The organism is Paenibacillus sp. FW101-FHT12H11, assembly GCF_058790355.1.
The window spans coordinates 214,018-271,688 of record NZ_JBYTCO010000008.1 but is presented as its reverse complement, the minus strand read 5'-3'; the positions used below and the strand labels follow the sequence as shown (position 1 = coordinate 271,688).

Genomic DNA, 57,671 nt, shown 5'->3' with positions numbered 1-57,671 from the left:
TAGAGTATAATAAGGGATAACGAAAGGGGTAAGCTCGATGAAAAGAAATCAAGTGGCTCTGATGTTGGGAACGGTAATTATGTTATCTGCGGTGCTGACTGCGTGCGGCGCTGATTCCGGCTCAGATGCAAGCAAGAACGGGACGCAAAGATCAGCTGCAGCGGAGGATAAGACACCGTTTCCACTCACGTTGGTTGTGAATCAGGTTGGCGAAGTCCCCGCGAAGGACAATGAGATTGAGAAGGCGATCAAAGCCTACACGAATACGAATTTACAAATTCAATGGATACCGGCTTCTGCCTACGATGAGAAGGTTAATGTCATGATCGCTTCCGGCGAGCTTCCTAAACTGATTAAGCTGAACTATAGTAATCCAAGCATGATCAGTTCCTTGAAGTCAGATCTGTTCTGGGAAGTTGGTCCGTATCTTAAAGATTACAAAAACCTTCAGGCACAGAACAAGCTTTTTTATGACAATATCGCCGTCGATGGTAAAATATATGGCGTTCCCCTATACCGCGATCTGGGACGCGCTGTGATTCATTATCGGAAGGACTGGTTTGATGCGCTGAACCTGCAGTCCCCGAAAACATTAGATGATTGGTACAATGTTATTAAAGCGCTTACGTTGAATGATCCGGATAAAAACGGGAAAAACGACACTTACGGCTTGATGCTTGAGAAGAAGTACAACCAGGATGTCAGCTCAACCTTGACACGCATATCGGTTTCACAAGGCGGGCCGTCCAAATGGCTGGAAGAGAAAGGCGTTTTCACACCGGAGTTTGTGACCCAGCCTTTCTTCGACACGATGAAATTATTTAAACGCTTGTATGATGAAAAGCTGATCAATCAGGATTTCCCTGTCGTGGACACGACGGAAGTGGACAAAGCGTACGAATCCGGGCGTGCAGGCATTCGGATATCCGGTGGCAATGCGCAAAGCTGGCAGGATAAAATCGTGAAGGTCGTTCCGAGCGCCGTCATTGACGCTGCTGCTGTGGAAGGACCGAGCGGCCGCCGAGTGCCAGGGGAAAGCGGTAATGCCGGTTTCTTGGCGATCCCCAAATCTTCTGTGAAAACAGAAGCGGAGTTCAAGAAGGTGCTCGCTTTCGTTGATAAGCTGCTGGATCCGCAAATGGCGAATCTGATCGTGAAAGGTGTGGAAGGCAAGCACTATGCGGATAAAGGCGAGTTTACAGAACCGCTTGATCGCGATGCTGATTTGAAAGAAGTGAAGCCATATCGGGATACATTGCCGCAACGGGGAGAGAGCTACAATGTTGCCAAAGCCATGAAACAGCCGGATCTGTTCCGCAAGAGCCAGAAGATCGGCCAGTCGAATGAACAGTTTATCGTGCCGAATCCGGCGCTGACACTGAATTCGGCGACGTTCTCGGAGCGTGGCAAAGAATTGGAGCAGATGATAACGGACGCTGAAACCAAATTCATCATGGGCAAGATCGATGAAGCAGGTTGGAAGGCGGAAATCGAGAAGTGGAAGACGGCTGGCGGCAGCAAAATGATTCAAGAGTACCAAGAATCATATGCTCAGAGCCAGAAGAAATAGGAGATTTGCTTCGCCAATTTCGGCGGAACAGTCGATTTGGCGGTTGGAAGGGAACTACGATACGCTATTTGCCATAGAATAGGCCAGTCGGCAGATGGAGGGGAACTACGGTCCGCTATTTCTGCATATGATGCTCAAATACAGCATCCTGTGGGTATATAAGTCCCTGTAGTTCCGCTCACAGCCAGAAATCAGCCTGTTTCGCTGAAATAGCGCCCTGTAGCTCCCCTTCGCACACGGATGCCTGTCAACAATGAGATAAGAAGTGGAAATGGGGGCGGCAGCATAAGGATCCGCACAGTGGGTAGAACGTAACTGGGGAAGTGGATACCATACCCGCACGCCAGCAACAAAAAAAGGCAGTTCCCAAAAGTAGATGCTTCTACTTAGGGAACTGCCTTTTCTTATAACTTAACGACTAAGTGCGTTCTGCCCGCCTCAGGCGTAAGCACGATGCCGTTAGCGGAATCGATCCACTCCGCCCCGTCTACGCCGGCGACTTCATGAATGCCGCGCAGCACGATCGTGTACGGCTTCGTTGCCCCTTGCATGAAGAAGCTCACTTCTTCATCTCGGCGAACAGCCTTTACAGTCACTTCCAGCTCGCCTTGCAAGCTGTACAAATTCGCTGCAGCGCTGGCGCCATCCTGCAGTTCAAACAAATGCAGGGATACGCCATCCGCGTAGTTGTAGTCGGGCTTCTGATCGTTCGCTCCGATCGCGAGTAGCGAATTCGGCTTAATTAGCAATGGCAGCGTCATGTAACCATGGGTTTCTTCGTGCCATTTCCCGCCTTCAACGACTTGCCCGCTAAAGAAGTCGGTCCAGCGGCCTTCCGGCACGTAATACATCACTTGCCCGCGATCATTAAAGATTGGGGCCACGAGCAGATTGTCGCCTAACATGTACTGCGTATCCAAATGATGGGTGGAAGGGTCCGCAGCATAATCGAGCACCATGGCGCGCATCATCGGAATCCCCATCTCGGTCGATTGGATGGCACTTTCAAAGAGATAAGGCATCAACGTGCTTTTGAGCTTCGTAAAATGCCGGAGAACATCGACGGCTTCTTCGTCAAACAGCCACGGTACGCGGTAAGACTCGTTGCCGTGCAGTCGGCTGTGGGAAGACAGCAGGCCGAAGGCGACCCAGCGCTTATAGATATCAGGCGGCGCTGTTTTCTCAAAGCCGCTGATGTCGTGGCTCCAGAAGCCAAAGCCGGATAAGCCGAGCGACAGGCCTCCGCGCAGCGACTCCGCCATGGAGTCATAATTGGCCGAGCAGTCGCCGCCCCAGTGCACAGGGAATTGCTGGCCGCCTGCTGTGGCGGAGCGGGCAAAAAGCATCGCTTCATTTTTACCAAGCTTTTCTTCCAACACCTCAAAGACAGCCTTGTTGTACAGGAAGGTGTAATAGTTATGCATTTTCAGCGGATCAGACCCGTCATGGTACTTCACATCCGTAGGGATGCGCTCGCCAAAGTCCGTTTTGAAGCAGTCCACACCCATATCAATCAGCCGTCTCAAATGCCCCTTGTACCACTCCGTCGCTGCCGGGTTCGTGAAATCGACCAGCCCCATGCCAGCCTGCCAGAGATCCCACTGCCACACGTCATCCTCTAAGGTTTTGACCAAATAGCCATTCTCCATGCCTTCTTTGAACAGCGGAGATTTCTGGCCGATATATGAGTTGATCCATACACAAATTTTGAGGCCTTTGTCCTTCAGCCGTTTCAGCATGCCTACCGGATCGGGGAACATATCGGCATCCCACTCGAAGTTGGTCCATTGATATTCTTTCATCCAGAAGCAGTCAAAATGGAAAACATGCAGCGGAAGGTCGCGTGCGATCATCCCGTCAATGAAGCTGTTCACAGTGGCTTCGTCGTAATTCGTTGTGAAGGACGTGGTTAACCACAAACCGAACGACCAAGCTGGCGGCAGGGCGGGTTTTCCAGTCAACTTCGTGTAATTGTTCAGAACGTCTTTCAACGTTTGGCCGCCGATGATGAAATACTCGATGTTTTCGCCAGGTACGCTGAATTGGACTTTGGAGACGACCTCGGAACCAACTTCGAACGAGACATGCTCTGGATGATTGACGAACACGCCGTACCCCTTACTCGATAAATAAAAAGGAACATTTTTGTACGCTTGCTCGCTGCTTGTGCCGCCATCTTCGTTCCAAATGTCAACCGCTTGCCCATTTTTCACGAAGGGGGTGAAGCGTTCCCCAAGGCCGTAAATGTGCTCACCGACGCCAAGGTCTAGTTGTTCGCGGAAGTAAACATCTTTGTTATCTGTTGTAATATGTCCCGTGCCTTTGCTATTGGAGCCGGTCAAACGCTTCTCTTCGTAAAAGAACTCCGTTCCCCAAGTCTCTTGTTTATTTAATTTGACACTTAGATTGCCGGATTTAAGCGTCACCTGGTGGCCGCTTTCATCTATAGTGACAGGCGTCAACGGATTCTCGAACAATTCAAAAGCTGGTCCCTTTGTTTGCTTGCCTGCATGATGCGTCCAACGTACCCGGATGACATCAGGGATTGGCGAACTAATTTCACAAGTCAGCAGCGCGCCGTTTAAGGTATCACCCTTTCGCTGAATCCTTCGCGCAGCGGCATAAACCGTAAGACTGCTGCCGTTTTGTTCCACTTCGCGGACATCGACAGGGTTCAAAACTGTGTATCCTTCTTTTGCCATCCAATAGCCATTCGAAAATTTCATTGCCATCAGCCCTTCGTTGTAATTTAATATAAGTATATTGATTTATAAATCGCTTTCCTTTCTTTATATTGCTGGAATGTATCAGTATTTTGACATAGGGCTTGATTTTGTGAAGGAGGAACGAAAGCTATGCAGCAGGCGCATTTAAAAGAAGACCGCGTTCACGGCGACCCGCTATATCCCATTCGTGTATATGAAATTTGCTGTCAGCCGGGGGAAGAACTGCTGGATCTTCATTGGCATGATGAGTTGGAATTTCTCATGCTGACGAAGGGAAAAGCCACTTTTCGCGTTTCTATGGATGATTATGAACTGGAGGCGGGTGAAGCGATTTTCGTGAATGGCGGTCAACTTCACTCGGGTTATATCACCTCAGAAGAGGAGTGCTGCTTCACAGCCGTGGTGTTTCACCCCGATATTGTAGGAAACGGGCGGTTTGATCTTGTTGGCGAGAAATATATCACACCGCTTATCCAACAGAAATATGTCATTCCTGCCCATATCTCACGTCAAACAGCAGGCGAAGTAGAGCTGCTAGAACTGCTGCTGCAAGTGTTTGATTTGAACATTAATGAATTACCGTTATATGAATTGACGACAAAAGGATTGCTGCAATTAATAATTTCGAAGCTAATGATGTTGGGAGGGCCATCTTATCGCGAGCTTCCCCCTGCGGTTAGCCCGACGCATATTGACCGGTTAAAACTCATTATCGAATACATTCAAATGAATTACAGCGGGCCCATTCGCTTGGAAGAGTTAGCAGCGCTCGTTTCCTTCAGCGAGTCTTATTTCTGCCGATATTTTAAAAATTTTACCGGAAAAAGCCCGCTGGAGTACTTAAATCAGGTACGGGCACAGCGAGCGGCTTACCTGTTGAAGGATACGGATAAGAAGATTACGGAAATTTCGCTGGATGTGGGGTTTAATACGCTAAGTTATTTTATTGGTGTGTTCAAAGCGCATTTTGGTTGCACGCCATCCGAATACCGCAGAAAAGCCCATGCATAAGGAATGGAAACAGAATCAGGGGTGAAGTCATGTGTTTGCTAAGCTAAGAGATTATATGAAGTCATGGATGTACGATTATTTAACTTTAAAAAAACGGATATTTATCATCTTTCTCTGCAGTACGCTGATACCGTTTATTTGTATCGTTCTCATCTCTTATTATACGATTTACTCGATCCTGACGAATAAAATTCAGAACGGGATACAGAGCAATCTGAAGCAAGTCGAACTCTCTCTGGAGAGTACGATCAGCAATTTAAATCACGTTTCTCAGCAGCTTGCTTTTGCAGGGAGCGTAGGAAAAAAGCTGGATCAGATGTTATCGCTTCCGCCTAGCCAGACCTATGAACGATCACAAATGATCAGCAATTTAAGAGATGAATTAAGTTTAGTTACCTTTACGAATCCAAATATCGGTCTAACCTTGTATTATTTTCAAAAGGACAATACCTATGATCTTGAAAATGTAGGGGTCAAAGATAATTTTTCTCCTGAAAAGCTGCCGTTGCTGGCGGAATATTCAGGAATTTCGTATTATGGCCCTCATATCAGCAACAACCGGTTCGATAACAACTTTGTTTTTTCGGCACTGAGGAAGGTGGATTTGCCCATGCGCGATGACGTGTATGTCTACATTGAATCAGGGTTCCATCTGACGCAAAACATTCTGAACAATGATCAATTCGGCGGTGGGAATTATCATATTTTTCTCGACAATAATGGTCGAATCGCCTATACGGAGCTGCCCAATTCGTTCGTGAAAGATACGATATTTCCGAATTTCTCCAGTGAGAGTACGCACGGCAAGCAGAATGAATTTATTTGGTTTCGGCAGGCCAGCAATCAAGGGTGGAGTATCGTATCCGTCATTCCGAAAGCTGATTACAATAAGGAAATGAATCGGTGGTTTCTGCAAATTTTAATGTTTGCGCTTATTTTTCTAGGGATTAGCCTGCTGATGGCATGGCTTTTATGGAAAATGGTCTATGTTCCTTTGAATGGATTTAATCGAGAAATCAAGCTGATGGCGCAAAATCGCGCGCAAACGCTTAACGTAAAAACCAAAATACCGGAGTTTGACTTCCTTTTGAACCAATTTAGACAGATGAGGGAGCAGATTTGGGAGTTGTTCGCCGAGGTTGAGCATAAGGAGAAGCGGCGGGTGGATCTTGAAGTTGAGAAGCTGCTGTATCAAATAAACCCTCATTTTCTGATGAATACGCTCGATACGGTGCACTGGTTAGCCCTTATGAATGGTCAAAATGAGATCGATCGCCTTGTTTCTTCCCTTAATAAGCTGCTGCATTACAATTTAGGCAAGCTGGGAACGGCTTCCACGATTAATGAAGAAATTGAGGCCTTGAAACAATATTTGACACTGCAGCAAATCCGTTATGACTTTAAGTTTGATGTCCAAATGCACGTTGATGAAGACGTTTGGAGCATGCCGGTGCCACGGTTTATCCTCCAACCGCTGGTGGAAAACTCTCTTTATCATGGGCTCAGCGACGACGGGTATATCCGGGTAGATGTGAATCTAACGAATGCCATTCTGATCTCTATTCAGGATAACGGTTCAGGGATGTCGGAAGAAACGATTCAAAACCTCCTGCATAATCCGGAAATCGAGAACAAAAAAGTCGGCATGGGGATTGGGCTGAATTATGTGAAGCGGATGCTCGAATCGCAGTATGGCGATAAGGCGGAGCTGCGTATACAGAGTGTAATCGGCAAAGGGACAACGATATTTGTAACGATACCTATTAGGGAGGGGAACCGCCGTCATGATTAAAGTGATGATTGTCGATGATGATAAGTTGGTGCGTAAAGGGCTGATTTCTGCCATGCCTTGGAGCGAGTTTGATATGGAGGTTGTTGGAGAAGCAAGCAACGGCGAGAAGGCGTTGGAATTCATGGCGGACCATGCCGTCGATTTACTGCTCACGGATTTAGCGATGCCCGTCATGTCGGGGATTGAGCTATTGAAGATTGTGCGCAAGCAATATCCGGCTATGTATACGGTTGTGCTCACTTTCCACCAGGATTTTGAGTATATCCAAGAGGCGCTGAGGCTTGGCGCTATTGATTATATTGCCAAGGTGCAGCTGGAAAAGGAGCGCTTTGAAGAAGTGTTGGGGAGAATTCATAAACGGATTCTGGAGGAACCAAAGCCTGCTCCACAAACACCGGATGTCTTCTATGAAGGGGCTGTCTCGCAAGACGAAACCGTTCTGGCAGTGGACAAGACTGTGCCGGATCTAGATCAAGTGAAGGAACAATGGTCGGGTCACGAATGGATTCATCAAGATACGTTATTCGCTGCTCAGGTCAAACAGTTGAAGCATTTGCGTTTGCCGCAAACCAAGCTAATCGGGCTTTTATATACGTTAACGGATAAATGGAATCTATTATTTCACCCTGTTCATATGGCGAAAATTGCGCTGCCGGACGCTTTTGAGAACTGGCCGGAAGTAGAAGCGTGGTTAACCGATACGCGTGACATGATCCGCAAGTCGATGGACAAACCAGCCTTCTCGCAAGAGGTCGTCGAATGCGTGATGAAAGCTGTTCACATCGTCAGCGAAGAGATGCAGGAGCAGATTACTGCGGCAATCATTGCGAAGCGGGTGAATATGAGCAGAAGCTACTTCAGCCAGTGTTTTAAGGAAATTATCGGCATTAATTTTAGCGAGTTTTTGCGCAATAACCGAATCGACAAGGCGAAGGAGTATTTACTTTATACGAATAAGACGATTTTATGGATTGCTGAGCATGTAGGTTATATGGATGAGAAGTATTTTAGCCGCAGCTTCCGGGAGCAAACCGGATTATTGCCAAGCGAGTATCGGCTAAAGCATGCAGCAGGTAGAGAAATGTCCGAAAGTTAGGGGGTCAAATGCCGGAAATGCCGATGATGGGATGCGAATGCCAGCAAAATCTCGGTCAATTACCCATCTAAGGTGTAACCGTTTTCCCTCCTTGCAGGGGCATAATTCGTGTTATTTTTATCGTGTAGACAAAATAGATAAACGAAAGAAGGGGATTTATATGAGCAAGCCTAAAAAAAGCATGCTGCTTTTACTCGCAGGAATGCTAGTTGTCTTATCCGCCTGTTCGGAAGCGAATACGGCTAAGGAATCACCTAAAGCTTCAACAGCGGCTACACAAACTGCGGGTGCGCAAACAGCAGCGGCAGGCCCTTTCACCAAATCAGAGAAACCGATCACGATTAAAATCGGGAAAGATGTTGACGCAGCGGACAAAAGCTTGCCTGCCGGAGATTCGCCGGAAAGCAACCAGTATACCCGCTACATTAAAGACAATTTGAATATTGATACCAAAATTGTTTGGCAAGCGGCGAGCGGGAAAGATTACGATCAAAAAGTTAACCTATCTATTGCCAGCAATGATTTGCCTGACGCTCTTGTTGTGAAAGATACGCAGTTCAGACAAATGGTGAAAAGCGGCCAGCTCGCAGATCTGACAGAGGTTTATAACAAATATGCCTCACCGGCGCTCAAAAGCATCATCGATAGTACAAAAGGTCTTGCGCTTAAATCAGTTACCGTAGATGGAAAAATGTATGCCCTTCCGAACGTAACAACGGAATCCGACATGGTTCATATGATGTGGATTCGCAAGGATTGGCTGGATAAATTAGGCCTGCAACCGCCTAAAACGATGGATGAACTGGAGAAAGTAGCCAAAGCCTTTGTCGAGCAAGATCCAGACGGAAACGGCAAAGCGGATACGATCGGGATTTCAGGGCCTCAATTGGGCGGCTTGCTGAATGCAGATTTTATCAATCCTAACAATAATAACTATGGTTTCGATCCGATTTTCGCTTCCTACCATTCTTATCCAGGATTTTGGATAAAAGGCGCTGACGGTAAAACCACGTACGGTTCCCTTCAACCAGAAACGAAGCAAGCGCTCTCTAAGCTGCGTGATCTGTATGCCAAAGGCTTGATTGACAAGGAAATGACCATTCGTAAGGATGCGCAAGAGTTGATCAAAAATGGAACTTCCGGTATTTACTTCGGTCTATGGTGGGCTGGCGGATATGGTCCATTAGCGGATGCCATCAAAAATAACCCGAAAGCGAACTGGCAGGCTTATGCGGCGCCTCTGGATGTAAATGGCGAATTTACGCCGCACATGGGGAACCCGACGAATCAGTATCTCGTTGTTCGGAAAGGGTATGAGCACCCAGAAGCTGCTATTCAAATGGAAAACTTGTTGCTGCGTGACGAATCCAAATTCGATGTGAAAGTAGCCATTGGCAACTATCCATTACGTATCGTATATGCTCCAATGGATGAGATGGACGTTACGTACAAAATGATGAAAGAAGTGCTTGCCGGTACCAAAAAACCGGAGGATTTGGATCTCCCAGGATACAAATTGCTGAAATCCGATGCGGAAAAAGTGAAAAAAGTGAAGTTGGAGCCTTACGACAAATACGATATTCAGTATTGGGATCCGAATGCGGATTTAGGAACATGGAAACGGATGTATTCAACACTTGTAGGGATCTCCGCGCTCCAACTGCCGTATAAGAAAACCTACAGCGTAACGTACTCCCAGACGAAAACAATGGAAAGCCGATGGGCTGCGCTGGATAAATTGGAAAAAGAAACGTTCCTGAAAATTATTATGGGCGCTGCGCCGTTGGAATCCTTCGACAAGTTCGTCGAGGACTGGAAAAAGCAAGGCGGAGATCAGATTATTAGTGAAATTGAAGCGAACTTGAAATAGTCGCAAGTCGCAAGGGCACACCAGGCGCCAGACTACTCTGGCGCCTTTCCCTTAACAACAAAGAATGGAAGTGATTGATAGGATGGTTACGAAGGGTTTTGCCAAACATTACTATCTCATGCTTCTTCCTGGCTTTATATGGTTGACGCTGTTTAGTATCGTGCCTATGTTCGGCATTGTTATTGCTTTTCAGGATTTTAACCCAGGTTTAGGCATTTTTCATTCCGAGTGGGTCGGGCTGGAAAATTTCAAGTACATGTTTTCGTTGAACGATAGTAAAACGGTGTTTTTCAATACCTTGTTCATTGCTGTTATGAAAATTATTGCGAATATGATTGTTCCACTGGTCTTCGCGTTATTGTTAAATGAATTGCGTATCGCGGTGTTGAAGAAATGGGTTCAGACGATTGTGTATTTACCGCACTTTTTATCTTGGGTTATTCTTTCCGGTATTTTGCTTGATATCTTGTCCTATAAAGGGCCAGTTAACGGGCTGCTGGGGTTCTTCGGTATCAGTCCTACGCTGTTTTTCGGCAAGGCGGAGCTGTTTCCTTTTATCATCGTTGGAAGTGATGTTTGGAAGGAATTCGGTTTTAACACCATTATCTTTTTGGCGGCTTTAACGGGGATTAATCCGGCGCTGTACGAAGCGGCTGCGATTGACGGCGCTACGCGCTGGCAGCGATTGCTTCACGTCACGCTTCCCGGCATGATGACAACGGTCATTTTACTTTCGGTGCTTAGCTTAGGGAATGTCTTAAATGCTGGTTTTGATCAAATTTTTAACTTGTACAATCCACTTGTATATTCAAGCGGAGATATTATTGACACTTGGGTCTATCGGACAGGACTATTGAATCTGCAGTATGGATTGGCTACGGCAATGGGGCTTTTGAAATCCATCATTAGTTTTGCGTTAATTACGACTTCCTATGTGCTAGCCGCTAAGTTTGCAAATTATCGTATTTTTTAATATAAAGGAGCAGGATTATGGTTAGAGAAACAACAATAGGCTCCAGAGTGTTCGATCTTTTCCTTATCGTGCTGCTGGTTGGCATCGCCCTTTTGTGTGTGCTTCCTCTCTGGTACACGCTGGCTGTTTCGTTAAGCGACAATGCGGCAGCGTCCTCGGGGCAGGTCAGTTTCTGGCCGGTGGGATTTAACTTGAATTCCTATCATGAAATTATGGGCGACAGCAAATTTTTCAATTCCTTTTGGATCTCGATTCAGCGTGTTGTTCTGGGATCGACCCTGAACTTTGTTATTATTGTGTTGATGGGGTATCCTTTATCCAAAAATACCAAAGATTTGCCGTTTCGCAATGTCTTGATGTGGATTTTGGTATTCACGATGTTATTTAACGGCGGCTTGATTCCTTGGTATCAAACGGTTAAATCGCTAGGTCTGATTAATAATATCTGGGCGTTAGTCCTTGGGAACAGCGTTCCGATCTTCAGTGTTATTCTGGTCATTAACTATTTCCGGAATTTGCCGAAGGAATTGGAGGAAGCGGCACTCGTCGACGGTGCAGGTCCTTGGTATATGCTTGTAAAAATATTCATCCCGCTGGCTGTGCCTGTACTCGCGACTGTGACTTTGTTCAGTATCGTTTATCACTGGAATGAGTTCTTTAACGGTCTGGTGTTGATGTCGAATGCGGATCATTATCCGCTGCAGACCTACATTCAACAGCTGGTTGTTATTGTGGATGCCAACACCATGACTGCGGAGCAGATTCAGAAGATGAGCGAGCTTTCCAACCAGACGTTGAATGCGGCGAAAATCTTTATTGCGATGATCCCGGTGCTTGTCATCTACCCGTTCTTGCAGCGCTTTTTCATCCATGGGATTACGCTTGGTTCTGTGAAAGAGTAATGAGAGATTTTAAAATGGCTGGCTCTGTGTAAACAGAGCAGCCGTTTTGTGTTATATGGGGGTGGTTTTCCCTTTATCCGGTTGGGCGGTGTCTCAGACGGACTCCCCTTGCAGCACATGATGGTCGATCAATGTCTCGGCCGGCACTTCCTCATCGTTAATGCGGCGAATTAATAAATCTGCGAGCTTCGTACCGATTTCGTTCACATTATAATCCACCGTTGTGAGAGAGGGATTGATATATTTTAGAAACTCAATATTATCGAACCCCATGAGTCCGACTTGGTCGGGCACGCGGATTTTACGTGCTTTCAGCCATTTCAAGACCTCCAATGCATACACATCGCTGGAGCAGAGGATGGAGCATTTGCTGTCCATTGTTTCCATTAATGTTTCTAATTCCGTTAAATATTGTTTCTGTGCAATGATGTTAAACCGCATATCCGGAATCTCCGCACAGGCTTGCACGAAACCTTGATATCGCTGCTCGGGCACATAAATATTCTCTTTGCCTTTGCGCATCAAGGGAGGGCTTAAATAGATGAGATGGCGGTAGCCTTGTTCGGCAAGAAAGGCAACAGAGTCACAAATCGCCTGTTTATCGTTAATCCAAATATAAGGAAACGGACTGGTAAGCCGGTTGCCGAATGTTACAATCGGTGTGCGTGAACGAAGAAGGAAAGACTCGAACTTTTTGTTGTCATTTGCCGGCAGCAAGGCAATGCCGTCGACACGACGATCCAACAAATTGTTGATATATTCCATTTCGAGCTCCTTGTCCCGATTGGAAAGCACCAAATAAACGATATAGCCTCGTTTCCGAGCCTCAGCCTCGAAGGCATGGAAGAGCTGGGAGAAAATTTGGTTATGGATGTCGAATAACACGATGCCGAGTGTTTTCGTATGTCCTTTGACAAGGCTCTGAGCCAAGAAATGCGGTCGGTAGCCAAGCTCTTCTGCGACGCGCATGATCTTATCGCGTGTGTCCGGATGAATGCCGGGACGGTTGTTTAATGCGCGATCTACGGTCCCTCTGGTAACGCCGCACAATTCGGCGATTTGTTTGCTGGTAACGTTCATAGGCATGGACCTCCGTGAAAGGCTCTAGTGGTCTAATCGTAGCTTATCTCGGCGTGCAGGTCAAGATACGTGCTCGTGAACGTAAAGCGGGTGCATGCATATAGGCACTAGGAACGAATTTTATTTAAAGCGTTTACAAAATGGGTCTTATTTGTTAAGATGAGTTCGTTCACGTGCACGATGCAAGTGAGTGGAGCTCCGATGCAGGATTAGCCGAAGCGGGGGACGCCCCGGATGGCACCGTTGCTTTGTTGCAAATTTTTTTAGTCTTTCCCGTGCACGTGCACGGGTTTGGACATGGACCATGAATCGCAACGTAGAAAGGCATCAGCCGCACCGATTATGCCAATACGGGAGAGCGGCGTCACATTCTTTTAAGGATGGTGTCCTGTATGAAAAAGGTTTGGGTCTTCGTATTCATTTTTGCACTCGGGTGGTCACTTGTTGCATGCAGCTCCAATTCAACACCAGCTTCATCGAAATCAAGCAAAGCGGAATTAACGCTAGTATGGAGTAAAAATGAAGCCTCTGATGAGCAGTTAACGAATATTTTGGCCGAATTCAATAAGCAAAACCCGGATATCACGGTCAAAAGGGTGGAAGTCGTCAGCAGCGGTTGGGCGGACTATTTCAATAAAATTCAGACGATGATCGCCGGCGGTAAATCACCTGACGTCATTCGCGTTGCCATCGAAGGCATTCAAATGTTTGCGAAGCAGGATTTGCTTCTCCCGTTGGATACCTACATGAAAGCCGATCCGGCTGCACTTGACAACTACAATGATTTGCATCCGAAACTTCAGTCGCCTTTTGTCATCGACAAAAAAACGTACGGTTTTGTCTGGGACTGGAATAATGTCGTCATGCATTTTAATACCGATATGCTCAAGCAGGCCGGCTTGTCTATGCCAAATAAAGGCTGGACGAAGGACGACTTTCTCCAATACGCGCAGAAGCTGACCACGGAAAAAGACGGCAAAAAACAATACGGATTTGCAATTCCGAATTATTATTTCGGCGCTTCTGCGTGGTTGTTTAACAATAACGCAAGCGTTCTGAATGACGAGATGACCACCAGTAAATTAGACGATCCGAACGCCATCGAAATGATGCAGTTTTTCCAGGATCTCATTTACAAATATAAAGTGGCTCCGGTTCCAGGGCCAAAGGATGATCAAATTCAGATGCTCATGAATGGTCAGGTAGCGATGATATCGGCTGGCAAATGGCCATTCGGCACGTATGACAAAAATAAATTTACGAATATCGATGTGCAGTTCTTGCCGACGTTCAAGACGAACAAAGTCATTTTTGGTTCCGGAGCGTTCCCTGTCCTCAAATCCACGAAATATCCGGAGGCCGCCTATAAGCTTTCAGCTTTCTTGAGCGGTGTCTACTCACAGAAAACGACGCTTTCCAATACTTCAATTCCGACACGCATTTCCGTCATGAACGAAGTACTGCCGAAAACACCGGCTCAAAACTGGAAAGTATATGCAGAAAGCGCCGATGTCGCCAAAGCGGTAGAAGCGCCTATGCAATATGGCGAAATTCAAGGTGTATTCGACCGTCACGTATCGGAGATCCTGTCTAATCAATCCGATGCGGCGACAGCCATGAAAAAGGCCAAACAAGAAATCGACGCTATCCTGAAAAAATGACGCCGAATCGTTGGCAGTCCGTCGGCGATCCGGAGGGATCGCCCGGCTCCGCGGTTCATGGGAGGAGTCTAGCGTGGGAACCTATCGCAAGATGTCTAATACTGTTGTCGGCTTGTTATTTCTGGCGCCAGCGTTGTTATTTTTTGTACTCTTCATTGGCGAACCGGTTGTAGCGACTCTTTATTTAAGCTTTACGAAATATAACGTGATCACGCCGGCCAAATGGATCGGTTTTGACAATATCAAGCATTTGTTCGCGGATGATCGTTTATGGATGACGTATGGAAATACGCTCAAATATGTATTGATTTTAACCCCTATGCATGCGATTCTCGGTTTATTGATTGCTTTGGCGGTCAATCGGAATATCGGCAAAGGGTGGAAATATTTGTACCGTACGATATTTTATTTCCCTGTACTCGCGACTTCGGCGGCAGTTGCGGTCGCTTGGCAGTTCATTTTCAGCAAGGATTTTGGCATCCTGAATTTCTTGTTAGGCAAATTTGGTGTCAGTCCCATTGCCTGGATGCAGTCCCCGCAGTGGGTTTATGTGGCTGTAGCGATCTATAGTTTCTGGAAATTTATTGGTAATGCGTTCCTGTATTACTTAATCGGGCTTCAAAGCATACCTGCTGCACTGTATGAAGCCGCCGAAATTGACGGAGCGAATAAGACACAGCGCTTTTTTTCCATCACGCTGCCGATGCTTTCGCCAACGATTTTCTTTGTCTTGGTGACGACATTAATTGGGGCGACCCAAATCTTTGATGAGCCGTACCTCATTACATCGGGCGGACCAGGAGACGCTTCGCGTTCCGTGAATATGTATATTTATGAAGTGGCGTTCCAGCATCATGAGATGGGGTATGCCTCTACACTCTCGCTCAGCTTGTTCTTAATCATCTTATGTGTGACGGTCTTTCAATTTTCGATTAGCAAGAAATGGGTCAACTATGACAGGGATTAAGAGAGGAGTTGATACAAGTGGAGGCTTCCAATCTTCAAGCAGCAGGAACCGGGACCAAAATGGGCGCCATACGGGGGTTAGGGCCGGGACGCATTCTGCTGGACGGCGTGCTGCTGCTCTTATCCTTTCTAATGCTGACCCCGTTCCTGTGGATCTTCTCCACCTCGCTGCGGCTGCCAAAGGATTCGTTTTCGCTGCCGCCTGCCATCTTTCCCACAGCGTGGCATATTGGCAACTACGCCGAGGTGTTTGCGAAGGTACCGTTTTTCGATTTTATTACCAACAGTTTAAAAATTTGCTTAGTCATCGTGCTGGGACATATTTTTATCTCCAGCATGGCGGCCTTTGCCTTTTCCCGCATCGCTTTCCCGGGACGCAATGCGCTATTTCTCATTTTTCTATCCGGGCTTATGATTCCGGGGCAAGTAACGATCATCCCGCAGTTTATTCTGATGTCGAAGCTGGGACTCGTTGACACGCATCTGGCGCTTATTTTGCCGGGACTTATTAATCCTTTCGGCATTTTCATGATTCGGCAGACGATGATGTCGATCTCCAGCGCGTATGATGAAGCCGCCTATATGGATGGAGCCAGCCGGATTTGGGTGTTTCTGAAGGTCATCCTTCCGATGTCCTATCCAGCAGTTGCCGTCACTTCGGTTATCAGCTTCATCGGCCATTGGAACGATTTTTTCCGACCGCTTATTTTTCTGAATTCGTTTGAGAAAATGACGCTGCCGATCGGGATGACCGCATTAACCGGAGCTTTTGGAACCGGGAACCTTTCCGCCATTCTGGCAGGGGTGACATTGTCGCTCATCGTGCCACTGCTTTTTTACATATTCGGACAAAAATATTTGCTCGATGGCATCACTGCGGGTGGACTTAAAGTGTAAGTGAGTACAATGAACGATTTTATATCATGAGGAGTTTGAGGAGGGCGTTCTATGAGTACGAATCAGTCAAATGCGCAATTTGGTATGGAGAAAAATTTTGAATATACAGGTGCCAAAACGAATCAAATCTCGTTTCCGCTTGGTGGCATCGGGACGGGCAGCATTGGACTGGCCGGGAATGGCCGGCTGATCGATTGGGAGATTTTTAATCGTCCGAACAAGCTAAGTTTTAACGGATTTTCCTTTTTTGCTGTAAAAGCGGAGCGTCAAGGCGAGGTGATCCTGACCAAAGTGTTGAACGGGAATTTGCAAACACCTTATACCGGCGAAGGAAAAGGGAAATTCGAGGGCTACGGCTACGGTCCTAGACGGGAGAATATGTCGGGATTTCCGCATTTTAAAAATACGTCGTTTCGTGGAGAATTTCCATTTGCAGAAATAGCGTTCGATGATCACGATGATCCCATTCATGTCAAGTTGACGGCTTTCAATCCGTTCATCCCGCTGAACGATCGGGATTCGTCGATCCCGTGTGCGATTTTCGAATATGAAGTGACGAATCGCTCCACGGAAGAATTAGATCTCAGTGTGGTAGGCAACTTGACGAACCCTCTTCGCAAAGGAGCCATAAACGAAGCAACGGAGGTAGATGGCAGACGAGCGATTCGGATGTCCTCTGTTCAATATACGGAGGATGAAGCGGATTTCGGCGATATGACGCTGCTTGCCGATCATGATGATGTCAGTTATCAGTCTTATTGGTTCCGTGGAAGCTGGTTCGATAACTTGACCGTGTTCTGGAAAGATTTCCGCCGACCAGGCCGCTTTCAGGAGCGAAATTATGAATCATCAAGTAAATTAGATCCGAGAAGAGTGCACGAAAAGCATCAGGATGTCGGCTTGCTAAGCGGGCATCGTACGGTACCGGCAGGCGGTAAAGCGACGTTTCGCTTCATCCTTACATGGAGTTTTCCAAATTATGTTAACTTCTGGAATCCTGGCGGCGATCAACTGCCTTCATGGAAAAATTATTATTCGACGCTATTTGAGGATTCGACCGCTACGGCTAAATACGTGATGACGAACTACGAGCGGCTTTATGCGGAGTCGCGATTGTTTAAGGATACGTTGTTTGGGTCTACGCTGCCTGATACGGTCGTTGATGCCATTAGCAGTAATATTTCTATTTTAAAATCACCTACTGTACTGCGTTTAACCGATGGGACTCTGTACGGTTTTGAAGGCGTGCATACGAACGAAGGCTCGTGCGAAGGCTCTTGCACCCACGTATGGAATTACGAGCAAGCGACAGCTTTCCTGTTCCCGGCGCTGGCACGTTCGATGCGGAAGATTGACTATACGTATGCCCAGTTTGAAAATGGGAAAATGGCGTTCCGCCTCATGCTGCCCGCAGAGCGGACAACACGCGATAACAAGTTCAGAGCCGCTGCCGATGGTCAAATGGGCGGTATCATAAAGTCATATCGCGAATGGAAAGTGTCCGGCGATACAGCGTGGCTGCGCTCTCTGTGGCCTAACATTCGCAAAGCGCTCGAGTTTGCCTGGGAGCCGACCAACGAAGATCAGTGGGATGCCGACAAAGACGGCGTGATGGAAGGGCGGCAGCACCATACGCTCGATATGGAGCTGTTCGGGCCGAATTCCTGGCTGACAAGTATGTACCTGGCGGCTTTGAAAGCTGCAGCCGAGATGGCGAATGCGCTGGGAGAGCCGGAGACAGCGGCGGAGTACGATGCAATCAGGCTCAAAGGATCGGCATGGACGAATGAGCATTTGTTCAATGGGCGCTATTTTCATCAAATGGTTGATCTCAAAGACCGATCCGTGCTCGAAAAGTATGGAGCAGAAGCGGTGTATTGGAATGAAGAGGCAGGGGAGCACAAATATCAGATCGGTGAGGGCTGTGGCATTGATCAGGTGTTAGGACAGTGGTTTGCCCATCTGGTTGGCTTAGGGTACGTGCTGGATTCGGAGAAAGTAAAACGTGCGGTCCATTCCATCTATGAGAACAACTTTATTGAACAATTAGGCGACCACCCGAATGCATGCCGCATTTATGGGTTAAACGACGAGGCGGGTCTCGTCATCTGCTCATGGCCTGATGCGAACTCTCCGATCGTGCCTGTTCCTTACGCGGAAGAATGCATGAATGGCTTTGAATATCAGGCTGCTTGCCATATGATCTATGAAGGATATGTAACGGAAGGGCTGCGTGTGGTGAAGGCGATTCGCGACAGGTATGACGGCGAACGCCGCAATCCGTGGAATGAATTCGAGTGCGGCAGCAATTATGCCCGCTCTATGGCTTCTTTCGGTTTACTGCTGGCGCTAAGCGGATTCGAGTATGATATGGTCGAAGGACATATTGGTTTTAGTCCGAAGTGGCAAGTAGATGAGTTCAGCAGTTTCTGGAGCTTGAATGACGGATGGGGTGAGTTCCGCAGCGTTAATGGACAGCTGGAGCTGGAGGTTAAAATGGGAACACTGACGTTATCCAGCTTTGGCAGCGAGTTGTTGAAGGGGCGCGACATTCAGAGCGTCTTGCTTGGAGGGAACGAAGTAGCCGCAGACCATGCGGAGGGGAAAGTATTATTTAAAGAAAAGATCACTCTTGATCCGTTATCTACTCTTATCGTAAAGTTTTAGTATCAAGGTAGGTGATTCGTCTATGGAAGCTAATCAAGTTATTCAATCGGCTGTAGAGCAGCTGCAAAAAGTAGGAGGAATCGCTGCAATTGTGTTAGGCGGTTCACGTGCTTGCGGTACCGAAAAACCGGAGTCGGATATTGACATCGGTGTCTACTACCGGCTAGAGCAGCCGATTGACGTTGCAGCTTTGGAGAAAGCTGCGGAGTCATTGGATGACCAGCACCGCAGCGGTCTTATCACGCCGATCGGCGGTTGGGGGCCATGGATCAATGGCGGCGGCTGGCTTAGCAGCGGAGGCTTTCCCTTGGATGTGCTGTATCGGGATGCCGCCAAAGTGTCAGGCATCATTGAGGATTGCCGGCACGGCCGGATCGATATTCATTATCAGCCGGGCCATCCGCATGGCTTCTGCACATCGATCTACATGGGCGAAGTCGCGCGCTGCCGGCCGCTCTGGGATCCGGAGGGTCTCGTCGCTAAGATGAAGGCGAAGACCGTGCCGTACCCGGAAGCGCTGCGGCAAGCGACCCTTGCGAAGTTTATGTGGGAAGCGGATTTTTCCATCGCTAACGCTAAAAAGGCTTTTGGGCGTAACGATGTTTCTTACGCAGCGGGGCATCTGTTTCGAACGGTAAGCTGCCTTGTTCAAGTATTGTTCGCGTGCAATGGGCAATATTTGCTGAACGAAAAAGGAGCCGTCGCCCAGTGCAGTCAATTTGCAGCAGCACCTGCTGATTTCGAGAAGCGAATCCAGGAGGGATTCGCTTCCATGACAGCCGATCGCGCGGATTTAACGAGGGCGATTGCTTCTTTTGCGGCGCTTGCCGGCGAGGTACAGGCGATGGCTAAGCTTTAACGCCGATTCCTACTGCTATTTGTTGCGATTATGCCACTTTTTTCCTAAGCAGCTGGATTTATTGGTGATAATTATGCCAAGTATAACCAATTCTCGTCTCCTACCGATGAATTGAGCTGGAGCTTCTACCGTTATTTCGTTCCTTGCTCTTGAGCAGGGAAGATTAACGGTAGTTTTTCCATCTACCGTAGCTTGCGGCGTCTTAGTGGATTGTCCGCTCGAAGCAATGACAGCATTTTCGGTCAAAGTGAGGAGCTGCCTATCATACTGACTGTTTGTATCACATAGCGGAACCTGAGGGTGCTATTTCTGCCCTATTGTTTCATTTCAAATTCTTGGGGAACTACTCCTTGGTGCCACACTTTACTATATTGCAGTTTGTACAACCAAATGGGAGTATATCTGGCTTTTTACTCGTCTATGTTGTAGTTTATACAACCATTTCGCGTGAGATGGGCACTTTTTTGTCATTTAGGGTTAAAATGATTGTATTTTGTGCAATGAAGATGAGATTGCAGCGGAAAAAGCGTCTGTATGTTGTAAAGAATACAACGGGGAGATGGCTTTAATGTTTTCATTGGGTTGGAGGTGAAGCTGCAACCCAGTGCAGCCAATTTGCAGCATCACCTGCTGATTTCGAGAAGCGGATCCAGGAGGGATTCGCTTGCCTGACAGCCGATCGCGCGGATTTAACGAGGACGATTGCTTCTTTTGCGGCGCTTGCCGGTGAGGGACAGGCGATTGCTAAGCTCGGATGCCGATTCCTACTGCTAATTGCTGCGATTATGCCACTTTTTTCCTAAGTAGCTGGATTTATTGGCGCTAATTATGCCAAGTATAACCAATTCTCGTCTCCTACCGATGAATTGAGCTGGAGCTTCTACCGTTATTTCGATCCTTGCTCTTGAGCAGGGAAGATTAACGGTAGTTTTTCCATCTACCGTAGCTTGCGGCGTCTTAGTGGATTGTCCGCTCGAAGCAATGACAGCATTTTCGGTCAAAGTGAGGAGCTGCCTATCATACTGACTGTTTGTATCACATAGCGGAACCTGAGGGCGCTATTTCTGCCTTATTGTTCCATTTCAAATTCTTGGGGAACTACAGGGCTTTATTTCAACATTTTTGGCTGACTTTCAGCCCAATCCGTTGAAATAAGAGACCATATTTCCCCTGCGTACGTAAAAGGGGCTATTTTGCAGAAATAGCGCCCTGTAGTTCCCCACGGCCGAGCCTCAACCTCGGCTTCAGGCACTGGTCCCCGCCGTCCCGCCGTCCCGCCGTCCCGCCGTCCCGCCGCCCCCGCCAGCGGCTCCAGTATAATTTGTCTTTGGCAGGTGAAGTGAAAGTTGGCTGATCTGGTGAGTAGTGTGATGGGATGGTGCGACGGGTCTAACATGAGGCCAGACAGTGTTTAGTCGGTTAAGTTTCAGTGTTTAGCCGGTTAGGTTTTCTCTTAAAATTTCCTTTACAAAAAAGGTTTTGACCTTAGGCAAATTCATGTAAAATATAACTTAGAAAGAGAGAGTAATGAGAAGGAGAGATTCACTATGGCTGTGTTGGATATTAAGGTTGATGACTTAACGGGTCCTGAGGTAAGGGAATTAATTCTGGAGCATCTGAAAGGAATGTCAGAGCTTTCACCACCGGAAAGCATGCATGCCCTGAATATTGATGGGCTCAAAAAACCGGAAGTTACGTTCTGGAGTGCATGGGACCAAGGACAATTAGCAGGCTGCGGCGCAATGAAAGAACTTGAACCCGGACACGGTGAGATAAAATCCATGCGAACTTCTTCTGCACATCTTAGAAAAGGGGTTGCGAAACAGCTTCTTGAGCACATCATCGGGGAAGCCAAGCGACGTGGTTATCAGCGGTTAAGTCTGGAAACTGGCTCCTTCGAAGCCTTTGAGCCGGCAAGAAAACTGTATGAGAAATCGGGTTTCGAGTACTGCGAGCCGTTTGCGGATTACACCGAAGACCCTCTTAGCTCATTTATGACGTTGAAATTATAGAAAAAAAGGCTGTTGGACCATAGATTGAACAGGTCTGGACAGCCTTTTTTAGTCGATAAGAAAGTATAAGTTTTATACTTTGCCTCGCATCTACGCTCGTCAGCATCTACGCTCGTCCTGAAAGGACGACGAAGTCGTTTATCCTTATGCCGCGCTTTAAGGCGTTTTCGAATAAACGAAAAATCCGCTTCTTTTTTCCCAACCCGCAGCCGTCCAGAAAGAATGGCCCAGATCATTATTTTCGAGGACAAAAATGTGACATTTCTCAATGCCTATTTCTCTTAGCTGAGCAAGACTCGCTTCTACAAGCCGATGACCAATCCTTTGTTTGCGATATTCCGGATTTACTGCTAAATGATAGATAAACCCTCTTCTGCCATCGTGCCCAGCCAGAATAGTTCCAACCACCTGATTGTCCGCTTGGCAAACGAAACAAAATCCTTTATTTCGGTGCAGATAACTCGCGATGTTAGGTTTAGAATCCGCCTCGCTTAATACAAGACCTTCAATCTGATTCCAGAGTAAAAAGGCTTGCTCATAATCTTCGATTGTCATTTCTCGAATAAGGGACACCGATGCATTCTCCTTTGAATAGTACTTATATGAACTCTATTTATTATCAGAGATTGTACTCTTTTATCTGCAGGATTGCTAGAACGATTTACAGCCTAAAGGATCTAAGGTAATCTATGGATAGCAGGAGGTGGCGATATTCTTTGCCTTTCATTAAGACAATACTGCGTCAATTTGCTCAGTATAAATTATTATCTGTTGTATTCATAGGCAGTATTTTCATCGAAATTGCGTATTCCGTTGCTTCACCCTTAAGTTTGAAATATTTGGTAGATGACGCTTTCACGCCTAAGGATCTTCACGCGTTCATTTTCATTCTTGCGGTGCTGCTCAGCGGGGGGTTATTGAATATTTGTGCAAGCGCTTTTGGCGACTACTCGTTAGGCAAGCTCAGCGGGGAAATGATCCGAAAGATGCGCAGTGAGCTGTTTGACCATATGCAAAAGCAATCGCTCCCTTTTTATCAACGGTTCAAGGTTGGTGATTTGGTTACTCGGTTTGCGGCCGATATGGGTGCAATGGAGAAAGTCGTGCGCATATCGTATCCTTTTCTGATGAAGGAAACGTTAAGTGTGACGCTCGGTCTTGTCATGCTTTTTTCAATCAATTGGAAGTTAACTCTTGCTATGCTGGCTGGGTCTTCACTCATGTTTATCGGGCCGAAATTGCTGCAGGGGCGTGCGGAGGCTGCCAACACAGGATACAAGGAAGCGCAGGAGCATTTCGCCAATACGATTGACGAGATGGTCAAAGGGCACAAAACGATCAAAGGCCTTCACTTGCAGGTGATTATCCGAGATCGTGCGCGCAAACAGATGAACGACTTATTCTCTTTCGGGTTCAAGCTGCATATGGCCGGGGCCTTGATTGAACGGCTGCCGCTCACGGCGCTGCTCATTCTGAACGGTATCATGATTGGTTTCGGTGGGTATTTAATATTTAATGACGATATTACGGTTGGCGGTTTTATGGCGTTTTTTACATTGTTTTTATCGGTAGGTCAATCTGTTACAAATTTATCGGTCCTTATTCCAAATCTCATTGATTCGAGTATCAGTTTCCGCCGGGTGAAGGAGCTATTGGAGCAGCAGCCTGATGTTCCTGACGCGGAGAATCCTGTCCCGTTATCATCATCTTTTACTTCCATTCAGATGGATCGGGTGACGTTTGGATATAACGTTGAATCGCATCAATTGAAGGAAGTGAGCATGCGTATTACGGAAGGCATGTATGTGGCTTTCGTAGGGCCTAGCGGATCTGGCAAAAGCACGGCTTTACAGCTGCTATCACGGTTTTATGATCCGAACCAGGGGGCCATCTCAATCAATGATTGCGATCTGCGCCAAGCAAGTGAAGCGTCGCTAAGAAAGCTGTCTACGCTTGTTGCGCAGGATACATTTCTGTTTAACGCTTCGATTCGTGATAATTTGCTGATAAATAATGAAGCTGCGACGGAAGCAGAAATGATAGAAGCGGCGAAGCAGGCGCGGATCCACGATACTATTGTTAACTGGTCAGATGGATACGACACGCAGATTCACCACGAAGGGGGCTCTCTGTCGGGTGGAGAGCGGCAGCGACTGTCCATTGCTAGAGCACTTCTGCGGAAGCCGAAATTATTGCTGCTCGATGAAGTCACATCGGCGTTGGATCCGGCGACGGAGGCCGATATTAATGAGTTAATAGCGCAAAGCCGGAAAGACAAAACGATTATTTCCGTTACACATAGACTGGCTTCAGTCGCGCATGCCGATGTCATTTATGTATTTCAAGACGGTCGGATCATCGAATGCGGCACCCATCAAGAGCTTCTGGATCAAAAGGGGGAGTATGCGAATCTTTGGGAGAAACAGATCGGGTTTCATCTATCTCACGATGGTCTACATGCGACTGTGGATGTCAATCGGCTCGCTAAACTGCCGTTCTTTCAAGGTATTGAGCCAGCGCTTTTAAGTGATATCGCTACCTTGTTCTCAACAGAAACGTGCAAGGAAGGCGAAGTCATCGTTCGTGAGGGTGAAGAGGGGAATAAATGCTACATTATCGTTCGAGGCAAATTTGAAATTGTGAAAAATATCCAGGACAAAGGCGAGATACGTGTTGCCGTTCTGCAGGATGGCGATCATTTCGGGGAAGTTGCCCTGCTCCGCAACACGCTAAGGAATGCAACAGTGAAGGCACTGAGTCCTGCGGTACTGCTATCGGTCAGACGAGAGGCTTTTCACCGGTTGACGGCACAGTATCCACAAATTTTACAAACGTTGCAGATGACATTATTAAGCCGCATGTAGAGGATTCGTTGCGGAAGGAGTGAAGATTAACGTTATGACGGTTAATATTTACAAACGTTGCGTCACTGATGATGATTTGGCTAAAGTGAGTTTGTTCATTCTGGAAAACCGGCGGGATATGCATCCATCGTATTCGGCCACCGACACGATAACGATGTTGTATTCGTTCATCAAGTATGGTCAGTTGATTCAGGTGGTGGATCAAAACGAACAGCGTATTATTGCGGCAAGTGCTTATTACCTTGGGACACCAGAGCACGATTACGAAGATAAGCACATCGCTTTTGTAGAGATGGCCATAGCCGACCGTGCGTATCGAGGATCAAGGCTCTTCATTAAGGGATTGCGTTTCTTGGTAAGCGAGATTATGTCCGACAATCCGGACGTTCAGGAAGTGAGATTCGCAGCGCTTGCAGACAATGTATATTTATGTAGATTGTATGCGAGATTTGCGGACACGAGCCAGGAAGCGGATAGCGAATTAGGGAAACAAATGAAATTTGGTGTCAAAATTAACAATCTGAGGGGTTTCTTAGATAAATTCATAAAGGTATAATATCTATATGACAGACAACTACCCTTGATAAGGAGGCGTTATGCATGATCGTAATTCCACCAAGCATTAATAAAGATACGAAAAAAGGCGGCGGTTTCGGTAAAATCGTCAAGGACAACGAGAATTTGCGAGCTAATCCGGTTTAATGGGTTTCGAATTCCGCACGTGTAAGTTCGAGATGGATTTCGAAGCTTACATCCGTTTTTTGATTCAGCAGCAAGCCTGTTTAAACTTGCCGTACCCTTTCGCGATGAAGCTTGCTTTCATGGGCAGTCCGCTACACTTCGGGCATGCCATGCTGATTATCCACGATGAGACTTACGATATCGTAGGTGCGGCAGGCTTCGTGTACGGCACAGGGGCAAATGATTATGAAGATCGAGAGATTTGTCAGGTCGAGATTGCCTTTATTTTGGAACACTATCGGCGTACACCGTTATTTCTGCGTGGTTTTGAGGCGTTATTGAGCCTTATTAAAGCTGGTAACCCAGACGTAAAGCAGCTCCAGTTCTGGAGTTCTACTGACAATAAGGAGATACAGTCAATTGTTTCTAGGTGGAGCAGCTTGCCTGGATTTCACTCATCAGTTGTGAATGATTTAACTTTCTACAAGTTTTCATTCGATGAGTTGGAAGCTTATTGCAGGCGAATTGGAAGAGAGCATTGAAAACTATCGCTATAGTTGTTATTATGTTTTCATACAAGTAACTGTGTGTGACTGGCGGAACATGGGGAACCATGAGGGAGCACACAGATAATCAGCCGTACGCCTGGGCAGAGGTAAGGGGATATCCCCTTACCTTTTTGCGTTTCAAATTTACTCAAAAGGGATGATGGAAATGTCAGCAGAAACATTAATCTTGGATGGTAACCGGGTCGCAGACGCCATGAAGGCATCACTGAACAACAGAATCAAAAACTTGTCCGATCAAGGCATCGTTCCTTGTTTAGCGACCGTGTTGGTCGGCGACGATCCTGCTTCGGCGACTTACGTACGGATGAAAGGAAACGCGTGCAAGCGACTGGGGATTCAATCCATTCGTGTAGTTCTTCCTGAACACACGACGACGGAGGAGTTAATTGCAGCCATTCACAAGCTTAATGATGACAACAGCGTGCATGGGATTTTGTTGCAACACCCGGTCCCGAAGCATATCGATGAAAGAGCAGCTTTTGAGGCGATTCATATCGATAAAGATGTCGATGGCGTCACGACGTTGGGATTTGCTCAAAATGCTTTTGGATTTGCCGAGTTCCCATCCTGTACGCCGGCGGCGATTATGGCCATTATAGATTATTATGAAATTCAGGTCGAAGGCAAACATGCTGTTGTTATTGGAAGAAGTCCAATTCTCGGCAAACCCGTCTCACTAATGCTGCTAAATAAGAACGCAACCGTTACGACCTGCCACTCGAAAACAACGAATTTGGCCGATATCGTGCGTCTGGGAGATATTGTTGTAGCTGCCGTGGGTAAACCCCGCTTTGTTCAAGGTGATTGGCTAAAACCAGGCGCAATTGTCTTAGATGCAGGTTACAATCCAGGAAACGTTGGTGATGTTGATTATGAGGCTTGTTGTGAGGTGGCTTCGGCTATAACACCGGTTCCTGCCGGGGTTGGTCCAGTGACCATTGCAACCTTGCTCAAACATACGGTCGATGCGGCTGAAAACATAGCTAACAAGCGACAAGCGTAGAGCGCCCCGAGCCTGCAAGTTTTGTAAACATCATATTTTCACCAACAACTGGTCATACTAGTGGATCTAGAGTAAAGAGGTGAAATCATGTTATTTAACATTATTGCAGGCTTTTTAATCCCCTGGGTGTTTGGCATTTATTTGTATAGAAAGTCTCGAACTATTGTGTTATTCATCTTTCCAATTACTGTCGTGATATCTGGCTTAATCAACGATACAGGGTACTATTTGGATTTTTGGGATTTCACCCCTTTGATTGAGAATGATGAGACGCTTTCAGCACTGCCGCTTGATATTGGGCTTTATCCCGTTATGGCCGGTTATTTGATTTATTGGATTCGAAAAAATAATCGGTATACACTTCTGAAAATAGGCTGTTTTTGCTTGGCTACGACTGCGCTGGAATATTTGGCGTTTATTTTTGGGAAAGTAGAATACAGCAATCATTGGAATATTGGTTGGACCTTTGTATCCTATCTACTTGCATATAGCCTAGTCAATTTGTATTACAGGCTTTTGGTAAGATACGGTTATTGGAAATGAAAAACGTTTAATTGCTCTTCGGGCCAGTGGCCAGAGGGAGTTGTTAAGCGTTTTTTTGTTGTTTTCCCTTGAGGAATAATTTGGATCAACCTGCTAAAAATATTTCTGAACGATTTGAAAAGGGGGCAACCGATGAAAATTAAAATGTTGTTCATTAGCCTGGTGATTTCAGTCTTATGCGCTAATGTCGGATATGCTGAACCAAAGCAATCTATACAAGCTGCTTTTGTGCGCGGCGGCGATCTATGGGTCAAAAAAGACGATAAGGAGCTGCAAGTTACGTTACATCAAAAGGTAAGCGAGCCCAAATGGTCGGCAGATGGAAAGTTCATTGCCTACTCACTTGCCCTAGGAGAACAGCAGCATGAGATATGGGTGTACAGCTTGGAGGCGAAAAAACATAATCGCGTCTATCCAGGCGGCGACAATTTTCAGTGGTCTCCCAATAGGAATGATCTTGCTTTTAAAATAGATGGCGTTCTGAATACCACAAAGATTGGCCGCGATAAAGTGGAACCCTTTAAGAATGTAACTCTGGGTGTGGATAACTACTCATGGGTACCTGATGGCAGTGGATTTCTGGTATCTTCACCTGCTCAGCTCAGGCCATCCGGTTGGACGAATGTGGAATTGTATATGGTTCCGGCCGACGCCAAAATGGATCCCAACAAGAGTAAGCATTTTTATACGCTTCCTACGGAGTCACCTGGCTTTTTCGCTGTTGGCACAAGCGTATTCAAATGGTCCAGTGATAAAAAGTGGATCTCGTTTATAGCGCATCCTACGGCATCTTTGTCGGCGGACGGTAATGCGTTATGCGTGTTGTCTTCGGATGGCGAACAGTTCCAGCAATTGGATAACATGCTTCACTACCCGCAATGGTTTGCCTGGTCGCCTACGAAGGCAAGGCTCGCCTATATTGCAGGGGAAGGCCGAGTTGCCGTGCAGAATAAGCATTTGAAGCTCAAGGATCTGCCCGCTCTGAAACCGGCTTCTTATACGCCTCAAGGATATGCGGATCGTGATTTTACATGGGAAAACGATCGCATGATCATTGTTTCTAGGTCCAAGGAATCCAAAGAGGATGCTGTATGGCCGCTTCCCGCTTTATATCAGCTGAGCCTTTCAAATAAAGAGCAGAAGCAGCTCACACATCCTCCGGAAAATAACGGGGACTTCGGTCCGTACATGCTAAGGAAGAGTAATAGACTAACCTGGATCCGTTCAGACGGAAACCATGCGGAAGTATGGAGCTCGAATCCGGATGGAAACAAAGCAGAGATCTTGATTTCCCAATTGGATGTAGGCGTTTCTTATTATGGATGGAGTAACTGGAGCACTGTTTTAGCTTGGTATGACCCTCACCGATAGCATTAATTTACATGCTGCCCGTTCACTTTTCCAGCGTTCGGGTTGTTGTATTTTTATGAGATTTGGAATAACATTAAACGATAAATAATAGGGTTAATCTCCATGAAAAGGACTTCCAGATGAACGAAATATCGCTTGATTTTCTGACGATTTTATTACCGTCCTACATGTTTTTTTATATGGCTATTTCCATGTATGCCCGGAATAAACAAAACCTGGTGAACCGCGTGGCCTCGCTGCTTATGCTTTCATTACTCTTTTATTTTCTAGGTGAATATATCAAGACAGCGCTTTTTCCGAAGTATGAGAGTTTGATTGTGCTTTTTTGGAATGCTCCTATGCTGCTATTAACGATTAGCAACCTTGTGCATCTTAGTGTGCTTGTTGCGGGTAAGACGAGTTCGACAATAAGACAATTTGTCTTATGGATATATGTAACTCCACTGCTTTCTTTGGCGTTGATGCTGCTGATCTTTGGTCCTCAACATCTCTATCAGCCAAGGGTAGATGGACCTAGTCCTTTAAGCCCACTTATGCTTGGTTTAGCGGTTTTTTTTGTAGGAAGTTATATTTTATTATCCGTAGGTATTTTGTTAATTGCCTGGCTGACTACCCAACTTGTGAAACGTAAAAAGATGCTCATAAGGCTTTTAGCGGGATTACTATCGCTTTTTTCCTGGATACTTATTGTGACTTTCGTTCTGTCTCTAGCCGTTATTACGAGTTCAGTTTCTATTGCTCTTTATTTTTCTGGAACTCTTCTGTGGGTGGTGTCGCTTAGAAGGCTCATTACGAAATACGACTTTTTGCCCAGTTACCGCGATCTGTTTCACACCTTGTTCCAATCCGCTCCGACCGCAATCTTCCTTCTGGATCTAGCGGGGATTGTCAAAGAGATGAATCCGCGCGCGAAGAGTTTGTTTGGCTTACTTACGGAAGACATGGAGCGCATCGATGTGATCTCAAGTCTATCGTTTTACGATGATACGAGTTTCAAAGATCGGTGGAACGAGTTTCAGATGAATGAAACCAAGAATAGGCAGTGGGAAATGAAACTGAACATTGAAGATCAGGCGCAGTTGGATATGATTGTCAGCATGGAGAATATCGAAGGGGCGGAGGAAGGGATGGTCATCCTGAATATGACGGACATCACCTCCCTGAAAGCTACGGAACGCCAGCTGGTTGAGTCGGAAAGGAAGTATCGCCATTTGGCTTATCATGATCCACTCACGGGGCTCTTGAATCGGGCTGCCATGCAGGAGCATGCGAACCTTAAAATAGCTGCGGGCGAGCCGTTTGCACTCATTTTAATAGACTTGGATAATTTCAAAACCGTGAACGATACGCATGGGCACTTGATTGGCGATGACTATTTAAAACATATCGCGGATTTGTTGGAACTGCATGCAAGGCCAGGAGATCTAGCGGGAAGAATCGGCGGGGACGAATTTGTCCTGTTGATGCCTTTCGATTCGGCCCACATGCAAGTGTACGAGGAAGCACATTCTCGCTTATCCCCGCTTTCTGCCAATCCATTTCGCATCCATAAGAAGTCGATTCCCGTTTCTTTTAGCGCTGGAGTGAGTCTATTCGCCGACCATGCTTCGGATCTTACAGGGTTGCTGCAAAAGGCGGACGAGGCCATGTATGAGGTGAAGAGGAGCGGGAAGAATGCGATTTCTGTTGCCCGTAAAGGAGTAGGGAATACGAAATAAACAGAGGTTGTCTTACAAGGTAAATTACCTTGTGGACAGCCTTTTTATTTTGTAAATATTGGTGAATAGTAGGCGGTTTTATCATTTGAAATTTCACACCTTTATCAAAGAAATAGTTTACATAAACTTTATATGTTCAATAAAAAGTCACAAATGAGCATGCAAATTATCCTGCATATGCAAAATTAACATGAGAAAAATTGACCAACGCAAGCGTTCTATCCCTTCGATTTTGCGTAAAAAGGACTAAATGAATACGAGTGTATGTGAAAATTCGTCATTCAGTTTTACAAATTCAACATGTTTCTCTTCCTTTGAATGTATTGAACGAAACTTTGTTAAGTCTTATAGTACCGTATTGTAAAAAGGTTAGTTAGGAGGGAAAAAGAAGTAGGGAAAAGTAGGGCTCGGTAAATTAAGCGCTTCATCTATATTCAATTCTTCTAGCTGCTCGTAATCGTCTTACAAGATTGAAGGGAGAGAAGTATGAAAAGAATTATTAGAAACAAAAAAATTCCAGCCATGCTGCTGGCACTCGCGACGGCACTGAATTTATCAAACATTGGCGCTTTGACGGCCCATGCGGCTCCACCGGGCGACGTCAACGTACTGAGAAGCGAGAAAATATCCTCCGGCGTCCACTTTACTACGGAGGAATACAATAACTACTATAAACCGAACAATCGCGTCGTCGTTAACCGTCTGGATATTAATCCGGCCGATGCAAACACGAGGATCATCACGGCCAAGGCATACGATACCATCAGTGCCGTGGAAACAATCGGCGATCAGGCAAATCGGGAAATTTTGAAAGGCAATCAAGTCATTGCGGGAGTCGACGGCGATTTTTACGATATCGATCCGGCATCCGGAAATCCGCTAGGGTTAATGATGAAGGACGGCGAGCTGATTGTAAGCCAGGCGCCGGGCGATAACGATCGCATCAGCTTTTATATGGATAGCGCTAATAAGCCCGATATTAAAGAAATTCATGCTGAAGGAGAGTTCACGGTTACGGGGGCTGTCTACAACGTCAATCTGCTTAACCGAAATCAAGCCGTCAATAACGCTTTAGTCATCCATACGAGCAAAGTTACGAAAACGCGTAAAATGACGCATAACTACGCTACCGACAAAGGCAAGTCCGTGTTCGCATTAATCCGTGTAAACAACAATTTCGACGGCGTTCATCCAGGGCAAACATACACAGGAACCGTCGTTAACGTAACGTCGACGGAAGGTTTTGATATTCCCGACAACTATGTCGTTCTGGAAGGCGTAGGCACATCGAAACCTATCGTCCAGGCATTGCAGACTAACGCCGAAGTTAGCTTTAAATATGATTTACACGTAGGCAATGATGCCGCGAACCAAGATATTTTGAACAACAATATCGAGACTTCAATCACCTCTAACGCTTGGCTTGTTCGTGACGGCGTAGCGGTGACGACCGGCGATCCGGCCGCTAACGCGCGTACGGCATTAGGCCTGAAGGCGGACGGAAGCCTTGTCGTGGTAACCGTAGACAAGCCGAGCTCCAGCTATACGGGGAGCATAGGAACAGGTCTTCCCGATCTTGGGAAATATTTATTAGAAGCGGGAGCCGTCAATGCGCTTAATCTGGACGGCGGCGGTTCGACGGAGATGATCGTACGCCAAGCGGGCAGCGATCGTCCGGTGACGATAAGCCAACCTAGCGATGTCAATGGTTCGAGACTCGTTTCCAGCTCCTTGTTATTCGTCAGTACGGCGACGAAAGGCACGACGGTCGGCAACGTGGTCGTCGATAAGAACGTGACGCTCTACACCGGCTCGAAATACGATTTCTCCTATCGTTTGGCGGATGAATTCGGCAATCCGATCTCCAGCGGCAACAGTCCCGCAGCTTGGGCGTCGACCATTGGAAGTGTCGACCCGAACGGCCATTATATCGCGAATACCGGAACCGGCACGGGAGAAGTTTCCGCGACAGTCGACAGCGTGAAGGGGAGCGCGAAAGTCTCGGTCGTGGATGCTGTGGCTACCCTAGCTTTGACAAGCACCAACGTAGTTATGAACAATAATGCGAAAAAGCAGTTCGGATTTGTCGCTACCGATGCAAGCGGGGGACAAGTTTACATCGATCCATCCGTGGCAACTTGGAGCCTTTCCGGCAGTATCGGTACCGTGAACGAGAGCGGTTTGGTCACTTCCAACGATAGTAACGGAACGGCAACGCTTACGGCAACGGTTGCGGGTAAGGCGTTAACAACACAAGTTACAGTCGGCATCAAAGAGCAGGTCATCGACAATTTCGAGACGTACCCGATCGAAGGTTACCATCTAAGCGGAATCGGTTATAATAGTGTTTCCCAATATGCGGGAAGCGCAGGAACAAGCCCGTACTTGAGCATCTCGACGGATGTTAAGCATTCGGGAAGCAAAAGTTTTAAAATGGACTATGACCTTAGCAAGTGGACAAACAAAAATTCGAACGGAACGCTGAACTGGATCCCGCACTGGTATAAGGGCACGAAATGGTCTGATGCTCTTGCGGATCAAATGCTTGCCACGTATAAGACTGATGTTTATCCGAAAAAATTCGGAATGTGGGTGTATGGGGACGGCAAGGCTCCTTGGTTAAGGGCGATATTCAGAGATTCATCAGGTGGAGCAGATAAAACACTTGACCTAACAACGGAAACAGACGATATTAACTGGGTTGGTTGGAAGTATTTAGAAGTTCCATTCCCAGAAGGTTGGACGTTACCGATTACACTTAACTATGTATATATGGTTGAGACAACAAAATCGAAGCCGGCCTATTCCGGAACGGTCTATTTCGATGATATGAAATTTATTTATACGGACGAGGTTACAGATACAAGCGGTCCGGAGTTTACCGAGACAAGTCCTTCGTCGGATGGCTTGTTCAGCAGCACCCTTGATTTCTCGACGACGATTACCGATAGTCTCTCCGGGGTAGACGAGAACAGAATCACGGTTAAAATCAATGGCGTGGATTATAAGGATTACATGTATGATAAAACCACGGGTCGTCTTAGCTTCAAGTTAGACAATTTAACCCAAGGGGATTACAGAGTATTCGTAGATGCCTACGACAAAGCGTTAACCCCTAACGAATCCGTTCCATATATCGACAAAACGTATCACGTGGATTTGACTCCGGACGAGGAAGCTCCTACGATGACAGACGTAACTCCTACGAAGGACGTTAAGGTCAAAATTCCGACGCCGAGGGTCACGTTCAAACTATTGGACAGCAAGTCGCAAGTAGATCCGGGAAGCATTTCCGTTAAGATGAATAATATCGACCTGCCTGTATATTATGACGCCAACACGGGTTGGGGATATGCCGAACCAACAAGTGACTTAGCGAATGGCGAGTATGCCTTGAGAATCAATGCTCGGGATAAAGCCGGGAACGCCATGCCGACTTATAAGGATCAATTGACTGTGGCCTCGATTCCGCAACCGCAAGATGGAGATAACTTCAAAATCTCGCTGATTCCGGATACGCAAGGCAACGCCTTTACCGATAAATTGTTCGCTAAGGTTGCAGCGGATGATACTTCATTAGTCATGCACATGGGCGATATCGTAGATGATGGCTCTCAACTGCAATACGATCAAGCATCGGATTTCGTCAACAAGTATTTCGGGGCCGCAGATTCTAAACCGTTCTTCGTATTGGCGGGTAATCATGAAGCGTTCCAGAATACCTTGGATATCTACTATAAGAAATTCGGTTCTCCGACGATGCATTTCGATTATGGGAATACGCTGATCATCATGTTGAACTCGGCATATATCCAAAGTCTTACCTTATCGGATTCCACTCAGTTCCATTGGTTGGAAGAAGTTTTGAAGAAAAATACGAAGAAAAACATTATCGTTCTTGACCATGTAATTACGCGCGACGCATTCGGCACCAAGCATGAAATGGATCCGAAGGACGCCGCGAAATACGAGTCTATTTTAAGCAACTACAAGCTCGAGCATCCAGATGCGGATATCTACAGCATTTTCGGACATTTGCACTCTCTTCAAAATTGGGAAGTTGGCGGAGTCAATTACATCATTACAGGTAACGGCGCCGACAAGACATACCTCCCGCATAGCGATGGAGATTTGCTGGGCACAGGTAAGATGACGGTTTCAGGAGGTAAAATGACGTACACCTTCGACCCTCTCTTGACGAAGGTTTACATTCATAACGACGCGATAATCTCGGGCAAAATGAACACAGTAATCGGATCCCAAGTCCAAATGGATTTGTTCGGGGACTTCAGGGAGTATCCTTCTAATTACTTGGCTCAAATCAATAACCGCAAATTAGTTGGGATTGACTGGAAATCCAGTAACGAAGACGTTGCTTCTGTGGATGCAAATGGCGTTGTCACTTCAAAGTCTTCCGGTACGGCAATCATTACGGCGACATCCGGCGGAAAGAGCAATTCGATTTCGGTCGAGACAGTTAAGCCGACGGACGTTCAACCGGTCAAGCTTGAATTGTCCGTTCCTGCGGAAACGGAAGTTGGCGACACGTTCATCCCGACAATTAAAGCGACTAACGCTTATGGCGTGGTTTACGCCCTTGACGCGAAGGACGTTACTTTCAGCTTCAAGAACGGGAAGGCACACATGCAAGATGAGGGAGTTATCATCGCGGATGCCGAAGGCGATGAAGAGATTACAGCTACGTTTAGCGGTTTGAATGCCACGGCCATCGCGAAAATCATCGCTAAGCCGCCTACGCCTCCGGCATCAGGCCATGAGGATTCAGGCAATGGCAACCTGGGTAATTCCGGTCCGATCGTGATCGCTCCTCCGACGAAACCGAATGTCGATCTCACCAAGGACAGCATCGTGAAATCCGACGTCTTCGCGGAGCTCGCGAAAGACAAGAACGCGTCGATAACGTTCGAGGGCAACGGCTACAAATGGAAAGTCACTGGCTCTGACATCACGAATCCTAATGCTGACGTAGACTTAGGTGTTAACGTCAAAAATCAAGCTCCCGCAGGAAAAGTTTCGACCCCTGTTCAAGTTAATACAAAGAAAGTTGTTATGGGCTTGTCTCTCAACCAAAACGGAGCTCTTCCGGGGAAAATGACGCTTGAGATCCCGACGAGCCAAGAGCAAGCGGGCAAAAAGCTCTTCTTCTACGCGGTAAATTCCGCGGATCAAGCTCCTGTACTCGTATCCGAGCTTACTGTAGACGAAAACGGAAACGTAGCGATTCCGTTCACAACTACAACAGCAGCCGAGTACATGCTGACGTCGCAAAAAATTCTTGATTTCAAAGATGCTGATGAGCACTGGGCAAAATCGGATATTTATTATCTGACTGGCAAAGATATTATCAGCGGAGTAAGCGACAATGAGTTCTCTCCGAATAATGAAATTACGCGTGGCGAATTTGTAAAACTTATCGCAGGTGCCGCTGGTGCCGATGTATCCGCATATACAAACAGTACATTCGCGGATGTTAAGTCTACCGATTGGTATGCGCCGTACGTTGCATGGGCGGAGAAAAATAAAGTCGTCAATGGGATCGACGAAGAATCTTTTGCTCCAAATGCGAACATCTCCAGGGAGCAAATGGCTGTCATCCTGATTCGATTAACCAATCTCGTTGGATATAAATTGGAAAGCAGCGTAACACCGAATCAGTTTGGGGACGAAACGAGTATTTCCTCTTATGCGGTTGAAGCGGTGAAATTCGCGCAGCAAGCCGGGATTATTAACGGATTGCCGAACAACCAATTTGCACCTGCTAAGAGTGCAACTAGAGCTGAAGCAGCTAAGATGCTAGCGACGTTGCTCAAAGCAATGGAAAATAAAAAATAAGTATTTTGCAACGATCGCTCTCTGGTTTTCAGAAACCAGGAGCGATCGTTTTTTCATGAAAGAATGGATGACTGCAGATTGAAAAAGTAGTTTATCTTTAGTGGTAAAAGATGTATCATATAATCTGTCGTATATATAATACAAAATAGTGATGGAGAGCTGACAATGAAGAAATTGAAGAGTTTACGTCTTAAAATTTTACTTGGTTTCTCGGCTGTTTTGGTGTTGTTCGTTGTAATGTCCGTTTTTATTTACACGCATGTAACCGTTTTCGATGAGAGTGTCAAACAAATCGTAACGAGTGATGTCACGAAGTTGGTTATTGATGAAAAGCTAAGCGGAAATATACAAAAACGTATTGCCTTGGTAAGGGGTTATATCCTATTTGGGGACCCGGATTATAAAAAAAGATTCTTGGAAACTACGGAAGAGAGCAAGGAGTACCAGGAGCAACTTTTAGCCATAACGACTTCGCAAGAAGCGAAAGATCTAGTAGCAAAAAGTGTTCAGTGGAGACAGGTAATTGAACAAAAGTTATTTCCTGCTTACGACAGCGGCAATAAGGAATTGGCGATCCAAATTTTAAAAGATGAAGTAACTTCTACAGGACGTGAAATTGACGAAGGCTTTAACAAATTAGCGCTGACCAGAGAATCGGAGATTCATGAACTGGGAAGTGGGTTGTTATCCAGCGGAAACCGTTTGGAGTTGAATATTGGAACTTTTTCTATCATCGCCATAATCATAGGAGTAATACTGGCTCTTTTCATTGCCAATCAAATTGTATCCCCGATTATTAAAGTTGTTTCCAGAATGAAATCCATTTCTGCAGGCAATTTAACGGAGGATAAAATGATAACGAATGTGAAGGACGAAATCGGACAATTAATCCACGCTTCGAATGATATGGCGGAAAGCTTGCGTGATATTATTGTGCAAGTGAGAATAAATTCTGAGCAAGTGGCTGCAGCAGCGGAAGAGTTAACAACAAGTGCTGAACAAACGAGTCATGCCACAGAGCAGATCTCCATCACGATGCAAGATATTGCGTCGAGTACTGAAAAAGAAGTTCAAAGTGTGGAGGAAACCTTAGAAACGGTGAGCGAAATATCCGATCGTGTGCAGCAAATTGCGAGAAATGCGCACTCTGTCACAGATGCGGCTATGGAAGCGGCTGAGAAGGCAGCGCAAGGAGGGGGTGCCATAGAGAAGGTTGGTAAACAGATGAGTGCCATTCATCAGACCGTTAATGGTTTATCGAGAAATATGAAAGGTCTAGGCGAACGTTCCCAAGAAATTGGGCAGATTATTGAAGTAATGGCCGGCATCTCCATGCAGACGAATCTACTGGCCTTGAATGCAGCGATTGAAGCAGCTAGAGCAGGAGAGCAAGGACGCGGATTTGCGATTGTTGCGAATGAGGTTCGTAAGTTAGCGGAACAATCGGCCAATTCCGCTGAGCGTATTTCTCAATTAATCGGTATGATTCAGGAGGAGGCAGCTAAGGCTGTTCAATCCGTGGAATTTACAACGAAGGAAGTAGCTGTAGGCATCGAAGTGGTTCATACGGCAGGAGAGTCGTTCGAGCATATTGATACGGCTATCCATGAAGTGTCAACTCAAATCCAAGAAGTTTCATCTGCGGTTCTTCATGCAGCCTCGGGCACGGAACAATTGGTTCATGCCATGCAGTTCATTTCCGAAGCTTCGGGAAATATTGCTGCAGGAACGCAAGAGGCATCCGCGTCAGCCGAGGAGCAATTAGCATCCATGGAGGATATTTCGTCCTCAGCTGCAAATTTATCTGCGATTGCCGAAGATCTGCATGTCATAATTAGACAGTTTAAAGTTTAAAACAAGAAGGTGTCCTTAAGCCAAGATGTTGGCGCGAGGGCACCTTTTTTTATTTATTAGCCAGGTAGACTTGATTATTTTCAAATAAATTCTTTACTTGGTCGGCCATAAACTGAGTGGAATGCGGCATTTGATGGCGTATCCACCACTCTACAATGCCGATGAAAGCAGAGGCCATGAATTGCGCTTTCAGCTCAAGATCGATGTCGGGCCGAGTGTCCGGCTTTTTCATTTTAACCATCAGATTGACAGAGATAAAATTCAGCAGTTGTTCCCGGAAAAGAAAAACTCTTTGATTGGAAAACATGGCGGAGAAGAAGGGAAAGTTATCGCGAAAATAATCAAAAATCGGCTTGGGCTCCTGCACCATGCCTTGCGAAACCGAAGGATTCTCCCGCTTCGTGCAGAGCGAAATCAATTCGTTGATATGATCTTCGATGCATTTATCCAAAAGGTCGTATTTGTCACTGTAGTGCAGATAAATGGTGCCGCGGTTCACATTGGCGCGCTCGGCGATTTCGTTGATGGTGATCTGTTCAAAATCTTTTTCTGAAAAAAGTTCCAGAAACGACTTGGTGATGGCTTGCTTCGTTCTGAGAATGCGGCGGTCGGTTTTAACTACGTTCTCCAACTTAGTGTTACCTCCTTTCAGATAATCAACAATCGGAAGCGTGATGTTGGATATCTAACAAATCCGCATCAATCAACCATTGAGTAATCCGAGCTTCTGTCTATAATATTAATCAACGGCCGTTAAATATTCAACACGTGTTTCATATATTCAACATTGAAGGAGTGTTTAACGATGGAAAATGTACAAGGTAAAGTGGTCATTATTACAGGAGCATCCAGTGGAATAGGTGAAGCTGCAGCGAAAATGTTGGCGCAACATGGCGCAAAGGTGGTATTGGCCGCCAGACGAGAGGAACGCTTGCACGCGATTGTGGACGAAATCAAACAGGCTGGTGGCGAGGCTGTTTCTGTAAAAGCCGACGTCGCTTCGGCTGAAGATATGCAGCAGTTGGCCAAGTTTGCCTTGCGTGTATATGGCCGCATCGATGTACTGGTGAACAATGCAGGCGTCATGCCGAGCTCCAGGATGAATGAATTAAGAGTAACCGAGTGGGATCAAATGATCGATGTGAATATCAAAGGCGTTTTATATGGTATCGCCGCAGTACTGCCTGCCATGAGGGAACAGCGGTCGGGGCATATCATCAATCTGTCTTCTACCTCCGGTTATCAGGTGTCACCAACATCGGCTGTATACGCGGCTACCAAGTTCGCGGTAAGAGCCATCTCGGAAGGACTGCGGCTTGAAGAATCCGCGGCTTCTAATATCCGATCGACCGTGATTGCTCCGGGTCTGACGAAAACCGAATTGTTTGATAGCATTACGAGCCCTGAAGTGCAGGCGATAGCCGGTCAAATAAGCAGATTGGGGATTTCTCCTAAGAGCATTGCCAGAGCCATTGCATTCGCCATTAACGAACCAGATGATACACTTGTCAGTGAAATTATGGTTAGACCGACCGCTTTAGCTTAATCATTTCCAGCAAAATAGGCACCCGTTTCTCCGAGCAAAATGGAACCTTTTATCGGCTTGGACATAAGATGAAGCTGTGCAGATGAAAGGGGGAACTGCTGTGAATACATGCAAAGTTTTGTTTATTACGGGAGATTTCAGCCAATATGTACAACGGAGTTTTCATTATTTTTCACAGGCCTTATCTGAACTGGTTCAACTCTTTGTCTGGCACGAGAAAGGACACATTCACGATATTATTAAACAACTTCCCGAGCGGCCGGACTTTATTCTCTTAAACGATATTAGAAAACAACATTGTCCGCCTATTGACGGATTGGCTGAGATCGACATCCCGCTTGGTGCCATCGTACACGATACCCATTACAACATTGATGAGCGTAAAGAATTTTTTACAGCGAACAATATCTACACTATTTTCTCTATATATCGCGATCCGTTTCATGTGCAATTCCCGGAGTTTGTCAACAAGATGCATTGGTTTCCCCACTTTGTAGACACAACTATTTTTCGCGACTATGGACTCAAGAAAGATATTGATATTATGCTGTTAGGCAGCACGAGAGCGGAAGTGTATCCGCTTAGGAACTTGATGCTGAATAAGATGAAGTCGAAAAAAGGATTTTATCATAAGCCGCATCCTGGATATCGTAGTTTTACTGCTGACGAAGAGAAGAAAGTACTCGTAAATAAATCATATGCACGTGCGATCAACCGCGCCAAAATCTTTCTTTCCTGCGATTCGATTTATCACTATCCGCTGCGTAAATATTATGAAGTGCTGGCTTGTCGTACGCTGTTACTTTCCTCTGCGTCTAAAGAGCTGCTCGACTTAGGTTTTGTACCTGGGGTCCATTTCGTCAAGGTAACGGAACAAAATTTTGAAGAGAAAGCAGACTATTATTTAAAAAATAAAGAGGCTCGCAATCGCATTACGGAAGCGGGTTATAAACTTGTTCATAATCGCCATACAGTTAAACATCGTGCGATGAAATTCGTTGAAATTGTCGAACAGATCATCAGCAATAAATCTAAACGCATCTAAATTAAAACACCTTTATGTCATCCCTCTCCGGAATGACGTAAAGGTGTTATTTGGTTTATCGAAAGCCCTCCCCTAGTCGAAAGACGTGGGGAAGGCTATGATTGGGATCCATGATGTTCTGAGTATCATAAATGAAAGCAGCGTGCTGCAGGATCTCCGTCTTTGGCATACTATGGTGCTGCATTAATATGACCACGCAATCCGCTTTTTGCAGGACATCAGGTGTGAGCTCCACACTTTGGTGGTAAGTCCCACCAACATGAACCGAATTCACGTATGGATCGTGATAACTAACTTTCGCTCCGAACTCCAATAATTGCTGGAATACTTTTAATGCTGATGATTCGCGTACATCCGCGACATTACTCTTATAAGTTATTCCGTATAAAAGTATAGCTGCGTCTTTAAGCGTTTTTTTAGGTTTTAGTATTTCATCGATTCTTTTGACAATATAGACGGGCATGAATTCGTTAATGCTGTCGGATGCTTTGATAAAACTCGATTCAAGGCCAAGCTGTTCCAGTTTCCATTGCAAGTAAAGCGGGTCAACTGGTATGCAGTGACCGCCGATGCCGGATCCCGGATAAAACGGGTTGAAACCGAAAGGTTTCGTACGAGCCCCTTCAATGACTTCCCATATATTGATATGCAGGGAATCGCAGAGAACCGCGAGTTCATTAATAAAAGAAATATTAATGAATCGATAGGCATTTTCTAGCAGTTTGGCCATTTCGGCGATTTCCGGACTAGAAACGGAGACTAATTCTTTAAATACCTTGCCGTATAGCAACTGTAATTGATTCAAGCATGCTTGTGTCATTCCGCTTACTAACTTGGCTATGTTTTCTAGAGGCAATTCTGTACTACCGGGATTAATACGTTCAGGCGAGTATCCGATAAATACGTCTGATCCGATGGCGTAAGGCGTTCCTGCAACTATTCTTTTCGCAATATCCTTAGTGGTTCCGGGATATGTTGAGCTTTCTAGGATGACAAGTTGTCCCCTTCTAAGGATTTTCCTGACGGTGTCGGCTGCTGCTTCTATATACTGAAGATCAGGTTGACGGTTAGGGGTGAGTGGTGTTGGAACACAGATGATGATTGCGTGAGCGTCACAGAGGTCATTGGGGTCGTACGTCGCAGTGAAATGATCGGATGAGTGAAGGAAACGAGCTTCTTGTTCATTTAATCCAGAGAGGGATATTTCTTTATTATGAAGTTTCTGAACAGTCTCTCGGTTAATATCGAACCCGGTTACATCGAATCCACCTCTCACAAACAGCGTTGCAAGTGGCAACCCTACATACCCGAGCCCTATGATGGCGACCCGACTCCGTTTGGAAGCTTGCTCGACGTTATTCACTTAAAGTTCCTCCAATCAAACGAGGTTTTTTAAAAAAGTTTGGACTAAGTGACAAGTTTACAGCCAATTGCTGATAATAGTCTCTTAGCCTCTTTGTGCATCTTGTCATTATATAAGTAGACATCGCTCTCTGGTAAAGGGAAAAAGCATTCTTCATGCTTCGTAGTTTGAACGTGGTCTTTCAATAAATACCCTTTGATATACTTTCCTGTTATATTTACATGATCTAGGGCGAAAATAACGATAGAGCGTTTTTGCAGGTTTTTTTTCTCTTTTTTTCTTATGTGCTCAATAATCTTAGGCGTAAGCTCGCTGTATGAGCGTGCACCCAAATAGTAGGTGTACTTTTTTCTTTGTTTGATGGGAACCATAGTAAATTGCGGCCACCCCCATGGGTTATTGTGCCATTCCATCACGCACCCGGTTTCTTTGGGGCCATTCCATTTATGAAAAAAATATTGGACTAGATAAGTCCGTATTTCAGCATACTTTTCTACATTGGATAGGGTCAGGTTCGTGCCGTGCAAGCGGTAGTTGTAAAATAATTGATCTACATATAAAAAACGATGTTTCTCTGCTAGTTTATAAAACATTTGCCTGTCTTCCATGTGCCGTCCTTTAAAAGGAACATTCAAATCCCATCCGTCAACTTGTCGAACTGCCGATGTCCGGTAAAAGCGAGGGATGACCATCCATCGATAGACCAGCGTGTCAAATTTGCTATCAAATGTTCGGTGCATTTGGGGAGTAGATACATAAGAACCATCTTTCTTTCGATTGTGAAGCATGGAGTTTCCATACGCTAAGGCAGTATCCGGACTTGCTTTTTCCATACTGCCAAGCAAGGTTTCCAGTGTATGAGTTTCTACCCAATCATCGGCATCTAGCTGCATAAAATAGGGAGTTTCAATAAGTTTTAATGCATCGTTCAGCACCCGGCCGATACCGCCGTTCACGGGTCGCCTTACGTAAGTAACTCGGGGATCATGAAGATATTCGGCTACGACTGCCTCAGTATGATCCGTAGAGGCGTCATCAATGATAAGTAAATGCCATTTTTTCAAGCTTTGGATAAGGATACTCTCGATTGAGGCTTGGATAAATGCGGAACGATTATAGGTTGGCATGACAACCGTAACCTTGGGGGCAGTAGAAGAAACAGCAGTTAATGTGGAGGAAGAATCTGACTGCAAGGGGGTTCTATGAGCAGACATCGGGAGCAGCTTCTGCAGATGCAGCCACCCGCCATAGGAATACTCAAAGACGGGTTCGTACTCATTGCCCCATAGTTGCAGCATTTTCGTATAAACATAGCGGCGCGTTTCTTCGAAAAAATGACGGTTACGAATTCCCGAAATATTGGCTTCATGTGATCTATGATGGTATAAATGGCAATCTAAGTAATGAAACCGGTATTTGTTAATCATTTTCAATAAAAGATAACGATCTTCCATATAGCGTCCTTTGTGCGGATCATCAAGTTCGAATCCCCCTACGGCACGTACGGCTTCTGTGCGGAAAAATCTAGGGAAAATCATAGGACGATACAGCATAAACTCATATTTGTTTTTGAATGATTTATGTTTTTGCACTCCTTTTATTCCAATACCGTCTTCACTTTCAGTCCAGAAAACCGTATTGCCAAACACAAGTCCAGTTGATTCATTCTGTTTATTCATCTCATCAAGCAAGATCTGTAGTGCTCGTATATCTAACCAATCATCGGAATCCAAAATGATAAAATAGGGGGTGCGTACTAACTTCAGCCCATCCGACAATACAGCTCCGGTCCCTCGATTCGACTGAAATCGAACGAATTGAATGCGTGGATCATCGAGAAAGGCGCTTGCCACTTGAGGCGTCCCGTCTGTCGAAGCATCGTCGAGTATGATCAGCTTCCACCCTTGGTAGGTTTGGGCAATCACACTTTTAATCGCATCACTCAAATAATGTGCACGGTTAAATGTAGGGATAAGGACAGTAATCAACTCATTAGGTTTTTTATTCATAATCACCAAGGCAATCCCCTTTCACTACATGGAATCTCCTCTACCATAAATGCTTGTATTACTATCTTATTAAATTTGAATAGTTTGGTTCCTGATCTGATGCTAAAAGAAGAAATTGGGTAGAGCCCAGGATCAGCACGCTCCAAAGAAAAAAGCCTGCTCCATTTTAGAATGGAACAGGCTTCTCAAGTTTAGAATGGGAATTGGCGAGCTTCTTTTTGCAGTCCAATCCCTTAATGAATCGTCGGCGCCGATGATGGCGATTTTCATTGTTTTTCCTCCTAAAATGGTTCGAATTCTGTAATAATTATTGTTACAACATAGACGAAAAAAAGCCTGTACTACTTGAAGATATGATAAATAACATCTTGTAGCGTTTTATTTCTAAGCTCATTTTCCATGGCTGCTTTCACACTTTCAAAGGTCACGTCCAAAGTTTGTTGAATTTCCCTGCCGACCGTACAATTTGGATTCGGATTATCATGGATATTGAAAATCTCAGACTCCAACTGGACGGATTTATAGATATCATATAAGGTGATTTCGCTTGGACTTTTGGTCAAGGCAAACCCCGCAACGCCTACTCTTGAAGATAGCAAGCCGGATTTTTTCAACATGCTGGTAATTCTGCGAATGACAACGGGATTCGTTGAGACGCTTCCTGCAATCATATCCGAAGAAGCCTTGGGGTTCGTATGAACTAGAGCCATTATATGAATGGCAACGGAAAGACGTGTGTTAACCATGACGATCACCTCGCGAAGAAAGTGTCTTGATGTTTACCCCATTATAGCAGATAAATGAGCTTCTAGCTTCTCCATGGTCATGGCAGTGACACCTATTATCGTATACGCTACATATATTCACCCCCCTCTGTCATTAACAATTTAAGAAAGTTTTAATTTTTACACTCATATCTTCTTAAATATTTTTCCTTATCCTTGAGTGAGCGGCTGGCTATAGCTGCTATTGGACTAGTGAAAAAATTTATAGAGGTGGGAAAGAAGGATGTCAATTACCATTTTGATAGCTGATGATGAGACGGAGATTGCCGATCTTATCGAACTTCATTTAGAGAAAGAGAGCTATCGATGTTTGAAAGCAGCTGACGGTCAGGAGGCTATAGCTGTCTGTGACGCGCATGTCATTGATTTGGCGATTTTGGATATTATGATGCCTAAGCACGATGGTTATGAAGTAACCAGGCAGATACGAGAGAAGCATCACTTCCCTATCATTTTTTTAAGCGCCAAAACGTCCGATCTCGACAAGATTGCGGGATTGGTAAGAGGGGCGGATGATTATGTGACCAAGCCATTCAACCCGATGGAGTTGGTAGCGCGAGTCAACGCGCAGTTGAGGCGATCTAAGCAATTCAATCAGTCGACGCAAACAGCTAGACCTGTTTTGGAGGCTGGTGGATTGTTCATCTATCCCGAAGAACGTACTGTTTTTTTATACGGACAACCCATTGAATTAACTCCGAAAGAGTTTGATATCTTACACCTGTTGGCCCGACATCCTAAGAAAGTGTTTAGCTCGGAACATATTTTCGAACAAGTGTGGCGTGAGACTTATTATGAGGGCAGCAATACGGTCATGGTGCATATTCGCTCTCTGCGGAAAAAGCTGGAGGAAGACGTGCATAAAACCAAACGGATAAAAACCGTCTGGGGGGTGGGGTACTCATTCCATGGCTAGCATGTTCCGGAGTTTTCGATTTAGAATGATTTTATGGTTTGGCTTAAGTATGTCTATATCAGCGGTAATCACTTACATCCTTTTTAAAGTCCTTCAATCTTACTACTACACGACCAGGTATGAAAATCCCTTAACGAAAGTACGTTATTTCATAAGAGATATCGGGGATATCAATTTCTTTCTGCTCATCTTTCTTCCTCTCTCCTTTTATTTCTTCTATCTCTTCACGAAACGATATGCGACCTATTTTCATGTCATATCCAATGGAATTAACCAGCTCGCGAAAGGTGATTTCAACAGCCGTATTCGCCTGTCCTCCAATGATGAATTCGGTGATGTCGCGAGAAACATTAATCGGGCAAGCGAGAAGCTGCAACAAGCGATGGAAAGGGGCGATTTTGCGGAAACCAGCAAGGAGCAATTGGTACTGAATTTGGCTCATGATTTGCGTACGCCTCTGACTTCTGTGATCGGTTATTTGGATTTTATCCTTCAATCGGATGGACTAACGGGCGATCAAACGAATCACTATACACGCATTGCCTACACCAAAGCACAACGGTTAGAAAGGCTGATTGACGAGCTTTTTGAAATCGCTCGAATGAACTATGGCAGGCTTCCTCTCGAAACAAGAACGATCGATCTCAATGAGCTTCTCATCCAATTAACGGAGGAATTATTTCCTGTCATAACTAAAAAAAACTTATTAATCAGAATGAAAATGACACCGCATATGCTCGTTTGGGGTGACGGAGATCTGCTTGCACGCGTATTTGAGAATCTTCTGACGAATGCCATTCGCTATGGTGCAGACGGGCTGTTTATCGATATTATTGGCCATTCGGACGGTCGAGAGGCTGTGATCCAAGTGGTCAACTATGGAGATTGTATTCCGCAGGAGGAGCTGCCGCATCTCTTTGATATGTTTTTTACGGGGGATATGGCCCGAACGCATGAAGAAGGCGGCTCCGGTTTAGGCCTGTTTATCGTAAAGAATATTGTAGAGCAGCATCATGGCACAATAACAGTTCAAAGCAATTTAATTCGTACACTATTTGAAGTCCGTATACCCCAAGGTTGACATCGCCTTTCAAGGCGGTGTTTTTTTTCTGACTTTAGAAAAACTTTAAGTTTTACCCTGCTTTTTTTTTAAAAGTTCATCTTAATCTACATGTAAGAGAGGAGGGAGTAGATGAAAGGTTTATGTAAGGATGCTTCAGCGGCATGGATGTTTCTTGCGCCGAGCGGTATCGGATTTGCGCTATTCTACCTGATCCCGTTTGCTATGGGTTTGTACAATTCCTTCATGGACGGTACGGTAGATAGCCGCTTTGTGGGATTGGATAATTACCGTGCGCTGCTTGCAAGCGACTCCTTCCGGAAGGCAGCTTTCAATACGTTTTACTTCAGTATTGTTAGTGTTCCGCTCATGCTTGTGCTTTCGCTTAGCTTGGCGCTGTTGTTAAACCAGAATATTTATTTTCGTAACTGGCTTCGTATGGCATATGTGCTGCCGCTTGTCGTTCCTGTCGCTTCCATACTGCTTGTCTGGCAGATTTTATTGGACTGGAACGGCTCTTTGAATGCCTGGTTGAACAGCTACGGGATCGCACGTGTGGACTGGATGAAAACGGATGATGCCCGAACGGTCATCATTGTTGTGTATATATGGAAGAACATCGGCTATAACGTGATTCTTTTCTTAGCGGGACTTCAGCAAATTCCGAAGGATTATTACGAAACCGCCAAAATCGAAGGCGCTGGGCGCTTACGGCAGTTTGGCAGTATTACGATGGTCTATCTAACATCCACCATGTTTTTTGTAGTCATCATGTCGATCATTAATTCGTTTAAAGTGTTCCGGGAAACGTATCTGATTGCGGGTGATTATCCGCATGACAGTATTTATATGCTGCAGCATTATATGAACAACATGTTCACGTCGTTGGATATTCAAAAGCTGACTGCATCAGCGATTTTGATGGCCGGCTGTATTCTTCTGATCGTCATAGGCATGTTTATACTAGAGCGCCGGTATCGGCAGTTTATGGAGTAGGGGGAAGGAGTCGTGTTTGTTGCTAGTATCCTGAGAAAAATTGCGTTAACGATTGTTATGGGCGTCATAGCCTTCGTGTTGTTATTTCCTATTGTTATTACTTTTACCAATTCATTAATGACTGCCCAAGAAATCAGCATCAACTACAGTCCTATTGGGCAGATGAACAAAGCGGCTCGTTTCGTGAATATCAAATTACTCCCGGATCAAGTGACTTTGGAACAGTATGGCAAGGTGTTAGTAGGCAGTCCTAGATATTTGAAAATGTTCTGGAATTCGGCTTTTATGGTCATACCGATTATCGCAGGCCAGACCTTGGTAGCATCGCTTGCTGCTTATGCCTTCTCCAAGCTGCGATTTCGCGGGCGAGAGCCATTGTTTCTCGTATATGTCTTTACGATGCTGATGCCGTTTCAAGTGACTCTGGTGCCCAATTATATGATAGCGGATAAGTTGGGGCTTTTGAATAGTCCGAGTGCGATCATTTTACCAGGTATTTTCGCAGCCTTCGGAGTGTTCATGCTTAGACAGTTCATGCTGGAAATTCCATATGCCTATATGGAAGCGGCCAAGATGGATGGAGCCGGTCATTTGCGGATTTTCTACACCATCATTGTCCCTATGATTACGCCGGGTTTGGCAGCCCTAATTCTTCTTCTGTTCGTTGACTATTGGAACATGGTGGAGCAGCCGATCGTTTTTCTGGAAGATCCGTTCAAGCAGCCATTATCCGTGTATTTATCCAGGATAAGCGGCGAGCCAGGGATTGCTTTTGCTGCATCCGTGCTCTATATGGCTCCGATGGTGCTGCTGTTTCTGTACGCGGAATCGTACTTTATAGAAGGTATTCAATTGTCTGGCCTCAAGGGTTAGTCTTGCGAAAAGTTTATTCGAGAGAAGAAAGGGGGAACGGGGTTGGAGAAGGAGCCGGCTGTATTTGGCCGAAAGAAAAGCATTCAAGTCGTATTCCTTGTTTTTATGGGATTACTTGTGTTCTTTTCGCTATTCAGCAATACCTTGCAGTCGTTAGCATTACCGAAAGTGAGAACGGAAAAGCCGATGAAAGGGAGCCTCGTATTTACAATTGAAGGCAGCGGCAGTCTACAACCGTTCTATGAGGCTAAATTGTCGAATACGGCCGGGTGGAAAGTGCAGCAGATTCTCGTTAAAGGAGGTGATCCTGTAAAAAAAGGGCAACCGCTCATCCGTTATGACAGCAAAGCGGCCGAACATGAGCTGGAAGATGCTATAACCAACCTGGACAAGCAAAACATCGAGCTTCAGAATGCGCAAGATCAGTTCATCCTGTCGGCCATGGACGGGGATGACATCAAGATTCGAACGGCAAGGCGCGATCTTGAGACGAGAAAGCTCGATCTTGCTGCGCAGGAGCGCAAAATTAACGAATTGAGAGATGGACTGGCAGCCCATAAGGAAATGACGGCTCCGTTCGATGGCCTCATAACGAAGGTCAATGCTACGGAAGGGTTGGTTTCGGGGGGAGAACCGGAGATTCTTATCACGAATAACAGCCTTGGCTACCGTTTCAATCTATCCGTCGATTCAACTCTTCTGACCAGCTTAGGAATGTCGGCAGGAGAGAAAATAGAGGTCGAAGTACATGCTGATCAAGAACCCTATACGCGTTTCATCAACGGAACAATTGATGAAATGGCGGATGCAGAACCTCGAACCGTAAGTTCCTCTGATGGAGAAGCAGGCAAGACGATATTAGTGCCTCAGAAGGTTCTTCGCGTGAAGGTCGTTGATGCTGAATTGAAGGGGGGTGAGCAGGTTCGAATCAAGCTCGAGAAGCGGTCGCGTGAAGAGGGTTGGATGCTATCGAATGAAGCGATTCATCAGGATCGAGACGGTATGTTCGTTTATAAATTGGAAGAGATGAGAAATGCATTGGGCAACGAATTCATAGTCCGTAAAGTCAGGTTGCAATACAGCGAAAGAAATAACAAAGATTCGATGGTTCAATCCGATAGCCTTTATGAGGAAGACATGGTGATCTTGGAGAGCAGTGAGCCTTTACAAGATGGAAACCGAGTACGTCTAGAGTAATTAAGCATGCAACTGAGAGAGAAATAGGAGGATTCATACGATGAAGAAGTGTCAATCAATCATAATTATGAGTTTTTTAATGGCGGTAGCGACAGCGTGCAGTTCCGGAAGCCGTGATGACTCAGCGGCAAGCAAGGAGGTCACAGGATCAGGGGCGGCAAAGGGGAAAACTGTCGTTACGATGGCTTTACAAGCGGCAAATCCTTATTACCAGACAGTAGAGAAGAAGTTTGAAGAAAAATATCCTGACATCGATCTTCAAATTCAGTTTACAAATGAGTATGAGAAATACCAGAAGACGACGAATGCAGCTCTGCTATCAGGAAAAGGGCCAGATATCTTCGAAATCAGTTCACTGCCGATCGGCGATTATTTGGACAAAAAGCTTCTGCTGAACATGAATGACAACATGCAACAAGACCAGACAGTGAATAAAAGTGATTTACAAACAAATGTCTTGGATGCCTTAAAGTTAAATGGAGGTTTGTATACGATTCCTTCCGGTTTTTTCTTGCGGGCTTTCGTCGGTGATGGAGATATTCTTGGAAATACGAAAGTTGATGATAAGAATTGGACCTGGAAGCAGTTTGCGGAGACCTCGAAGAAAATGGGGCAAAGCGGCACGGAGCGACGTTACGCGTTAGCCAATGATCCGCCAGAAATTCTACTGCAAGAAATGATGGTCGATCATTACGCACAATTTGTTGACCATAATGCAAAAAAGGCAACATTTGACTCCCCTTTATTCATTGAAGCGATGCAGCAAATTAAGAAAATGTATAATGACAAAGTCATGACCTCGGAACCTGCTGATGTAGGCAAGCAAATGTTCTATTCTACTGTTTTGCGATCACCCGTAGATTTTATAGATGGTTTGCACCAGTTTTTCGCCAATCCGAAGCTGCTGCAAAAACCCGAGCAAACAGGTGGAACCCGGATTGTTACCTCGACCCAACTTGCGATTCAAGCCAGGTCTCAGGTGAAAGAGGAGGCTTGGAAGGTAATTACCTTCTTGTTATCGGAAGAGGGGCAGTCTCTGCAAGAGAGAGAGGGCTTTTCGCTGCTTAAGTCTGTGAATGAGAAGACATTAAACAGCATTCAGGAGCAGGTGAAAAGCGGTACGTATAAGCTAAAGGACGGAAAAGTGCCTAAGGTATCGGATGAAGAATTCAAAAAGTTCAAACAGCTCCTAAGTACTGCAGATAATTATCCCATGGTAGACGGTAGTGTAATTGCCATGATAGGTGATGAGGCTAGAGCTTTCTTTGGTGAGCAAAAGACTGCGCTGGAAGTAGCAAAGCTGATCCAGAGCAAGGCAACAACCTTCTTGAACGAGTAGGATACGTGACAGAGCAGTACCTGCATATAAAAAGTCATGACAATCAATTGAAAATTGAATGTCATGGCTTTTCGTATAAATGATCCTCAGCACATCGCTGTGGGTCTTTTTTTTGTCGCGCCACGCTTTGGCTAACAGTGGTATAATCAGTTTTGTTGATCATGATCTCATAGAAAGTTGAGGCAGAGTTTAAATGATTACAAGAATGATCTATCGAGCGGAATTTCAAGAGGGGCAAGGATCTGCGGGTGTAAAAGCTTTGGAAAGAAGTGAGCAGGCCAAACAACGCATCGTGCAAGGTGAGTTAATGACCGCTGCTGCTTATGTGTGGAGAAATAGTCTATTCCTCTATTATGAGTGTATAGACGGCCGGTTAAGTCCTGATGAAATCGCCGGTGCAGCTGTCCCTTATCTGAAGGACTGGCCTGGTCATGCGGAACCGCGCAAGTGGATTCCTATGATTGACGTGTTTCACTTTAATGAGCCGGCTGATTACGAACACTGGCTGCGTAAGGATCGGGTAGAGAAACGCGTCGGGAGGGTTGCGCATCTGAAACCTGAGATGATCAGCAGTTATATCTATTATCATTATCAGCTTCAGGAAGAACGGTCGTTCACAGGGGACAAATACGAGATCATTGCGATGCACGAGAACCTGCTGTTTGGCTATCAAGAATTTCCAAAAGTTATCGAAGAGCCGGTGGTACCCGGTCGATTGACAACGAAGGGAACTCCGGAGAACTGGCAGGATTCGCGCATGGATTTGCACTTCCAGCCTTGGGAAGAAGACGGCTATCTGTACTTCAAACCGATTGAACCTATCTTTGCGTATTATATTGGCGACTTCAAATGAATTAAGCTGCATGGAGGAATAACAACGTGGAACAACGTTTGGAACAGTCCAAAAAGGTCTACGCCATGCAACTGGCTACGATTTTTCTAGGCTTCATTGTGTTTGGCTTTTCAGAAAATATTAAGGGACCCGCGATCCCGCGCATTCAATTCGATTTTATGCTGAATGAATCGCAGCTTGGGACACTGCTGTCTCTCAATGCGCTGGGTTATCTCATCGCTTGCTCCTTCACGGCTTTTTTAACCCGCCTATGGGGAATTAAAATCGTCAGTATCGCTGCTTTTGGCGTGATGATCCTGTCAGGTGTGTGTATTTATTTATCCAATAGTTTTCCAATATTTTCCTCTTCCTATTTTCTCATGTATATCGGCAACGGGATGCTGGAGATTGCACTCGCGATTCTGGGGGCGAGAATCTTTGTGAAAAATACGGGAACGATGATGAATCTCACGCATGGCTTCTATGGACTTAGTTCCACGGTTGCTCCGTTGATTGCAACAGGACTTATGTCTGTAAGCGTATTCGGGCATATGCTCGATTGGCGCGGCATGTATGTGGCCATGCTTTCGTTGTCCATACTTCCCATCCTTTTTGCATTGCGCAGCTCTTTTCCTTCCGATGAAGTTGCCCATGAAGACCGGGTTCCTTTGAAAACACTGATGCGTGATCGAGTTCTGTGGTTCATGGTCCTGATTCTTTCCTTTGGCGTTGTATCGGAACTCGCGGTAGGCGGGTGGTTAGTCAATTTCCTGGAGAAAGCGTACAAGTGGGAAGATGTGAAGGCTTCCGGCATGCTTTCTGCCTTTTTTCTCTGTTTTACGCTTGCAAGGTTAATTTTGGGTCCGATTACGGATAAAATCGGATTCATTTTGTCGCTGATTATTTTCTCTGGATTTTCTGCGCTATGCACGTTTGGTGCCATAGTGGGCGGAGAACCGCTTGCCTTCCTATTCGCAGCGGCGGGAATCGGTATCGCGATGATTTATCCAACCGTTATGGCCTTTATTGCCAAAAGATACCCGAACGGAACCGATACGGCCATTACATTCACGGTTACGCTCATGGGCGTCGGCAGTGTCATCGGCAACTATCTCATTGGCGGCGTTATTGAATTGGTCAAAAACGGGGTTGGATCGGACACGCAAATCGGTTTGATTCGCGGCCTCCAGACCGGATATGGGTTCATCGGGTTGTGCGCGGCGATCTGCGCCGTGTGCAGTTTCATTTTGTACCTCATTTTAAAAAAGCAAAAAGAGCTTATCTGAATCTAGCAATTTGTGGTACGATTCTTACATAGTAAGGAGAGGAGTTTTGAAGATGAGACCGAAAGTTTTTCTTGCAAAGCGAGTTCCAAGTGAAGTAGAAGCGTATATTGCACAGCACTGCGATTATCGAAAATGGGACAGGGAAGAAGAAATTCCTCGTCAACAGCTTTTAGAGGAGCTGTCCGATATGGACGGACTCTTAATCTCCGGCGGAAGCATTGATCAAGAATTGCTGGATCATGCGCCGAAGCTCAAAATTGTAAGCAATGTGTCGGTAGGCTACAACAATTTAGATACGGCGGCCATGAAGGCCAGAGGTGTTATGGGAACGCATACACCAGGCGTATTGGATGAGACGGTGGCCGATACGGTGTTCGGGCTTATTTTGGGCGCAGCAAGGCGAATACCGGAACTAGACGCTTACGTGAAAGCCGGCAAGTGGAAAAAGGGAAGCGATGATCACATTTTCGGCATCGATGTTCATCACGCCAAGCTTGGGATTATCGGCATGGGGCGCATCGGGGAGGCTATAGCCAGACGGGCGAAGTTTGGTTTTAATATGGAGGTCATGTACTACAATCGCAGCCGGAAAGAAGAAGCTGAACAGAAGCTGGGTGTGGTTTACCGGTCGCTGCAGGAGCTGCTGAAAGAGTCTGACTTTGTCGTGTTAATGACGCCGCTGACAGCTGAAACGACCCGTTTAATCGGCCGCGAAGAGCTGGCGCTTATGAAGAACACCGCCATCTTTATCAACACGTCCCGCGGTCAAACCGTGGATGAAGAAGCACTCATTGACGCATTGGAAAAAGGGCGGATTCGCGGAGCGGGTCTTGATGTTTTTGAACAAGAGCCGGTAGATCCGGAGAACAAATTATTGAAAATGCCGAATGTCGTCACTTTGCCGCATATCGGATCGGCCACCCATCAAACGCGTTCTGATATGGCGATGCTTGCCGCAACGAATTTGGTGAAGGGTGTTCAAGGGGAAGTGCCGCCGAATCTTGTGGCGGAGTTGAAGTAAGGAAAGCCTGACGGATCAACTTTGATCTCCGTCAGGTTTTTTTTATTTTGTCGCCAACCGACCTCTCATCCATCCAATCAGTACCACGCTTAGCGGATAAACAATGCCTATGAGAATGGCGAGAGGGATGTAAGTGTGGTTATCCCATTTTTGTTCGAATGCGCCATTGGGGTAAACGACAAGAGCCAGGACGGTAACGATTAGCCCGATAGGCGTACACAGCGATTTGTAATCGCGTAGTTGAAATGTGTGCGCTAAACCTCGAAGTGTTGTATGAAAGTACATGGATGTTTTGAAGAAAATAGAGACCAGCCATAAGAAAGCTACGACAACTTCGATGCGCTGCAAGAAATTGCCGATGCTGATTCTTTGCGCCAAGGCATAACTGGGAAACGATTCCATGGCCGTCGTATCTGGTCCTAACACCAACACACTGGATACCACAAGCAAAAGCAAAACCAATCCGCTTATCACAACGCCAACAAGGTATCCCTTTGCAGCTCTTTTTACATTTGCAACTAGATTGATAATCGGGCCAATCGTAATAAATAAAGGGATATACGTAAAGCAGAGGATTCTGATCACACACCTGGTAATGGGAATGGCGGTTGCCTCTCCAATCGGCAAGAGATTGTTCGTGTCCATATTCGGGATATTCATGGTCATAAATAAGGCAAACAACAGGATGAGCCAAGGAAAGAAAATTTCAGCCGTTCTAAGAAAAACAACCAGCCCCAGCTTGGCTCCCATCATGACTACCAGCATGAAGAGGATATTAATCGCCTGGATCGGCGTTGAAGGCATAATTTGATTGCTCATGAAATGGCCGACGTAAAAAACGTCCTGAGCGCCAAAAATAAGCGTCAGAAAGGTGAGGCCCAAGGTGATCATTCGGCCCAGCCACTTGCCAAAAACGAGGTCGTTGATCTCGAAAAGAGATGAGACCGCATATTTTTTCGCCACTGCTGTATAAAGGAGGGTCAAGATTGCGCCCAGACCAATGCTAATCACAAGTGGGATCCAGGCATCCTGTTTGGCATCCGCGGCTATCGACGCTGGTATGACCAGGATAGCTGTACCTATGGAATAAAGGATGACGATGATCATGAGTTGCCGCGGTGTGATGGACTCTTTGCCCATGCAAGCACATCCTTGTTTAGCTGTTTTTAACTTTTTTTCTGCGCATGTAGCCGATGATGATGAGCAGACCGGGATGCAGGCAGCCGAAGCATAAGCCCAGAGGTACCCAGGTATGTTGGTCCCATTCGTGGATGTAAGCTACATTGGGGTATACCATTAAAGAAAGCACGATCACGATGAGACCTGTAGGCGTTGCAAGTGATTTATAATCTTGGAGCTGAAAAAGGGAAGCAACGGCTTTGAGCGCTACGTGAAAATAGAGCGTCAGCTTAAAATAAATGGATATAAACCATAGGAAAGCGACCGTAACCTCAATCCGTTGCAGAAAATTCCCAACGCTAATTTTTTTGGCTAGCGCATAGGTGGCATATACATGCCGTGATGACTGGTCCGCTCCCATCACCAGAATGCCAAGTAATGTGACGATGATCATCATGACTCCGCTTGTTATCCCCCCGTAGAAGAAGGATTTCGCGAACCTTGCAGGGAATCTGGCCTCTTTGGAGGTTAAACAGAGCGTGAAAACAATTGGGAAAAACGAGTACACGATCATAAACATAGCCGGACGAGCAATGGACATGAAGCTTGCTTCCCCAATTGGAAGCAGATTTTTAATATTGGACTGGGGAGCTACAAAGATCACCAATAAGAAAAACAGCAAGACAATCCATGGAAAAAAGATTTCCCCGGTCCTCGCTAAGATGACCACACCCAGCTTTGCGCCAATAACAGTAAAAGTGATCATGAGTAAATGAATGGATTGAATAGGTGTCGTAGGCATGATCTGGGTCGTCATGAAGGCGCCAATATAGAATAGCACCTGTGCGCTTATAATGAACATGATGTAGATGTAGAGAAGTGTTACCGCTTTGCCCAGCCATTTGCCTAATACGTACTCATTCATATCAAATAGGGTCATATCCGGATACATCCGAGCTAACTTAACATACATCCAAATGAAGAGCATACCTGCGCACACCGCCGTAATTCCGGAGATCCAGGCATCCTGTTTGGATTGCGCAGCCAAAATGGAGGGGACGACAAGGATCGTTGTCCCCAGCGAAATCAAGAAAATAAATATCATGAGCTGCCGAGCGGTTAAAGTACTCTCGTTGTTCATGCTCTGCCTCCCTATGCCGAGCCCAACTTATTTAATCAACCCCATCTGCAATAACAGTTTGCTTAATGGAGCCATAAGAAACGTAATGCCATCGCCTGGATTTGGAAGTATTTTTCCCATCCCTTTGAACGTAGCAAGCACATTGCCGATCAGCATGAGAATAACGTACAACCAAACCGTCTTCCTGCATCCTTGTTTCCACAAACGCGGAAGTTCATACCACGCAATCAGGATGGAAATCAAAAGTATACTGATGCCAATTAACATGAAGGCTACTCCTTTGCATCATTGACTACAGAATCTCCCAAGGTACCTGTACCTCTCACTTTGGCAACCACATTCATATGGGGATCGATCTGCTTAAAGACCTGTTCCCAATTATCCTTGACTTTGTTCCAATAGGTCGGATCAGCCCGATGGACAGCTTCCCCGAAACCATAAATATCCGTCCCTAACTGCTGCGTCTTTTTAATGGTTTTCTCCATATTGGATTTAAAAAAATCAGCGTATTGTGCATCCAAATAGGCGATCGTCTCTGTTTTGAATAGATTGATTTTACACTCTACATCAGAGACATTTCCTTCCGTTCGGGTGTTGATATAAAT

Annotated in this window: 45 protein-coding genes and 1 riboswitch (1 of these 46 running past the window's edge); of the genes, 33 read left to right on the top strand and 12 right to left on the bottom strand. The window is 45.8% G+C overall.

Translation table 11 applies throughout. The features are described from left to right. Positions 1 to 37 precede the first annotated feature (37 nt). Positions 38 to 1,570: an extracellular solute-binding protein gene (locus tag AC3WTJ_RS25595; RefSeq protein ID WP_492524221.1), complete on the top strand. Its 1,533-nt coding sequence runs from the start codon at positions 38 to 40 to the stop codon at positions 1,568 to 1,570. Positions 1,571 to 1,974: 404 nt separating this feature from the next. On the opposite strand, the gene yicI is transcribed toward AC3WTJ_RS25595, so the two are convergent. Then, the gene (gene yicI, locus AC3WTJ_RS25590) at positions 1,975 to 4,296 is read right to left on the bottom strand and encodes an alpha-xylosidase (protein ID WP_492524220.1); all 2,322 of its coding nucleotides are present in this window, start codon (positions 4,294 to 4,296) and stop codon (positions 1,975 to 1,977) included. A gap of 129 nt (positions 4,297 to 4,425) precedes the next feature. Here yicI and AC3WTJ_RS25585 point away from each other — a divergent pair, with 129 nt between their 5' ends. From AC3WTJ_RS25585 to AC3WTJ_RS25560, 6 genes are all read left to right on the top strand, one after another. Further along, positions 4,426 to 5,307, top strand: coding sequence for an AraC family transcriptional regulator (locus tag AC3WTJ_RS25585; protein WP_492524219.1), 882 nt, complete (start codon positions 4,426 to 4,428; stop codon positions 5,305 to 5,307). Positions 5,308 to 5,362: 55 nt separating this feature from the next. After that, positions 5,363 to 7,099: a sensor histidine kinase gene (locus AC3WTJ_RS25580; RefSeq protein WP_492524310.1), complete on the top strand. Its 1,737-nt coding sequence runs from the start codon at positions 5,363 to 5,365 to the stop codon at positions 7,097 to 7,099. Then, positions 7,092 to 8,195, top strand: coding sequence for a response regulator transcription factor (locus AC3WTJ_RS25575; protein WP_492524218.1), 1,104 nt, complete (start codon positions 7,092 to 7,094; stop codon positions 8,193 to 8,195). Before AC3WTJ_RS25580 ends, AC3WTJ_RS25575 begins: the two co-directional genes overlap by 8 nt. A 160-nt stretch (positions 8,196 to 8,355) precedes the next feature. Continuing rightward, positions 8,356 to 10,065 carry an extracellular solute-binding protein gene (locus AC3WTJ_RS25570; protein ID WP_492524217.1) on the top strand — a complete coding sequence of 570 codons (1,710 nt, stop codon included), beginning with the start codon at positions 8,356 to 8,358 and terminating at the stop codon, positions 10,063 to 10,065. A gap of 82 nt (positions 10,066 to 10,147) precedes the next feature. Beyond that, a complete protein-coding gene (locus AC3WTJ_RS25565; protein ID WP_127450381.1) occupies positions 10,148 to 11,038 on the top strand; it encodes an ABC transporter permease in 891 nt (296 codons plus the stop codon). 17 nt (positions 11,039 to 11,055) lie between these two features. Then, positions 11,056 to 11,940, top strand: coding sequence for a carbohydrate ABC transporter permease (locus AC3WTJ_RS25560; protein ID WP_127450379.1), 885 nt, complete (start codon positions 11,056 to 11,058; stop codon positions 11,938 to 11,940). 93 nt (positions 11,941 to 12,033) lie between these two features. On the opposite strand, the gene AC3WTJ_RS25555 is transcribed toward AC3WTJ_RS25560, so the two are convergent. After that, complete coding sequence (locus tag AC3WTJ_RS25555; protein ID WP_492524216.1) at positions 12,034 to 13,020, bottom strand: LacI family DNA-binding transcriptional regulator; 987 nt, start codon at positions 13,018 to 13,020, stop codon at positions 12,034 to 12,036. A 392-nt stretch (positions 13,021 to 13,412) separates the two neighbouring features. On the opposite strand from AC3WTJ_RS25555, the gene AC3WTJ_RS25550 reads away from it, so the two are divergent. The 6 genes from AC3WTJ_RS25550 to AC3WTJ_RS25525 all read left to right on the top strand — a co-directional run bounded on the left by AC3WTJ_RS25550 (position 13,413) and on the right by AC3WTJ_RS25525 (position 22,082). Next, positions 13,413 to 14,681 carry an ABC transporter substrate-binding protein gene (locus AC3WTJ_RS25550; RefSeq protein WP_492524215.1) on the top strand — a complete coding sequence of 423 codons (1,269 nt, stop codon included), beginning with the start codon at positions 13,413 to 13,415 and terminating at the stop codon, positions 14,679 to 14,681. A gap of 73 nt (positions 14,682 to 14,754) precedes the next feature. After that, positions 14,755 to 15,648 (top strand): carbohydrate ABC transporter permease, encoded by an 894-nt coding sequence (locus tag AC3WTJ_RS25545; protein ID WP_492524214.1) that lies wholly within the window; start codon positions 14,755 to 14,757, stop codon positions 15,646 to 15,648. A gap of 17 nt (positions 15,649 to 15,665) precedes the next feature. After that, positions 15,666 to 16,544 carry a carbohydrate ABC transporter permease gene (locus AC3WTJ_RS25540; protein WP_492524213.1) on the top strand — a complete coding sequence of 293 codons (879 nt, stop codon included), beginning with the start codon at positions 15,666 to 15,668 and terminating at the stop codon, positions 16,542 to 16,544. A 51-nt stretch (positions 16,545 to 16,595) separates the two neighbouring features. Next, entirely contained in the window at positions 16,596 to 19,211 is a 2,616-nt protein-coding gene (locus AC3WTJ_RS25535; RefSeq protein WP_492524212.1) for a GH116 family glycosyl-hydrolase, read from the top strand. Between the two features lie 22 nt (positions 19,212 to 19,233). Further along, on the top strand, positions 19,234 to 20,070 hold the full coding sequence (locus AC3WTJ_RS25530; RefSeq protein WP_492524211.1) for a nucleotidyltransferase domain-containing protein: 837 nt from the start codon (positions 19,234 to 19,236) through the stop codon (positions 20,068 to 20,070). Between the two features lie 1,556 nt (positions 20,071 to 21,626). Continuing rightward, the gene (locus AC3WTJ_RS25525) at positions 21,627 to 22,082 is read left to right on the top strand and encodes a GNAT family N-acetyltransferase (protein ID WP_492524309.1); all 456 of its coding nucleotides are present in this window, start codon (positions 21,627 to 21,629) and stop codon (positions 22,080 to 22,082) included. Between the two features lie 156 nt (positions 22,083 to 22,238). Here the strand turns inward: AC3WTJ_RS25525 and AC3WTJ_RS25520 are convergent, their stop codons facing one another. After that, on the bottom strand, positions 22,239 to 22,655 hold the full coding sequence (locus AC3WTJ_RS25520; protein ID WP_492524210.1) for a GNAT family N-acetyltransferase: 417 nt from the start codon (positions 22,653 to 22,655) through the stop codon (positions 22,239 to 22,241). Between the two features lie 143 nt (positions 22,656 to 22,798). Between AC3WTJ_RS25520 and AC3WTJ_RS25515 the strand changes: the two genes are divergently transcribed. The 9 genes from AC3WTJ_RS25515 to AC3WTJ_RS25475 all read left to right on the top strand — a co-directional run bounded on the left by AC3WTJ_RS25515 (position 22,799) and on the right by AC3WTJ_RS25475 (position 38,538). Further along, on the top strand, positions 22,799 to 24,946 hold the full coding sequence (locus AC3WTJ_RS25515) for an ABC transporter transmembrane domain-containing protein (protein WP_492524209.1): 2,148 nt from the start codon (positions 22,799 to 22,801) through the stop codon (positions 24,944 to 24,946). Positions 24,947 to 24,980: 34 nt separating this feature from the next. Next, on the top strand, positions 24,981 to 25,502 hold the full coding sequence (locus AC3WTJ_RS25510; RefSeq protein WP_492524208.1) for a hypothetical protein: 522 nt from the start codon (positions 24,981 to 24,983) through the stop codon (positions 25,500 to 25,502). A gap of 178 nt (positions 25,503 to 25,680) precedes the next feature. Then, on the top strand, positions 25,681 to 26,169 hold the full coding sequence (locus tag AC3WTJ_RS25505; protein WP_492524207.1) for a hypothetical protein: 489 nt from the start codon (positions 25,681 to 25,683) through the stop codon (positions 26,167 to 26,169). Positions 26,170 to 26,206: 37 nt separating this feature from the next. Continuing rightward, a riboswitch (ZMP/ZTP riboswitch) is annotated at positions 26,207 to 26,285 on the top strand. Positions 26,286 to 26,341: 56 nt separating this feature from the next. Continuing rightward, positions 26,342 to 27,199, top strand: a complete 858-nt coding sequence (locus AC3WTJ_RS25500) for a bifunctional 5,10-methylenetetrahydrofolate dehydrogenase/5,10-methenyltetrahydrofolate cyclohydrolase (RefSeq protein WP_492524206.1) — start codon at positions 26,342 to 26,344, stop codon at positions 27,197 to 27,199. 87 nt (positions 27,200 to 27,286) lie between these two features. Then, on the top strand, positions 27,287 to 27,742 hold the full coding sequence (locus AC3WTJ_RS25495; protein ID WP_492524205.1) for a CBO0543 family protein: 456 nt from the start codon (positions 27,287 to 27,289) through the stop codon (positions 27,740 to 27,742). 132 nt (positions 27,743 to 27,874) lie between these two features. Beyond that, positions 27,875 to 29,113: a TolB family protein gene (locus AC3WTJ_RS25490; RefSeq protein WP_492524204.1), complete on the top strand. Its 1,239-nt coding sequence runs from the start codon at positions 27,875 to 27,877 to the stop codon at positions 29,111 to 29,113. Between the two features lie 119 nt (positions 29,114 to 29,232). Continuing rightward, on the top strand, positions 29,233 to 30,831 hold the full coding sequence (locus tag AC3WTJ_RS25485) for a sensor domain-containing diguanylate cyclase (RefSeq protein ID WP_492524203.1): 1,599 nt from the start codon (positions 29,233 to 29,235) through the stop codon (positions 30,829 to 30,831). 486 nt (positions 30,832 to 31,317) lie between these two features. After that, a complete protein-coding gene (locus AC3WTJ_RS25480) occupies positions 31,318 to 36,684 on the top strand; it encodes an S-layer homology domain-containing protein (protein WP_492524202.1) in 5,367 nt (1,788 codons plus the stop codon). 165 nt (positions 36,685 to 36,849) lie between these two features. Then, positions 36,850 to 38,538 carry a methyl-accepting chemotaxis protein gene (locus AC3WTJ_RS25475; protein WP_492524201.1) on the top strand — a complete coding sequence of 563 codons (1,689 nt, stop codon included), beginning with the start codon at positions 36,850 to 36,852 and terminating at the stop codon, positions 38,536 to 38,538. A gap of 49 nt (positions 38,539 to 38,587) precedes the next feature. Here AC3WTJ_RS25475 and AC3WTJ_RS25470 read toward each other — a convergent pair whose 3' ends face one another. After that, complete coding sequence (locus AC3WTJ_RS25470) at positions 38,588 to 39,169, bottom strand: TetR/AcrR family transcriptional regulator (RefSeq protein ID WP_492524200.1); 582 nt, start codon at positions 39,167 to 39,169, stop codon at positions 38,588 to 38,590. A gap of 174 nt (positions 39,170 to 39,343) precedes the next feature. Here AC3WTJ_RS25470 and AC3WTJ_RS25465 point away from each other — a divergent pair, with 174 nt between their 5' ends. Then, entirely contained in the window at positions 39,344 to 40,084 is a 741-nt protein-coding gene (locus tag AC3WTJ_RS25465; protein WP_492524199.1) for an SDR family oxidoreductase, read from the top strand. 100 nt (positions 40,085 to 40,184) lie between these two features. Then, positions 40,185 to 41,129, top strand: a complete 945-nt coding sequence (locus AC3WTJ_RS25460; RefSeq protein WP_492524198.1) for a glycosyltransferase family protein — start codon at positions 40,185 to 40,187, stop codon at positions 41,127 to 41,129. Positions 41,130 to 41,184: 55 nt separating this feature from the next. Here the strand turns inward: AC3WTJ_RS25460 and AC3WTJ_RS25455 are convergent, their stop codons facing one another. The 4 genes from AC3WTJ_RS25455 to AC3WTJ_RS25440 all read right to left on the bottom strand — a co-directional run bounded on the left by AC3WTJ_RS25455 (position 41,185) and on the right by AC3WTJ_RS25440 (position 45,247). After that, positions 41,185 to 42,492 carry a nucleotide sugar dehydrogenase gene (locus AC3WTJ_RS25455; protein WP_492524197.1) on the bottom strand — a complete coding sequence of 436 codons (1,308 nt, stop codon included), beginning with the start codon at positions 42,490 to 42,492 and terminating at the stop codon, positions 41,185 to 41,187. A 44-nt stretch (positions 42,493 to 42,536) separates the two neighbouring features. Next, the gene (locus AC3WTJ_RS25450) at positions 42,537 to 44,501 is read right to left on the bottom strand and encodes a glycosyltransferase family 2 protein (RefSeq protein WP_492524308.1); all 1,965 of its coding nucleotides are present in this window, start codon (positions 44,499 to 44,501) and stop codon (positions 42,537 to 42,539) included. A 132-nt stretch (positions 44,502 to 44,633) separates the two neighbouring features. Beyond that, positions 44,634 to 44,771 (bottom strand): hypothetical protein, encoded by a 138-nt coding sequence (locus AC3WTJ_RS25445; protein WP_492524196.1) that lies wholly within the window; start codon positions 44,769 to 44,771, stop codon positions 44,634 to 44,636. A 71-nt stretch (positions 44,772 to 44,842) separates the two neighbouring features. Beyond that, positions 44,843 to 45,247, bottom strand: a complete 405-nt coding sequence (locus tag AC3WTJ_RS25440; RefSeq protein WP_127450345.1) for an Rrf2 family transcriptional regulator — start codon at positions 45,245 to 45,247, stop codon at positions 44,843 to 44,845. 262 nt (positions 45,248 to 45,509) lie between these two features. Here AC3WTJ_RS25440 and AC3WTJ_RS25435 point away from each other — a divergent pair, with 262 nt between their 5' ends. The 9 genes from AC3WTJ_RS25435 to AC3WTJ_RS25395 all read left to right on the top strand — a co-directional run bounded on the left by AC3WTJ_RS25435 (position 45,510) and on the right by AC3WTJ_RS25395 (position 54,806). After that, on the top strand, positions 45,510 to 46,202 hold the full coding sequence (locus AC3WTJ_RS25435; protein ID WP_492524195.1) for a response regulator transcription factor: 693 nt from the start codon (positions 45,510 to 45,512) through the stop codon (positions 46,200 to 46,202). Further along, on the top strand, positions 46,195 to 47,283 hold the full coding sequence (locus tag AC3WTJ_RS25430; RefSeq protein ID WP_492524194.1) for a sensor histidine kinase: 1,089 nt from the start codon (positions 46,195 to 46,197) through the stop codon (positions 47,281 to 47,283). The genes AC3WTJ_RS25435 and AC3WTJ_RS25430 overlap by 8 nt, the downstream gene beginning before the upstream one ends. A 111-nt stretch (positions 47,284 to 47,394) precedes the next feature. Beyond that, positions 47,395 to 48,258 (top strand): carbohydrate ABC transporter permease, encoded by an 864-nt coding sequence (locus AC3WTJ_RS25425; RefSeq protein WP_492524193.1) that lies wholly within the window; start codon positions 47,395 to 47,397, stop codon positions 48,256 to 48,258. Between the two features lie 12 nt (positions 48,259 to 48,270). Beyond that, complete coding sequence (locus AC3WTJ_RS25420; RefSeq protein ID WP_492524192.1) at positions 48,271 to 49,131, top strand: carbohydrate ABC transporter permease; 861 nt, start codon at positions 48,271 to 48,273, stop codon at positions 49,129 to 49,131. A gap of 42 nt (positions 49,132 to 49,173) precedes the next feature. Next, a complete protein-coding gene (locus AC3WTJ_RS25415) occupies positions 49,174 to 50,328 on the top strand; it encodes an efflux RND transporter periplasmic adaptor subunit (RefSeq protein ID WP_492524191.1) in 1,155 nt (384 codons plus the stop codon). A gap of 40 nt (positions 50,329 to 50,368) precedes the next feature. After that, positions 50,369 to 51,667: an ABC transporter substrate-binding protein gene (locus AC3WTJ_RS25410; RefSeq protein WP_492524190.1), complete on the top strand. Its 1,299-nt coding sequence runs from the start codon at positions 50,369 to 50,371 to the stop codon at positions 51,665 to 51,667. Between the two features lie 193 nt (positions 51,668 to 51,860). Beyond that, positions 51,861 to 52,520 (top strand): hypothetical protein, encoded by a 660-nt coding sequence (locus AC3WTJ_RS25405; protein ID WP_492524189.1) that lies wholly within the window; start codon positions 51,861 to 51,863, stop codon positions 52,518 to 52,520. Positions 52,521 to 52,585: 65 nt separating this feature from the next. Then, positions 52,586 to 53,785 (top strand): MFS transporter, encoded by a 1,200-nt coding sequence (locus tag AC3WTJ_RS25400; protein ID WP_492524307.1) that lies wholly within the window; start codon positions 52,586 to 52,588, stop codon positions 53,783 to 53,785. Positions 53,786 to 53,837: 52 nt separating this feature from the next. Then, a complete protein-coding gene (locus AC3WTJ_RS25395; RefSeq protein WP_492524188.1) occupies positions 53,838 to 54,806 on the top strand; it encodes a 2-hydroxyacid dehydrogenase in 969 nt (322 codons plus the stop codon). Between the two features lie 42 nt (positions 54,807 to 54,848). Here the strand turns inward: AC3WTJ_RS25395 and AC3WTJ_RS25390 are convergent, their stop codons facing one another. The 4 genes in view from AC3WTJ_RS25390 to AC3WTJ_RS25375 are tightly spaced (at most 27 nt apart) and all read right to left on the bottom strand, a layout consistent with a single transcriptional unit that may run on beyond the window. Continuing rightward, positions 54,849 to 55,946, bottom strand: coding sequence for a GerAB/ArcD/ProY family transporter (locus tag AC3WTJ_RS25390; RefSeq protein WP_492524187.1), 1,098 nt, complete (start codon positions 55,944 to 55,946; stop codon positions 54,849 to 54,851). Positions 55,947 to 55,962: 16 nt separating this feature from the next. After that, positions 55,963 to 57,066: a GerAB/ArcD/ProY family transporter gene (locus tag AC3WTJ_RS25385; protein ID WP_492524186.1), complete on the bottom strand. Its 1,104-nt coding sequence runs from the start codon at positions 57,064 to 57,066 to the stop codon at positions 55,963 to 55,965. Positions 57,067 to 57,093: 27 nt separating this feature from the next. Further along, positions 57,094 to 57,333, bottom strand: a complete 240-nt coding sequence (locus tag AC3WTJ_RS25380) for a hypothetical protein (RefSeq protein WP_407868157.1) — start codon at positions 57,331 to 57,333, stop codon at positions 57,094 to 57,096. Positions 57,334 to 57,338: 5 nt separating this feature from the next. After that, on the bottom strand, positions 57,339 to 57,671 hold the end of the coding sequence (locus AC3WTJ_RS25375; protein ID WP_492524185.1) for a Ger(x)C family spore germination protein. It continues 861 nt past the right edge of the window; the window shows 333 of its 1,194 coding nt (coding positions 862–1,194); its start codon lies off the right edge, out of view; the stop codon is at positions 57,339 to 57,341.

What these genes read in the sequence shown, in the direction of transcription:
- AC3WTJ_RS25595 (WP_492524221.1), top strand. Translation starts at nt 38, where the DNA reads ATGAAAAGAAATCAAGTGGCTCTGATGTTGGGAACGGTAATTATGTTA.
- yicI (WP_492524220.1), bottom strand. Translation starts at nt 4,296, where the DNA reads ATGAAATTTTCGAATGGCTATTGGATGGCAAAAGAAGGATACACAGTT.
- AC3WTJ_RS25585 (WP_492524219.1), top strand. Translation starts at nt 4,426, where the DNA reads ATGCAGCAGGCGCATTTAAAAGAAGACCGCGTTCACGGCGACCCGCTA.
- AC3WTJ_RS25580 (WP_492524310.1), top strand. Translation starts at nt 5,363, where the DNA reads ATGAAGTCATGGATGTACGATTATTTAACTTTAAAAAAACGGATATTT.
- AC3WTJ_RS25575 (WP_492524218.1), top strand. Translation starts at nt 7,092, where the DNA reads ATGATTAAAGTGATGATTGTCGATGATGATAAGTTGGTGCGTAAAGGG.
- AC3WTJ_RS25570 (WP_492524217.1), top strand. Translation starts at nt 8,356, where the DNA reads ATGAGCAAGCCTAAAAAAAGCATGCTGCTTTTACTCGCAGGAATGCTA.
- AC3WTJ_RS25565 (WP_127450381.1), top strand. Translation starts at nt 10,148, where the DNA reads ATGGTTACGAAGGGTTTTGCCAAACATTACTATCTCATGCTTCTTCCT.
- AC3WTJ_RS25560 (WP_127450379.1), top strand. Translation starts at nt 11,056, where the DNA reads ATGGTTAGAGAAACAACAATAGGCTCCAGAGTGTTCGATCTTTTCCTT.
- AC3WTJ_RS25555 (WP_492524216.1), bottom strand. Translation starts at nt 13,020, where the DNA reads ATGAACGTTACCAGCAAACAAATCGCCGAATTGTGCGGCGTTACCAGA.
- AC3WTJ_RS25550 (WP_492524215.1), top strand. Translation starts at nt 13,413, where the DNA reads ATGAAAAAGGTTTGGGTCTTCGTATTCATTTTTGCACTCGGGTGGTCA.
- AC3WTJ_RS25535 (WP_492524212.1), top strand. Translation starts at nt 16,596, where the DNA reads ATGAGTACGAATCAGTCAAATGCGCAATTTGGTATGGAGAAAAATTTT.
- AC3WTJ_RS25530 (WP_492524211.1), top strand. Translation starts at nt 19,234, where the DNA reads ATGGAAGCTAATCAAGTTATTCAATCGGCTGTAGAGCAGCTGCAAAAA.
- AC3WTJ_RS25510 (WP_492524208.1), top strand. Translation starts at nt 24,981, where the DNA reads ATGACGGTTAATATTTACAAACGTTGCGTCACTGATGATGATTTGGCT.
- AC3WTJ_RS25505 (WP_492524207.1), top strand. Translation starts at nt 25,681, where the DNA reads ATGGATTTCGAAGCTTACATCCGTTTTTTGATTCAGCAGCAAGCCTGT.
- AC3WTJ_RS25500 (WP_492524206.1), top strand. Translation starts at nt 26,342, where the DNA reads ATGTCAGCAGAAACATTAATCTTGGATGGTAACCGGGTCGCAGACGCC.
- AC3WTJ_RS25495 (WP_492524205.1), top strand. Translation starts at nt 27,287, where the DNA reads ATGTTATTTAACATTATTGCAGGCTTTTTAATCCCCTGGGTGTTTGGC.
- AC3WTJ_RS25490 (WP_492524204.1), top strand. Translation starts at nt 27,875, where the DNA reads ATGAAAATTAAAATGTTGTTCATTAGCCTGGTGATTTCAGTCTTATGC.
- AC3WTJ_RS25485 (WP_492524203.1), top strand. Translation starts at nt 29,233, where the DNA reads ATGAACGAAATATCGCTTGATTTTCTGACGATTTTATTACCGTCCTAC.
- AC3WTJ_RS25480 (WP_492524202.1), top strand. Translation starts at nt 31,318, where the DNA reads ATGAAAAGAATTATTAGAAACAAAAAAATTCCAGCCATGCTGCTGGCA.
- AC3WTJ_RS25475 (WP_492524201.1), top strand. Translation starts at nt 36,850, where the DNA reads ATGAAGAAATTGAAGAGTTTACGTCTTAAAATTTTACTTGGTTTCTCG.
- AC3WTJ_RS25465 (WP_492524199.1), top strand. Translation starts at nt 39,344, where the DNA reads ATGGAAAATGTACAAGGTAAAGTGGTCATTATTACAGGAGCATCCAGT.
- AC3WTJ_RS25450 (WP_492524308.1), bottom strand. Translation starts at nt 44,501, where the DNA reads ATGAATAAAAAACCTAATGAGTTGATTACTGTCCTTATCCCTACATTT.
- AC3WTJ_RS25445 (WP_492524196.1), bottom strand. Translation starts at nt 44,771, where the DNA reads ATGAAAATCGCCATCATCGGCGCCGACGATTCATTAAGGGATTGGACT.
- AC3WTJ_RS25440 (WP_127450345.1), bottom strand. Translation starts at nt 45,247, where the DNA reads ATGGTTAACACACGTCTTTCCGTTGCCATTCATATAATGGCTCTAGTT.
- AC3WTJ_RS25435 (WP_492524195.1), top strand. Translation starts at nt 45,510, where the DNA reads ATGTCAATTACCATTTTGATAGCTGATGATGAGACGGAGATTGCCGAT.
- AC3WTJ_RS25430 (WP_492524194.1), top strand. Translation starts at nt 46,195, where the DNA reads ATGGCTAGCATGTTCCGGAGTTTTCGATTTAGAATGATTTTATGGTTT.
- AC3WTJ_RS25425 (WP_492524193.1), top strand. Translation starts at nt 47,395, where the DNA reads ATGAAAGGTTTATGTAAGGATGCTTCAGCGGCATGGATGTTTCTTGCG.
- AC3WTJ_RS25410 (WP_492524190.1), top strand. Translation starts at nt 50,369, where the DNA reads ATGAAGAAGTGTCAATCAATCATAATTATGAGTTTTTTAATGGCGGTA.
- AC3WTJ_RS25405 (WP_492524189.1), top strand. Translation starts at nt 51,861, where the DNA reads ATGATTACAAGAATGATCTATCGAGCGGAATTTCAAGAGGGGCAAGGA.
- AC3WTJ_RS25400 (WP_492524307.1), top strand. Translation starts at nt 52,586, where the DNA reads ATGCAACTGGCTACGATTTTTCTAGGCTTCATTGTGTTTGGCTTTTCA.
- AC3WTJ_RS25395 (WP_492524188.1), top strand. Translation starts at nt 53,838, where the DNA reads ATGAGACCGAAAGTTTTTCTTGCAAAGCGAGTTCCAAGTGAAGTAGAA.
- AC3WTJ_RS25390 (WP_492524187.1), bottom strand. Translation starts at nt 55,946, where the DNA reads ATGGGCAAAGAGTCCATCACACCGCGGCAACTCATGATCATCGTCATC.
- AC3WTJ_RS25385 (WP_492524186.1), bottom strand. Translation starts at nt 57,066, where the DNA reads ATGAACAACGAGAGTACTTTAACCGCTCGGCAGCTCATGATATTTATT.
- AC3WTJ_RS25380 (WP_407868157.1), bottom strand. Translation starts at nt 57,333, where the DNA reads ATGTTAATTGGCATCAGTATACTTTTGATTTCCATCCTGATTGCGTGG.